This is a genomic window from Streptomyces sp. NPDC054770 (genome assembly GCF_053611985.1).
In genome coordinates this window covers 1-55,522 of record NZ_JBSHBL010000050.1, presented here as the reverse complement: position 1 = coordinate 55,522, position 55,522 = coordinate 1, and the positions used below count along the sequence as shown (strand labels likewise).

50 protein-coding genes, 1 pseudogene and 1 riboswitch (1 of these 52 cut by a window edge) are annotated in these 55,522 nt (G+C 70.9%); of the genes and pseudogenes, 24 read left to right on the top strand and 27 right to left on the bottom strand.

Features of this window, described 5'->3' with window-relative positions:
- A protein-coding gene (locus tag ACWGKQ_RS34415; protein ID WP_453295935.1) for a VOC family protein crosses the window boundary here: on the top strand, positions 1–698 show its 3' portion. It extends 43 nt beyond the left edge of the window; only the last 698 of its 741 coding nucleotides appear in the window; its start codon lies beyond the left edge, outside the window; its stop codon occupies positions 696–698.
- Between the two features lie 16 nt (positions 699–714).
- On the opposite strand, the gene ACWGKQ_RS34410 is transcribed toward ACWGKQ_RS34415, so the two are convergent.
- The 4 genes from ACWGKQ_RS34410 to ACWGKQ_RS34395 form a co-directional block, all read right to left on the bottom strand.
- Positions 715–1,053 (bottom strand): DUF952 domain-containing protein, encoded by a 339-nt coding sequence (locus tag ACWGKQ_RS34410; protein ID WP_453295934.1) that lies wholly within the window; start codon positions 1,051–1,053, stop codon positions 715–717.
- Between the two features lie 9 nt (positions 1,054–1,062).
- Entirely contained in the window at positions 1,063–1,272 is a 210-nt protein-coding gene (locus tag ACWGKQ_RS34405; RefSeq protein ID WP_453295933.1) for a hypothetical protein, read from the bottom strand.
- 191 nt (positions 1,273–1,463) lie between these two features.
- Positions 1,464–2,564: a family 2 encapsulin nanocompartment cargo protein polyprenyl transferase gene (locus ACWGKQ_RS34400; protein ID WP_453295932.1), complete on the bottom strand. Its 1,101-nt coding sequence runs from the start codon at positions 2,562–2,564 to the stop codon at positions 1,464–1,466.
- A 113-nt stretch (positions 2,565–2,677) separates the two neighbouring features.
- On the bottom strand, positions 2,678–4,084 hold the full coding sequence (locus ACWGKQ_RS34395; RefSeq protein WP_453295931.1) for a family 2B encapsulin nanocompartment shell protein: 1,407 nt from the start codon (positions 4,082–4,084) through the stop codon (positions 2,678–2,680).
- A 344-nt stretch (positions 4,085–4,428) separates the two neighbouring features.
- Here ACWGKQ_RS34395 and ACWGKQ_RS34390 point away from each other — a divergent pair, with 344 nt between their 5' ends.
- Together ACWGKQ_RS34390 and ACWGKQ_RS34385 are read left to right on the top strand one after the other, a co-directional pair.
- A complete protein-coding gene (locus ACWGKQ_RS34390) occupies positions 4,429–5,019 on the top strand; it encodes an N-acetylmuramoyl-L-alanine amidase (protein WP_453295930.1) in 591 nt (196 codons plus the stop codon).
- A 33-nt stretch (positions 5,020–5,052) separates the two neighbouring features.
- On the top strand, positions 5,053–5,934 hold the full coding sequence (locus ACWGKQ_RS34385; RefSeq protein WP_453295929.1) for a 1-aminocyclopropane-1-carboxylate deaminase/D-cysteine desulfhydrase: 882 nt from the start codon (positions 5,053–5,055) through the stop codon (positions 5,932–5,934).
- Here the strand turns inward: ACWGKQ_RS34385 and fxsT are convergent, their stop codons facing one another.
- Together fxsT and ACWGKQ_RS34375 are read right to left on the bottom strand one after the other, a co-directional pair.
- Entirely contained in the window at positions 5,935–8,811 is a 2,877-nt protein-coding gene (gene fxsT, locus ACWGKQ_RS34380) for an FxSxx-COOH system tetratricopeptide repeat protein (protein WP_453295928.1), read from the bottom strand.
- A gap of 91 nt (positions 8,812–8,902) precedes the next feature.
- Positions 8,903–10,498: a Na+/H+ antiporter gene (locus tag ACWGKQ_RS34375; RefSeq protein WP_453295927.1), complete on the bottom strand. Its 1,596-nt coding sequence runs from the start codon at positions 10,496–10,498 to the stop codon at positions 8,903–8,905.
- A 61-nt stretch (positions 10,499–10,559) separates the two neighbouring features.
- On the opposite strand from ACWGKQ_RS34375, the gene ACWGKQ_RS34370 reads away from it, so the two are divergent.
- The 3 genes from ACWGKQ_RS34370 to ACWGKQ_RS34360 all read left to right on the top strand — a co-directional run bounded on the left by ACWGKQ_RS34370 (position 10,560) and on the right by ACWGKQ_RS34360 (position 12,615).
- The gene (locus tag ACWGKQ_RS34370) at positions 10,560–10,820 is read left to right on the top strand and encodes a UBP-type zinc finger domain-containing protein (RefSeq protein ID WP_351719301.1); all 261 of its coding nucleotides are present in this window, start codon (positions 10,560–10,562) and stop codon (positions 10,818–10,820) included.
- Between the two features lie 272 nt (positions 10,821–11,092).
- A complete protein-coding gene (locus tag ACWGKQ_RS34365) occupies positions 11,093–11,506 on the top strand; it encodes an ATP-binding protein (protein ID WP_004925829.1) in 414 nt (137 codons plus the stop codon).
- Positions 11,503–12,615, top strand: coding sequence for an RNA polymerase sigma factor SigF (locus tag ACWGKQ_RS34360; RefSeq protein ID WP_453295926.1), 1,113 nt, complete (start codon positions 11,503–11,505; stop codon positions 12,613–12,615). Before ACWGKQ_RS34365 ends, ACWGKQ_RS34360 begins: the two co-directional genes overlap by 4 nt.
- Before the next feature lie 113 nt (positions 12,616–12,728).
- On the opposite strand, the gene ACWGKQ_RS34355 is transcribed toward ACWGKQ_RS34360, so the two are convergent.
- Complete coding sequence (locus ACWGKQ_RS34355) at positions 12,729–13,160, bottom strand: hypothetical protein (protein ID WP_453295968.1); 432 nt, start codon at positions 13,158–13,160, stop codon at positions 12,729–12,731.
- Positions 13,161–13,285: 125 nt separating this feature from the next.
- On the opposite strand from ACWGKQ_RS34355, the gene ACWGKQ_RS34350 reads away from it, so the two are divergent.
- A complete protein-coding gene (locus ACWGKQ_RS34350; protein ID WP_453295925.1) occupies positions 13,286–14,254 on the top strand; it encodes a diacylglycerol/lipid kinase family protein in 969 nt (322 codons plus the stop codon).
- 320 nt (positions 14,255–14,574) lie between these two features.
- The gene (locus ACWGKQ_RS34345; protein WP_010353616.1) at positions 14,575–14,832 is read left to right on the top strand and encodes a WhiB family transcriptional regulator; all 258 of its coding nucleotides are present in this window, start codon (positions 14,575–14,577) and stop codon (positions 14,830–14,832) included.
- A gap of 206 nt (positions 14,833–15,038) precedes the next feature.
- On the opposite strand, the gene ACWGKQ_RS34340 is transcribed toward ACWGKQ_RS34345, so the two are convergent.
- Positions 15,039–16,505, bottom strand: a complete 1,467-nt coding sequence (locus tag ACWGKQ_RS34340) for a sensor histidine kinase (RefSeq protein WP_453295967.1) — start codon at positions 16,503–16,505, stop codon at positions 15,039–15,041.
- Positions 16,506–17,147: 642 nt separating this feature from the next.
- On the opposite strand from ACWGKQ_RS34340, the gene nagB reads away from it, so the two are divergent.
- On the top strand, positions 17,148–17,933 hold the full coding sequence (gene nagB, locus ACWGKQ_RS34335; RefSeq protein WP_453295924.1) for a glucosamine-6-phosphate deaminase: 786 nt from the start codon (positions 17,148–17,150) through the stop codon (positions 17,931–17,933).
- 144 nt (positions 17,934–18,077) lie between these two features.
- Positions 18,078–18,614 (top strand): GNAT family N-acetyltransferase, encoded by a 537-nt coding sequence (locus tag ACWGKQ_RS34330; RefSeq protein WP_453295923.1) that lies wholly within the window; start codon positions 18,078–18,080, stop codon positions 18,612–18,614.
- A gap of 36 nt (positions 18,615–18,650) precedes the next feature.
- On the opposite strand, the gene ACWGKQ_RS34325 is transcribed toward ACWGKQ_RS34330, so the two are convergent.
- The 4 genes from ACWGKQ_RS34325 to ACWGKQ_RS34310 form a co-directional block, all read right to left on the bottom strand.
- Positions 18,651–20,159, bottom strand: coding sequence for a glycoside hydrolase family 3 protein (locus ACWGKQ_RS34325; RefSeq protein WP_453295922.1), 1,509 nt, complete (start codon positions 20,157–20,159; stop codon positions 18,651–18,653).
- A 9-nt stretch (positions 20,160–20,168) separates the two neighbouring features.
- Complete coding sequence (locus ACWGKQ_RS34320; RefSeq protein WP_453295921.1) at positions 20,169–21,011, bottom strand: carbohydrate ABC transporter permease; 843 nt, start codon at positions 21,009–21,011, stop codon at positions 20,169–20,171.
- On the bottom strand, positions 21,008–21,982 hold the full coding sequence (locus tag ACWGKQ_RS34315) for a carbohydrate ABC transporter permease (protein ID WP_453295920.1): 975 nt from the start codon (positions 21,980–21,982) through the stop codon (positions 21,008–21,010). The genes ACWGKQ_RS34320 and ACWGKQ_RS34315 overlap by 4 nt, the downstream gene beginning before the upstream one ends.
- Before the next feature lie 177 nt (positions 21,983–22,159).
- Positions 22,160–23,449 carry an extracellular solute-binding protein gene (locus ACWGKQ_RS34310; RefSeq protein WP_453295919.1) on the bottom strand — a complete coding sequence of 430 codons (1,290 nt, stop codon included), beginning with the start codon at positions 23,447–23,449 and terminating at the stop codon, positions 22,160–22,162.
- Between the two features lie 359 nt (positions 23,450–23,808).
- Between ACWGKQ_RS34310 and ACWGKQ_RS34305 the strand changes: the two genes are divergently transcribed.
- The 3 genes from ACWGKQ_RS34305 to mctP all read left to right on the top strand — a co-directional run bounded on the left by ACWGKQ_RS34305 (position 23,809) and on the right by mctP (position 26,684).
- Positions 23,809–24,573: a GntR family transcriptional regulator gene (locus tag ACWGKQ_RS34305; RefSeq protein WP_453295918.1), complete on the top strand. Its 765-nt coding sequence runs from the start codon at positions 23,809–23,811 to the stop codon at positions 24,571–24,573.
- A 210-nt stretch (positions 24,574–24,783) separates the two neighbouring features.
- Positions 24,784–25,059: a DUF3311 domain-containing protein gene (locus tag ACWGKQ_RS34300; protein ID WP_453295917.1), complete on the top strand. Its 276-nt coding sequence runs from the start codon at positions 24,784–24,786 to the stop codon at positions 25,057–25,059.
- Entirely contained in the window at positions 25,056–26,684 is a 1,629-nt protein-coding gene (gene mctP / locus ACWGKQ_RS34295) for a monocarboxylate uptake permease MctP (RefSeq protein ID WP_453295916.1), read from the top strand. The genes ACWGKQ_RS34300 and mctP overlap by 4 nt, the downstream gene beginning before the upstream one ends.
- Positions 26,685–26,796: 112 nt before the next feature.
- Here mctP and ACWGKQ_RS34290 read toward each other — a convergent pair whose 3' ends face one another.
- Positions 26,797–30,348 carry an ATP-binding protein gene (locus ACWGKQ_RS34290; RefSeq protein ID WP_453295915.1) on the bottom strand — a complete coding sequence of 1,184 codons (3,552 nt, stop codon included), beginning with the start codon at positions 30,346–30,348 and terminating at the stop codon, positions 26,797–26,799.
- A gap of 162 nt (positions 30,349–30,510) precedes the next feature.
- Between ACWGKQ_RS34290 and ACWGKQ_RS34285 the strand changes: the two genes are divergently transcribed.
- The 3 genes from ACWGKQ_RS34285 (at position 30,511) to ACWGKQ_RS34275 (ending at position 34,711) form a co-directional block, all read left to right on the top strand.
- Entirely contained in the window at positions 30,511–31,065 is a 555-nt protein-coding gene (locus ACWGKQ_RS34285) for a GNAT family N-acetyltransferase (protein WP_453295914.1), read from the top strand.
- A 4-nt stretch (positions 31,066–31,069) separates the two neighbouring features.
- A riboswitch (cobalamin riboswitch) is annotated at positions 31,070–31,194 on the top strand.
- A 125-nt stretch (positions 31,195–31,319) separates the two neighbouring features.
- Positions 31,320–33,698 carry a ribonucleoside-diphosphate reductase subunit alpha gene (locus ACWGKQ_RS34280; protein ID WP_453295913.1) on the top strand — a complete coding sequence of 793 codons (2,379 nt, stop codon included), beginning with the start codon at positions 31,320–31,322 and terminating at the stop codon, positions 33,696–33,698.
- Entirely contained in the window at positions 33,698–34,711 is a 1,014-nt protein-coding gene (locus ACWGKQ_RS34275) for a ribonucleotide-diphosphate reductase subunit beta (protein ID WP_453295912.1), read from the top strand. The genes ACWGKQ_RS34280 and ACWGKQ_RS34275 overlap by 1 nt, the downstream gene beginning before the upstream one ends.
- A gap of 76 nt (positions 34,712–34,787) precedes the next feature.
- Here ACWGKQ_RS34275 and ACWGKQ_RS34270 read toward each other — a convergent pair whose 3' ends face one another.
- On the bottom strand, positions 34,788–34,982 hold the full coding sequence (locus ACWGKQ_RS34270) for a hypothetical protein (RefSeq protein WP_453295911.1): 195 nt from the start codon (positions 34,980–34,982) through the stop codon (positions 34,788–34,790).
- 93 nt (positions 34,983–35,075) lie between these two features.
- On the opposite strand from ACWGKQ_RS34270, the gene ACWGKQ_RS34265 reads away from it, so the two are divergent.
- Positions 35,076–36,041: a helix-turn-helix domain-containing protein gene (locus tag ACWGKQ_RS34265; protein WP_453295910.1), complete on the top strand. Its 966-nt coding sequence runs from the start codon at positions 35,076–35,078 to the stop codon at positions 36,039–36,041.
- A gap of 39 nt (positions 36,042–36,080) precedes the next feature.
- On the opposite strand, the gene ACWGKQ_RS34260 is transcribed toward ACWGKQ_RS34265, so the two are convergent.
- The 10 genes from ACWGKQ_RS34260 to ACWGKQ_RS34215 all read right to left on the bottom strand — a co-directional run bounded on the left by ACWGKQ_RS34260 (position 36,081) and on the right by ACWGKQ_RS34215 (position 46,338).
- Complete coding sequence (locus ACWGKQ_RS34260; protein ID WP_453295909.1) at positions 36,081–37,460, bottom strand: bifunctional albaflavenone monooxygenase/terpene synthase; 1,380 nt, start codon at positions 37,458–37,460, stop codon at positions 36,081–36,083.
- Positions 37,457–38,542 (bottom strand): epi-isozizaene synthase, encoded by a 1,086-nt coding sequence (gene cyc1, locus ACWGKQ_RS34255; RefSeq protein WP_453295908.1) that lies wholly within the window; start codon positions 38,540–38,542, stop codon positions 37,457–37,459. Before cyc1 ends, ACWGKQ_RS34260 begins: the two co-directional genes overlap by 4 nt.
- 295 nt (positions 38,543–38,837) lie before the next feature.
- Positions 38,838–39,488, bottom strand: coding sequence for a peptide deformylase (def, locus tag ACWGKQ_RS34250; RefSeq protein WP_453295907.1), 651 nt, complete (start codon positions 39,486–39,488; stop codon positions 38,838–38,840).
- Between the two features lie 127 nt (positions 39,489–39,615).
- Positions 39,616–40,596 carry a tetratricopeptide repeat protein gene (locus ACWGKQ_RS34245; RefSeq protein WP_453295966.1) on the bottom strand — a complete coding sequence of 327 codons (981 nt, stop codon included), beginning with the start codon at positions 40,594–40,596 and terminating at the stop codon, positions 39,616–39,618.
- Between the two features lie 114 nt (positions 40,597–40,710).
- A complete protein-coding gene (locus ACWGKQ_RS34240; protein ID WP_453295965.1) occupies positions 40,711–41,994 on the bottom strand; it encodes an HD-GYP domain-containing protein in 1,284 nt (427 codons plus the stop codon).
- Positions 41,995–42,026: 32 nt separating this feature from the next.
- The gene (locus ACWGKQ_RS34235; RefSeq protein ID WP_453295906.1) at positions 42,027–43,472 is read right to left on the bottom strand and encodes an HD-GYP domain-containing protein; all 1,446 of its coding nucleotides are present in this window, start codon (positions 43,470–43,472) and stop codon (positions 42,027–42,029) included.
- Between the two features lie 136 nt (positions 43,473–43,608).
- Positions 43,609–43,944 (bottom strand): mycothiol system anti-sigma-R factor, encoded by a 336-nt coding sequence (gene rsrA, locus ACWGKQ_RS34230; protein ID WP_453295905.1) that lies wholly within the window; start codon positions 43,942–43,944, stop codon positions 43,609–43,611.
- Positions 43,941–44,624 carry an RNA polymerase sigma factor SigR gene (gene sigR, locus ACWGKQ_RS34225; RefSeq protein ID WP_189267612.1) on the bottom strand — a complete coding sequence of 228 codons (684 nt, stop codon included), beginning with the start codon at positions 44,622–44,624 and terminating at the stop codon, positions 43,941–43,943. Before sigR ends, rsrA begins: the two co-directional genes overlap by 4 nt.
- Before the next feature lie 256 nt (positions 44,625–44,880).
- A complete protein-coding gene (locus ACWGKQ_RS34220) occupies positions 44,881–45,513 on the bottom strand; it encodes an alpha/beta hydrolase family protein (RefSeq protein ID WP_453295904.1) in 633 nt (210 codons plus the stop codon).
- A gap of 9 nt (positions 45,514–45,522) precedes the next feature.
- Positions 45,523–46,338 (bottom strand): SOS response-associated peptidase, encoded by an 816-nt coding sequence (locus ACWGKQ_RS34215; protein ID WP_453295903.1) that lies wholly within the window; start codon positions 46,336–46,338, stop codon positions 45,523–45,525.
- A 51-nt stretch (positions 46,339–46,389) separates the two neighbouring features.
- On the opposite strand from ACWGKQ_RS34215, the gene ACWGKQ_RS34210 reads away from it, so the two are divergent.
- The 4 genes from ACWGKQ_RS34210 (at position 46,390) to ACWGKQ_RS34195 (ending at position 50,114) form a co-directional block, all read left to right on the top strand.
- Positions 46,390–47,112: a M50 family metallopeptidase gene (locus ACWGKQ_RS34210; RefSeq protein WP_453295902.1), complete on the top strand. Its 723-nt coding sequence runs from the start codon at positions 46,390–46,392 to the stop codon at positions 47,110–47,112.
- Positions 47,113–47,362: 250 nt separating this feature from the next.
- Positions 47,363–48,691, top strand: a complete 1,329-nt coding sequence (gene aroA, locus ACWGKQ_RS34205; RefSeq protein ID WP_453295901.1) for a 3-phosphoshikimate 1-carboxyvinyltransferase — start codon at positions 47,363–47,365, stop codon at positions 48,689–48,691.
- Positions 48,692–48,703: 12 nt separating this feature from the next.
- Positions 48,704–49,714: a ribosome small subunit-dependent GTPase A gene (gene rsgA / locus ACWGKQ_RS34200; RefSeq protein WP_453295900.1), complete on the top strand. Its 1,011-nt coding sequence runs from the start codon at positions 48,704–48,706 to the stop codon at positions 49,712–49,714.
- 76 nt (positions 49,715–49,790) lie between these two features.
- Positions 49,791–50,114, top strand: coding sequence for a DMT family transporter (locus ACWGKQ_RS34195; protein WP_453295899.1), 324 nt, complete (start codon positions 49,791–49,793; stop codon positions 50,112–50,114).
- Between the two features lie 34 nt (positions 50,115–50,148).
- Here ACWGKQ_RS34195 and ACWGKQ_RS34190 read toward each other — a convergent pair.
- Together ACWGKQ_RS34190 and ACWGKQ_RS34185 are read right to left on the bottom strand one after the other, a co-directional pair.
- A pseudogene (locus ACWGKQ_RS34190) lies at positions 50,149–50,890 on the bottom strand (oligopeptide/dipeptide ABC transporter ATP-binding protein); the annotation flags it as partial.
- A gap of 49 nt (positions 50,891–50,939) precedes the next feature.
- Positions 50,940–51,620 (bottom strand): TetR/AcrR family transcriptional regulator, encoded by a 681-nt coding sequence (locus ACWGKQ_RS34185; protein ID WP_453295898.1) that lies wholly within the window; start codon positions 51,618–51,620, stop codon positions 50,940–50,942.
- Positions 51,621–51,837: 217 nt separating this feature from the next.
- Between ACWGKQ_RS34185 and hisN the strand changes: the two genes are divergently transcribed.
- Both hisN and ACWGKQ_RS34175 read left to right on the top strand, forming a co-directional pair.
- Entirely contained in the window at positions 51,838–52,638 is an 801-nt protein-coding gene (hisN, locus tag ACWGKQ_RS34180) for a histidinol-phosphatase (RefSeq protein WP_453295897.1), read from the top strand.
- Between the two features lie 192 nt (positions 52,639–52,830).
- Positions 52,831–53,223, top strand: coding sequence for a CBS domain-containing protein (locus ACWGKQ_RS34175; RefSeq protein ID WP_089098874.1), 393 nt, complete (start codon positions 52,831–52,833; stop codon positions 53,221–53,223).
- Positions 53,224–53,313: 90 nt separating this feature from the next.
- Here ACWGKQ_RS34175 and ACWGKQ_RS34170 read toward each other — a convergent pair whose 3' ends face one another.
- Positions 53,314–54,783, bottom strand: coding sequence for a catalase (locus tag ACWGKQ_RS34170; RefSeq protein ID WP_453295964.1), 1,470 nt, complete (start codon positions 54,781–54,783; stop codon positions 53,314–53,316).
- A gap of 138 nt (positions 54,784–54,921) precedes the next feature.
- Here ACWGKQ_RS34170 and ACWGKQ_RS34165 point away from each other — a divergent pair, with 138 nt between their 5' ends.
- Positions 54,922–55,341: a Fur family transcriptional regulator gene (locus ACWGKQ_RS34165; RefSeq protein ID WP_453295896.1), complete on the top strand. Its 420-nt coding sequence runs from the start codon at positions 54,922–54,924 to the stop codon at positions 55,339–55,341.
- Positions 55,342–55,522 lie beyond the last annotated feature (181 nt).

Here is a 55,522-nt window from a genome sequence, read left to right as displayed (position 1 = left end):
CGCACCTCGCCTCCGCCCAGGCGTTCTGGACGGCCGTCACCGGCACCTTCCTCTCCGCGCCCCGTGGCGAGAACGACGAGTTCGTGACGCTGCTGCCGGCCTCCGGAGTCGATGCCTGCGTCAAGCTCCAGGGCGTGGAGTCGGGCCCGGGCGGAGCGCACCTGGACCTCTGCGTCGAGGACGTGCCCGGGCTCGTGAAGCGGGCCCGGGGTCTCGGTGCCGCGACGGTCGCCGAGCACGACGGGTGGGCCGTGCTGCGCTCGCCCGCCGGGCAGTTGTGGTGTGCCGTGCCCTGGCACGGGGAGGCGGTACGGCCGCCGGTCGTGGCGGGCAGCCGGCTGGACCAGGTCAGTCTCGACATCCCGCCGTCCGCGTACGAGGCGGAGACCTCGTTCTGGGCGGAGCTGACCGGCTGGGAGCTGCTGACCGGCTCGCTGCCGGAGTTCCGGGTGCTCAGGCCACCGGCCGGGCTGCCCGTGCGGATCCTGCTCCAGCGGCTGGACGGCGAACAGCCCGCCGCCGCCCACCTCGACCTGGCCTGCGCGGACATCCCGGCGACCCGCGCCCGGCACGAGGAACTCGGCGCCGTGCACGTGGCCGACGGCCGCCACTGGAGCGTGATGCGCGACCCGGCGGGCGGCGTCTACTGCCTGACCGCCCGCGACCCGGAGACCGGCGGCCTCCCGAATCGCGGCTGAGGACCTGGGCCGAGGGCTACGGCCGGGCCCAGGGCTCCACGTCCACCACGGCCGTGACCGGTATCGGTCCGTACACGTGCGGGAACTCCTCGGCGCCCGGCTCCGGCACCTCCCACTTCACCGGGACGCCGACCCGGGCCGGGTCCACGACCAGGACCACCAGCTCGTCCGGGCCGTCGTAGGAGCCGTACAGGAAGTCCGCCACGCGCGGGAGCTGGTCGCGGGTGGAGCAGTGGATGAAACCCTCCTCCTGGAGGGTGCGGCCGCGGGTGGAGAGCTCGTACCTGCCCCGCACGCGGGCCTCCTCCCACAGGGAGCGCTCGGTGATGTGCAGGATGTTCGGGAGTCCGGTCATGCGCTCACGCTACGGGCTGCTCCCGGCGGATCCGGGCGGCGGGGGCCTCGGCGGTGACGCCTCCTGCGGGGCCGGCGGCCCGGCGGGCTCACCGCAGTGGGGGTTGCGGCAGGGGCCGGGGCCCCAGACCGGAACCCACGCACCCAGCGTCTTGTGCCGCCGCACCACCCGCTCGACGGGCTGTCCGCAGACCGGACAGACCTGGTCCTGGCTGTCCATGCCCCCAGCGTAGGCCGGGCCCGGCGGCCACGCGCGCCGCCCGGTGGCTACCGACTGTCGGCTGCCGACTGCCGCCCGTCGGCTATCGGCGGGCCCCGCACACCGTGGGGATGTGCGGGACCCGTCGGACCGGAGTCCCCGGGGCACCGTGCGGGGTCAGGAGCCGCACGGTTCCGGGGACTCCGGGGTCTTCACCTGCTGCGCCGGGTCACGAACTCGGCGAGCGCGAGCAGGCCGTCGGCCGCCTCGGGGCCGGGCACGGCACGGGCGAGTTCCTGCATCGCCCGTGCCATCCGGTCGGCCGCCTCGGACTGCGCCCAGTCACGCCCGCCCGCCCGCTCCACCGCCAGCGCGGTCCGCGCGATCTCGTCGGCGTCGGCCCGCACATGCGGCTCGGCGTACAGCTCGGCGAGTTCGGCGGCGGCCGGGGTGCCGGAGGTGAGGGCCGCGACGACCGGCAGGGACTTCTTGCGGGCCGCCAGGTCCGCGCCGGCCGGCTTGCCGGTGCGCCGGGGATCACCCCATATCCCGATGATGTCGTCGATCAGCTGGAAGGCCAGCCCGGCCTGGCGGCCGAAGCCGTCGAGCGCCGCCACCTCCGCCGCTCCCGCCCCCGCGTACAGCGCGCCCAGGGCGCAGGCGCAGCCGAGCAGCGCCCCGGTCTTGCCCTCGGCCATGGCGAGCACCTCGTCGAGGGTGACCTCGTCGGGCGCCCGGTTCTCCATGGCCGTGTCCGCGTGTTGGCCCGCGCACAGTTCGAGGACGCAGTCCGCGAGCCGGGCGGCGGCCGTCGCGGACGCCGGGTGCGGGTCCTCGGCGAGCAGCCGGAGGGCGAGCGCCTGGAGGGCGTCCCCGGCGAGGATCGCGTCGGCGTCGCCGAACACGGTCCACGCGGTGGGCCGGTGCCTGCGCGAGGTGTCCCGGTCCATGACGTCGTCGTGCAGCAGCGTGAAGTTGTGCACCAGCTCCACGGCGGCCGCGGCCCGGACGGCGGCCGCCCGGGCCGCCGGGCCGCCGAGCGCGTCGGCGGCGGCGAGCACCAGCGCGGGCCGGATGGCCTTGCCCGCGTTGCCGTCCGCCGGGGTGCCGTCCGCGTGCTCCCAGCCGAAGTGGTAGCGCGCGATCCGCCGCATCGAGCCGGGCAACGACGCGATGGCGGTGCGCAGTTCGGGGTCGACGGACGCCCGGACCCGCTCCAGTATCACCGCCGCCTCGGACCCGTCGGGCGACTCCGACCTCCCCGGCGGCAGCTGCGTGGCACGCTGCTGCCGCTCCGTCACGAACTCGGCCATGGCCTCCCCCTCGCGGAGTGCGCGTACGGTGGCGTCTCCGCCACGGCTCGGCACGTACCCCGAGGGTGTACCCGCCCCGGAGGGCGGGGACACGGCCACCAAGTGCGGAAACGTCACCTCCAGCGGCCGATCTCGACGTTCTCCAGCACACCGAGGGCGTCCGGGACCAGAACGGCGGCCGAGTAGTAGGCCGTGACCAGGTAGCTGATGATGGCCTGCTCGTTGATGCCCATGAAGCGGACCGAGAGGCTCGGCTCGATCTCGTCGGGGATCCCGGCCTGCCGCAGTCCGATGACGCCCTGGTTGTCCTCGCCGGTACGCATGGCGATGATCGAGGTGGTCCGGGCCTCGGTGACCGGGATCTTGTTGCAGGGGTAGATCGGGACTCCGCGCCAGGTCGGGATGCGGTTGCCGCCGATCTCGACGGTCTCCGGCACCAGTCCGCGCTTGTTGAGCTCACGGCCGAAGGCGGCGATGGCGCGCGGGTGGGCGAGGAAGAGCTTGGTGCCGCGCCGGCGGCTGAGCAGCTCGTCCATGTCGTCCGGGCTGGGCACACCGTCGTGCGGCTGCAGCCGCTGGTCGTACTGGCAGTTGCTGAGCAGGCCGAACTCCCGGTTGTTGATGAGCTCGTGCTCCTGGCGCTCCTTCAACGCCTCGACGGTGAGCCGCAGCTGATGCTCGGTCTGGTTCATCGGCTGGTTGTAGAGGTCGGCCACGCGGGTGTGGATGCGCAGCACGGTCTGGGCGATGCTCAGTTCGTACTCACGCGGCCGGGCCTCGTAGTCGACGAAGGTGTGCGGGATGTCGGGCTCACCGCTGTGGCCGGCCGCGAGGGCGACCTCCTTCTCGCCGTACTTGTTGGTGCGCTGCTCGGGGATCGCGCGCAGTTCCTGGAGGTGCTCGCGCAGTGAGTCGGCGCGCTCGGCGACCTGCTCGAAGTCCTGCCGGGACAAGGTGAGCACGGTGCATGCCGTGTCCGCGCGGGCGGTGTACTCCCAGATGGCGTCCGGGTCGATCAGGCCGTGCTCGCCGAAGTAGGCGCCGTCGGCGAGGACACCGAGCACCGCGTCGTCGCCGTAGGGGCCGGTGCCGATCTTCTCGACGCGGCCGTGGGCCAGCAGGTGGACCTCGTCCGTCCCGTTGCCGAACGAGGCGATGACCTCGCCCGGGGCGTAGTCGCGCTGCCGGCAGCGCTGGGCCAGCTCCGACAGCACCTCCTCGTCGTCGTACGACCGCAGGACGGGAAGCTCGCCCAGCTCCGCGGGGATGACCTCGACGCGGTCGCCGGTCTTCAGGAAGGTGATACGGCCGTCGCCGACCGTGTAGGTGAGCCGCCGGTTCACCCGGTACGTGCCGCCCTGGACGTCGACCCAGGGCAGCGTCCGCAGCAGCCAGCGGGAACTGATCTCCTGCATCTGTGGCGCGGACTTGGTCGTGGTGGCCAGGTTCCGCGCTGCCGCCGTGTCCAGAGACTGCTGCGGCTTGCCCTGATCCGTGCGGACCTCTTCGCCTACCGACATAAGGAAATGCCCTCCCATACCTGCGCGGGCGCCGAACTGCCCACGCATCGGTCTCACGGGCCACCCTGTCATCACGGAGCGTGCCGGGACCATTACCCGAAAGAGCGGGAATAGATCATCGGACTACTGGGCATGCCGATGCATCACCCCTCCTGCCGCCCCTTGATATGCCGACTTGTCCGGATCGACTCGCACAGGATCCGAACAAGTTCAACCGGGCCTGGCCCGGAAAGCCTGACTTCTGTAGAAAGCCCAGAAGATCCGGAAAATTCGGATAGTTCAGAACGGACATAGTTCAGACCGGACAGTTCAGACCGGACACTTCAGAAGCGAAGGAGGCGGTCATGGCCCCACCCATGTCCGCGGGCGCTTTCCTCGACGCGTTGCGGGACGAGGGCGTCACGGTCGTCGAGGTCGGCGACTGGAGAGAGCACAACCGGAACCACAAGGGCCCCTGGGGGCCCGTGCACGGCGTGATGATCCACCACACGGTGACCCACGGCGCCGAACGCACGGTCCGGATCTGCCGTGACGGCCACCCCGGTCTCCCCGGCCCGCTGTGCCACGGTGTCATCACCAAGGACGGCACGGTCCACCTCGTCGGCTACGGCCGCGCCAACCACGCCGGCCTGGGCGACGACGACGTGCTGCGCGCGGTGATCGCCGAGAAGGCCCTGCCCCCGGACGACGAGGCGAACACCGACGGCAACCGGCACTTCTACGGCTTCGAGTGCGAGAACCTGGGCGACGGCGAGGACCCCTGGCCCGAGGCCCAGCTGGAGGCGATCGAGAAGGTGGCCGCGGCGGTGTGCCGGCGGCACGGCTGGTCGGAGCGGTCGGTGATCGGGCACCTGGAGTGGCAGCCGGGAAAGGTGGACCCGCGCGGCTTCTCGATGGCCTGGCTGCGCGACCGCGTCCGGGACCGGCTGAAGTGAGCCGGCCCGGCCGCCCCGGGCGACAATGACGACGTGACCAGCGCCGACATACTCGCTCCCCGGCTCCCCTCCCCGCTCCAGGAGGTGACCGACGACCGGTTCGCCCGGCACGGCGTCCGGCTCCTCCTCAAGCGGGACGACCTGATCCACCCGGAGCTGATCGGCAACAAGTGGCGCAAGCTGGTCCCGAACATCGAGGCGGCGGCCGGCCGGCCGGTGCTCACGTTCGGCGGGGCGTACTCCAACCACCTGCGCGCCACGGCCGCCGCGGGCCGTCTCCTCGCCTTCCCGACGGTGGGCGTGGTGCGGGGTGAGGAACTGGCCGGCCGGCCGCTGAACCCCTCGCTGGCGCGGTGTGCGGCCGACGGGATGCGGCTGCACTTCATCGACAGATCGACATACCGGCGCAAGGCCGAGCCGGATGTGCTGGCCGGTCTGCTGCGGGCGGCGGGGGCCGAGGGCGCGTACGTGGTGCCGGAGGGCGGCAGCAACGCGGCCGCGGTACGCGGCTGCCGGGACCTCGGCACGGAACTGCGGGAGCGGGCCGACGTGGTGGCGATCGCCTGCGGGACCGGGGGCACGCTCGCCGGGCTGGCGGCCGGGCTGGGGGCGGGGCAGCGGGCGTTGGGGGTACCGGTGCTGAGGGGCGGGTTCCTGGAGGGGGAGATACGGCGGCTCCAGGAGGAGGCGTTCGGCGGACGGCGCGGGCAGTGGTCGCTCGACGAGCGGTTCCACTTCGGCGGGTACGGGCGTACGGCACCGGAACTCGACGCCTTCGCCGAGGACTTCGAGGAACGGCACGGGGTGCGGGTGGAGCGGCTGTATGTCGCCAAGTTGCTGTACGGGCTCGCCGAACTGGCCCGGGAGGGCGGCCTGGGGCGGGGCACGGACGTGGTGGCGGTGCTGACGGCCTGATCAGCCTGCGGGCCTGGGCCTGAGGAGTTTCCGGAGCTTCTGGGCCTGGCGTTTCCGGTTCATCGCCGAATAGGTGTCGACCAGGGCGCGGATGGTGTTCTGGATGTCGGGCTGGTCCGCCCCGCGGTGCAGCCGCTGCCGCCGCAGGGTGGTTTCGAGCAACCCGGCCGCCGCGGGATAGGCGCGCTGGGCGTGCAGGGTCATGGCGAGGCTGGTGGCCGCGGCGAGCGTGTCTGGATGGTCGCCGCCCAGCGTGCGGCGGGACCGGGCGAGCGTGTCCTCGTCCAGTTGGCGGGCCTCGGCGAGCTCGCCGCGTTCGCGCAGGACGCCGACCAGGGTGACGGCCGTGGCGAGCGTGGCGGGGTGGTCCTCGCCCAGCACCACGCGGCGCCGCTCGTACGTGTCCGCGGCGACCCTGCGGGATGCGTCGCTCTCGCCCAGGCCGTAGAGAGCGAGCACCAGCGCGAGCGCGATCTCCAGGGTGTCGGGGTGGTCGTCACCGTGGTTGCGCCGGCAGCGGTCGTGCGCCTCGTCGAGCAGCTGCCGGGCCGCACGGTAGTGGCCCAGCTGGACCAGGGTGCTGGCGAGGCCGTGCATCGCCCTGAGCGTGTCCAGGTGGTCGTCGCCGAGGATCCGGCGGCAGTGGGCGAGCGTCTCCTCCATCAGCCGGCGGGACTCGGTGTACTCACCGAGTGCGCGCAGGTTGGTGGCGAGGGCGCCCACCACCTGGAGGGTGTGCGGATGGTCGACGCCGAGCACCCGGCGCAGCCGGGCCACGGTGTCCTCGTTGATGCGGCGGGCCTCGGCGTACCGGCCGGACAGGGTGAGCGCGGTCCCCCGGTGGCTGGCGGACTGGAGCGTGTCGGGGTGGTCCTCGCCGAGGACGCGGCGCCGCCGGTTGAAGGCGTCCTCGCTGATGCGCTCCGCCGCTTCGCGCTCACCGAGGGCGAACAGGATCGCCCCGAGGTCGTTGGCCGACTGGAGGGTGTCCGGGTCGTCGTCCCCGAGCAGCCGCCGGCGCCGGTCGTAGGTGTCCTCGATGATGGGCCGCGCGCTGCGGAAGTCGCCGAGATCCGAGGTGGCGTGGCCCAGGTACTGGGCGCAGAACAGGACCTCGGGGTCGTCGGGCCCGAGCCGGGTCGCCCAGGTCTCGCGCAGCCGGCCGGCGAGGCCGGCCGCGGGCCTGGGCTGTCCGCTGCGGATCAGGAAGTGGATGGCCTCGACGAGGGTGGAGCGCAGCCCGGGCCGGTCGGCGACGTCGAAGTGGGCCGTGGTGAGGTGCGCGGTCAGGCTCGCCCAGGCGCCCCAGTTGCCGGGGTCCAGCGCGTCGCCCGGTGCGGCCGCGGCCAGCACGGCCGCCGCGTCGCTGCGGACGGCCTCGCCGCGCGCCGGGTCGGTGTGGTCCCGCAGCACCGCCTGGGTCAGCCGGTGCACCTGGAACGTGTGGGAGTCGGTGCGGGCCAGGCCGTAGTCGCTCAGGTACCTGAGGGTCTGCCCGGGACCCATCAGGTCGTCCGGATCACCGGGGATCGTGGTCATCCGGGGGCGCGCCTCCTCCAGCCACCTGGTGGGGATCGGTTCGGGCCCCAGGAAGGCCGCGACCCGCAGCAGTGCGGCCGCGTCGGGGTGGTGGTCGGCGAGGCGCCTCGCGGCGATCTCGACGGTGCCGGCGAGCGAGGCCGGATAGTCCGGGGCGTCGCCCGCCTCCAGTACCCGTACCGTCTTCTCGTCCAGGAGCCGCCGGTACCGCTCGACGGTGGTGCCGCTGCCGATCACGCCCGCCGCCTGGGCGAGGGCCAGCGGGAGGTCGCCCAGGTCCTTAGCGAGGGCCTCCGCCTGGTCGTGCGTGATGCCCTGGACCCGGGTCGTGAGGTAGGCGAGGGAGTCGTCCCGGGTGAACACGTCGAGGGCGGTCCGGCGGGCGATGTGCCGCCAGTTGGGGTTGCGGGAGGTGATCAGCACGTGTCCCGGCCCCTCGGGCAGCCAGCGCTCGATCCGGTCCGGGTGCTCCACGTTGTCGAGGACGAGCAGCCACCGCGGTCTGCCGCGGAGGTCGTCCAGGAGGAGACGGGCGTTGCGCTCGGCGCCCGCCTCGGCCAGGGCGACGCCCAGCCGCTCGGCCAGCTCCGCGTAGTAGACCGGCAGCTGGTCGGACTGCTCGGCGTCGATCCACCACACCACGTCGTACTGGCTTGCGAACCGGTGCGCGTACTCCACCACGAGCTGTGTCTTGCCGATGCCGCCCATCCCGTGCAGCGCGTGCACGACGGACAGCCCGCCGTCCAGCAGCCCTTCCCGCAGCGCGACGATCACCGCCTCGCGGCCGGAGAAGTCGGGATTGCGCCGCCGTACGTTCCACACCGGCGGTCGTTCGGCGCGCCCCGGCAGCTGGGGCTTCTCCTGGTCCGGTGCGGCCGGCGCGGCGCCGTCCGGCGGGAAGGCCGGTGAACTGCTCGGCCGTACCGCCCCGTTCACCGCCTCCCGCAGGGCGCCCAGGGCGGCCGGCTCCGCCTTGCCGTGCAGGTCGGTGCGCACCTTCGAGGCGAGCAGCGGGCCGACGTCCGCGTCGGTCAGCGGCTCGACCGCGAGCGGGATCATCCGGTCCCGCCGGGCCAGCGCGGCCGTCCGCTCGTCGGTGGACCAGCGCCCCTCCGCCGCGAAGTAGGCCCGGGAGAGCACCGCCACCACCGCGTCCGCCGAGGTCAGCGCCTCGTCCATGCGCTGCACGAAGTCGTCGCCGGTGCGCCAGTCCCAGACGTCCAGGATCACCGTGTGGCCGGCCTGCTCCAGGTGCCACCCGACCCACTCGGCCCACGCACGGTCGGCGCCCGCGTAGCTGATGAAGAACCGCTGCGCGTGCGCGTTGGTGTCGGTCATCGGTCCCCCCGGGCCACCCTGGTGCGACGTTCCGGCCGCGTCGCTCCCATGATTGCCCGTCAGCCCGGCGTCAGGGGGTGAATACGCCGACTCACCCGGCCTCCCGGTACGCGGCCGCCTCCTCCAGGTCCAGCCGGCGCAGCAGGGTCCGCAGCATCTCGTCGTCGATGTAGCGGTGGTCGCGGAGCCGGACGAAGACCGTGCGTTCGGCGCTGATCATCTCGCGGGAGAGGCGGCGGTAGGTGTCGTCGACCGACTCGCCGGTGATCGGGTTGGTCTGGCCGAGGCGCTCCCAGACGGCGTTGCGGCGGCGCTCCAGGACCATGCGGAGGCGGTCGGCGAGCGGTGGGGGCAGATCGTTGCGGTCGTCGGCGAGGAGTTCGTCGAGGCGGGACTCGGCCGCGCGGGAGGCCTGGGCCTGGGCGTTCGCCTCGGCGAGGGTCTCGGCCTGGGTGTCCCGGGCCGGGAACTTCATCAGGCGGATCAGCGGGGCGAGGCTGAGGCCCTGCACCACCAGGGTGCCGATGACCGTCGTGAAGGTCAGGAAGAGGATCAGGTTGCGCTGCGGGAAGGGGCCGCCGCCGTGCACGGTGAGCGGGATCGAGAAGGCGATGGCCAGCGAGACCACGCCCCGCATGGCCGCCCAGCCGGCGACCGCCGGGCTTCGCCAGGTGGGGTTGTCCTCCCGCTCGCGGATCCGCCGGGACAGGATGCGCGGCAGGAAGGCCGCCGGGTATATCCATACGAACCGGGCCGCCACCACGACCAGGAAGAGGGCGAACGCGTACCAGGCGGCGTCGATGCCCTCGTACGCGCCGAGGCCCTTGAGGACGACCGGCAGCTGCAGTCCGATCAGCGCGAAGACCGCCGACTCCAGCACGAACGCCACCATGCGCCATACGGCCTCCTCCTGGAGGCGGGTGGCGAAGTCGACCTCCCAGGCACGGTGGCCGAGGTAGAGGGCGACCACGACGACCGCCAGCACGCCGGAGGCGTGGAACTGCTCGGCGACGCTGTAGGCGACGAACGGGATCAGCAGCGACAGCGTGTTCTGGAGCAGGGGCTCCTTGAGATGCATGCGCAGCCAGTGGATCGGCACCATCAGCACCACGCCGACGATCACACCACCCACGGCGGCCAGCAGGAACTCCCCGATTCCGGCGGCCCAGGAGGCGCCCTCGCCGACGGCGGCCGCGACGGCCACCCGGTAGGCGGTGATCGCCGTGGCGTCGTTCAGCAGGGACTCGCCCTGCAGGATCGTGGTGAGCCGGGACGGCAGCCCCACCCGGCGGGCGATCGCCGCGGCCGCGACCGCGTCCGTGGGCGCCACGACCGCGCCCAGCGCGAGCGCCGCGGGCAGCGGCAGCCCGGGCACGATCTCGTAGGCGGCCCAGCCGACGGCGAACGTCGCGAAGAGCACGTACCCCACCGAGAGCAGTGCCACCGGCCGCATGTTCGCCCGCAGGTCGAGATACGAGCTCTCGGTGCCCTCCTTGTACAGCAGCGGGGGCAGCACCAGCGGCAGCACGATGTCCGGGTCGAGGGTGTAGTCGGGGACCCCGGGCACGTACGACACCAGCAGGCCGACCGCGACCAGCAGCAGGGGCGCCGGCACCGGAGTGCGCCGGGCCGCACCGGCGATCGCGGCGCTCCCCGCCACCAGCAACAGCAGTGGCATCACGTCCATGGTCCTCGCCCGCCCTCGTTTTTCGCGCGGCCACCCGCACAGCCGACGTAATCTGGCAATCATGAAACAGTGCACGCACCGCGACGCGCTGCCGCACCCGGAACCCGAGCCACAGAACGAGACCTGTCCGGAGTGTCTCGCCAAGGGCTGGCACCCGGTACAACTGCGGCTCTGTCTGACCTGTGGCCATGTCGCGTGCTGCGACTCGTCGCCGGGAAGACATGCGACAGGCCACCACGAAACGTCCGGTCACCCGATAATGCGGACGTTCGAGCCCGGCGAGGACTGGCGCTGGTGCTTCGTCGACCACGTGCTCGTGTGACACTGCACTACAGCCGCTGAAGACCACAGCGGCGACGGTTCGACGGTTCGACGCCGGGGTACGTCAACCCGGCGCGCGCTCTTCCCAATTGGGCAAGGCGGACCCCTAGACACGGAGCGTATCCACGGGTTTACTGTGAGTGACGCCAGGGGGTTGGGGTCCTGGGGACAGAAAAGTTCGGAGCGCGGTAGCGTCACCGCTGAACCACGTAGTGCGTTACCCCGGGGGGCGACCCTCGGCCCCGAAATGCTTGTACCACCATGGAGGTGAGGGTGTCCCAGATCGCAGGCGAGCCCGCGACCCAGGACTTCGTGGAAGTCCGGCTGCCGGCTGCGGGTGCCTACCTGTCGGTGCTGCGCACGGCCACGGCCGGTCTCGCCGCCCGCTTGGACTTCACCCTGGACGAGATCGAGGATCTGCGCATCGCGGTCGACGAGGCCTGCGCGATCCTGCTCCAGCAGGCCGTCCCCGGCTCGGTGCTCAGCTGTGTCTTCCGCCTCGTCGACGACTCACTGGAGGTCACGGTCTCCGCTCCGACCACGGACGGCCACGCCCCCTCGCGCGACACTTTCGCCTGGACCGTGCTCTCGGCCCTGGCGGGCAAGGTCTCGTCGGCCGTCGACGAGGACAAGACCGTGTCGATCAGCCTCTACAAACAGCGCGGCGCGGGACCCGGGCCGGCGTGAGGAACGGGGACGGGCCGGTGCGGGACGAAGAGCGCGGCACACGGGAGCTGCCGGCCGGGGACGAAGGCCCCGGGGCCGGCTCCCGCCGCATGGCTGACGGCATCGACGGCATCCCGGAACAGGCCAGGCCGCATCCGGAGGACCCCTCCGCGCAGGCCGGTCTGGAGGGTGCCGTGCAGAGCGCGCTCCCGGAAGGTCGGAACGGGGTCGCTGCCCCGCACCGAGCCGGGGCGAAGGCTCGTGGAAGGGCGACGGGCGGGACGATGAGCGAGCACGAGCGATACGCCGAGGACAAGGCGCTGGCCGCGGAGGTGGTGCAGGCCACCCAGCACGAACCTCAGGTCCGCAGCCAACCTCAGGACCGCAGCGGCGCCCGCGCCCTGTTCGTCGAACTGCGCGGGCTGAAGGAGGGCAGCGCCGAGTACGCGGAGCTGCGCAATCGGCTGGTCCGGATGCATCTGCCGCTCGTGGAGCACCTCGCCCGCCGGTTCCGCAACCGCGGCGAGCCGCTGGACGACCTCACCCAGGTCGCCACCATCGGCCTGATCAAGTCGGTCGACCGGTTCGACCCGGACCGGGGGGTGGAGTTCTCGACGTACGCCACCCCGACCGTGGTCGGCGAGATCAAGCGCCACTTCCGCGACAAGGGCTGGGCGGTCCGCGTCCCGCGCCGCCTCCAGGAGCTGCGCCTCGCGCTCACCACCGCCACGGCGGAGCTGTCCCAGCAGCACGGCCGCTCCCCCACGGTCCACGAGCTGGCCGAGAAGCTCGCGATCTCGGAGGAGGAGGTCCTGGAGGGCCTGGAGTCGGCCAACGCCTACTCCACGCTGTCCCTGGACGTCCCCGACACCGACGACGAGTCCCCGGCGGTCGCCGACACCCTCGGCGCGGAGGACGAGGCCCTGGAGGGCGTCGAGTACCGCGAGTCCCTCAAGCCCCTCCTGGAAGACCTCCCGCCCCGGGAGAAGCGCATCCTTCTCCTCCGCTTCTTCGGCAACATGACCCAGTCCCAGATCGCCCAGGAGGTCGGCATCAGCCAGATGCATGTCTCGCGGCTGCTGGCGAGGACTTTGGCCCAGCTGCGGGAGAAGCTGCTGGTGGAGGAGTAGGTCCCGCTGCCCTTTGTGGCGCCCCGAACGAAAGCGCCCCGTAAGGGGCGCGGGGCTGTGTCAATATGCGGCTCCGCCGCGTGGGCGCGACCAGCCCCCACCGGCCCGCAGATTCAGCTACTACGCCCGGGCCCCTTGATCCCAAGGGCCTGGGTGGTAGCAGAGTTCACCAGCAACACCAGCGAAGCCACCGCCACCACCGCCAGCACGATCCCCACCGGAATCGCCAAGCTGTCGGCCTGCAGCAGGTTGTACGCCACCGGCAACGCCATGATCTGCGTGATCACCGCCGGCCCACGGCTCCAGCTCTTCCGCAGCAGCAGCCCCCGCGCGGCCAGCAGCGGCAGCAGCGCCAGCACGATCACGGTGACACCCCCGGTGATCGCCTGCCCCCGGTCGTCCGGATCCCCGGTGAACCCGAGCACGGCCAGCCACACCCCGCCGACGACCAGCGCGAGCCCTTCCAGTCCGGCCAGCGCGGCGGCATACGTCAGCCGTCGCGGGCGGGGACCTTCGGTTCCGTCGGCGTTCACAGCCGTAGACATATCGCTCACCCCAGCAGGGTAGCCCTCGGCCGGCGCGGGTAAGTGTTCAGGCTCACGCCCCCATCTCTTACCCGATCCCTAACTCGGTCTGGGCCCGGTACTTTCCAGTAGGTAGGCTCCAATCCATGCGTGCACTTCTCGTGGTCAATCCGGCGGCAACCACCACAAGCGCACGTAGGCGCGATGTCCTCATCCACGCGCTCGCGAGCGAAGTGAAGCTCGAGGCGGTCACCACCGAGTACCGCGGCCACGCCCGCGACCTGGCGCGGCTCGCCGCGGAGAGCGACGACATCGACCTCGTCGTGGCGCTCGGCGGCGACGGCACGGTCAACGAGGTGGTCAACGGCCTGCTCCACAACGGCCCCGCACCGGACCGGCTGCCCGGCCTCGCCGTGGTCCCCGGCGGCTCCACCAACGTCTTCGCCCGTGCCCTGGGCCTGCCCAACGACCCGGTCGAGGCCACCGGCGCCCTGCTGGACGCGCTGCGCGAGAAGCGCGAGCGCCTCGTCGGCCTCGGCCTGACCGCCGGCACTCCCGGCACCGAGGACGAGGCGGTCCCGGCCCGCTGGTTCACCTTCAACGCGGGGCTCGGCTTCGACGCGGGCGTGGTCGGCCGGGTCGAACAGCAGCGCGAGCTCGGTAAGAAGTCCACGCATGCCCTTTACGTGCGGCAGGTGGTCCGGCAGTTCCTCGGCGAGCAGCACCGGCGGCACGGCACGATCACGCTCGACCGGCCCGGCCACGACCCGATCGAGGATCTGGTCGTGGCGATAGTCTCGAACACCTCGCCCTGGACGTATCTCGGCAATCGCCCGATGTACACGTCGCCTAAGGCCTCGTTCGATAAAGGCATCGACGTGCTCGGTCTCAGCCGCCTGTCAACTGCCGCGGTTGCCCGGTATGGCACCCAGTTGCTCACTTCGTCCCCCGAGCGGGGACCCCATGGCAAGCACGCGGTGTCGTTGCACGACCTGGACCAGTTCACCTTGCATTCGAAGGCGCCCCTCCCCCTTCAGATGGACGGCGACCACCTAGGACTGCGTACGAGCGTGACGTTCACAGGCGTACGCAGTGCACTGCGTGTGATTGTGTGAGCGGAAGGGGCTAAAGTCCTTTCACTCGAACGTTTAGGCCAGGATCCACCCCATGGAAGTACGGCTGTGACCCAGTCGACACCGAGGAATCAAAAAAAACTTTCCGGAAGGGGTTGTATCCGTCGCTGAGGTTTGCGAGGCTCTACGTGGCGGTCGGGACAGCCCGCAACACCGGCGTCCACTGATCACCGGAATCCCACTTCAACTCACAGGACCCCTGCCAGGGAACCTGGCGGTCGGCCCTTCACTTGTTGAGGGATTCGTGAAAGCGTTCACATTCACAAGCAACGTGCATGTAATACCAAGGAGAGGTAGCAGCCATGGACTGGCGTCACAACGCCGTTTGCCGCGAGGAAGACCCCGAGCTCTTCTTCCCCATCGGCAACACCGGTCCTGCGCTGCTGCAGATCGAGGAAGCCAAGGCCGTCTGCCGGCGCTGCCCCGTTATGGATCAGTGTCTGCAGTGGGCGCTCGAGTCCGGCCAGGACTCCGGCGTCTGGGGTGGTCTCAGCGAGGACGAGCGTCGCGCGATGAAGCGCCGTGCCGCCCGCAACCGGGCCCGTCAGGCCACCGCCTGACAGTCCCACCCCTGGTGACAGCCTGAGCTTGGCGGCGCGTACAGCGAGTACGCATCTCCCGCCCCCGAGCCGCAGCGCGCAGTACCCCCGATGCGCTTAGAGAAGCAGCAACGAGCGAGCAGCCCCGGACCCACCAGGTCCGGGGCTCTTTGCTGTGCACGAACGCCGTGCCCGAACGCCGTACCCGAACACCCCGTCGGCGCGGCCTACTTCTGCGGGCGCACCGGCACGTCCAGGATCACCCGGGTCCCCCGCTCCGGCGCCGGCACCATGTCGAAGGTGCCGCCCAACTCGCCCTCCACCAGCGTCCGTACGATCTGGAGGCCGAGGTTGCCGGAGCGGTGCGGGTCGAAGCCCTCGGGCAGGCCGACGCCGTCGTCCTGGACCGTGACGAGGAGCCGGGACTCCTTGGTGGTGCCGCCCCGGACCGCCGTGACCTCGACGGTGCCGGTGTCGCCCTCGCGGAAGCCGTGTTCCAGGGCGTTCTGGAGGATTTCGGTGAGAACCATCGACAGCGGGGTGGCGACCTCGGCGTCGAGTATCCCGAAGCGGCCGGTGCGCCGGCCGGTGACCTTCCCCGGCGAGATCTCGGCGACCATGGCGAGCACCCGGTCCGCGATCTCGTCGAACTCCACGCGCTCGTCCAGGTTCTGGGACAGCGTCTCATGCACGATGGCGATGGAGCCGACCCGCCGTACGGCCTCCTCCAGGGCCTCCCGGCCGCGTTCCGAGTCGATGCGCCGGGCCTGCAGGCGCAGCAGCGCGGCGACCGTCTGGAGGTTGTTCTTCACCCGATGGTGGATCTCCCGGATGGTCGCATCCTTGGTGATCAACTCCCGCTCGCGGCGCCGCAGTTCGGTGACGTCCCGGAGCAGCACCAGGGAACCGATGCGGGTGCCCTTGGGCTTGAGGGGGATCGCCCGGAACTGGATGACGCCGTCCTCGGACTCGATCTCGAACTCGCGCGGCGCCCAGCCGCTGGCGAGTTTGGCGAGCGCCTCGTCCACCGGCCCCTTGCTCGGGGCGAGTTCGGCCGTGGTCTCACCCAGGTGGTGGCCGAGCAGGTCGGCGGCGAGGCCGAGGCGGTGGTAGGCGGAGAGGGCGTTCGGGGAGGCGTACTGGACGATGCCGTCGCCGTCCACCCGGATCAGGCCGTCGCCGACCCGCGGCGAGGCGTCCATGTCGACCTGCTGGTTCGGGAAGGGAAACGATCCGGCAGCGATCATCTGCGCCAGGTCGGAGGCGCTCTGGAGGTAGGTGAGCTCCAGGCGGCTCGGGGTGCGCACGGTCAGCAGGTTGGTGTTGCGGGCGATGACCCCGAGGATCCGGCCCTCGCGCCGCACCGGGATGGACTCGACCCGTACGGGGACCTCTTCACGCCACTCCGGGTCGCCCTCGCGGACGATCCGGCCCTCGTCATGGGCGATGTCCAGCATGGGCCGGCGGCCGCGCGGGACCAGGTGGCCGACCATGTCGTCCTGGTAGGAGGTGGGGCCGGTGTTGGGGCGCATCTGGGCCACCGAGACGTACCGGGTGCCGTCCCGGGTGGGCACCCACAGGACCAGGTCGGCGAAGGAGAGGTCGGAGAGCAGCTGCCACTCCGAGACCAGCAGATGGAGCCACTCGAGGTCGGAGTCGTCGAGGGCGGTGTGCTGGCGGACCAGTTCGTTCATGGAGGGCACGTCTGTGAGCGTACCTGGCGGTATGTGGATGGCCGAAAATCAGCGGGCCGGCGCGAGACGGAGGGCCCGGAAACACCCGCGGGCCGCGGCGCCTGGGAGGGACCCTCAACCCTCCCGGCACCGCAGCCCGGAGCAGCAACGGCCGCGGGGTGTGCGGTCCCGGTCGGCCGAAGGTGAGGAGCCGGGGCAGTCAGGGCAGAGAGCTCCGGATCCTCGGTCCGCCTTCCTGTGCGGGGAAGACGGAAGAGTGTGACTGTGCTGTACGGCTGACGCCGTACTCGTTCAGCCCTCGTACGCAATTGTGGACTAGACCACGGTGTGTGTCCATGCGTTGGAGACTGTTCACAGTTGATGCGGTCGCAGCCTAGCCCGCCGGGATGAGCCGTGGGGACGGATGGCCGGGGCAATTTTCCGCGGCCCGGCGAGGGGGCCGCGGTGGGCCGCGGAAGTTTTCCTTGATTCACCCCATCTGACGCATTCACGTAACCTCGCGCTTGTCCCCTTTCCCTGCGCCCGGCCTGTGGTGACAGGGGTCGGTTCTGTTAGATTGGTCCCATCCAGATTGGTCTAAACCACATAGACCTTCCAGATCCTTCAGCTCTCTTCAGCTCTCTTCAGAACGGCAGGCCCAGCGTGGAAGTTGTCATCGTTCCGGACGCCGCCGCGGGTGGCGAGCTGATCGCCGAGGCCATGGCGCAGCTGCTCCGGCACAAGCCGGACGCGCTGCTCGGGGTGGCCACGGGCTCGACCCCGCTGCCCATCTACCAGGCGCTCACCGCCAAGGTCCGGGCCGGTGCCGTGGACACCTCGCGGGCCCGCATAGCCCAGCTCGACGAATACGTGGGGCTGCCGGCCGAGCATCCGGAGTCGTACCGGTCGGTGCTGCGGCGCGAGGTGCTGGAACCGCTCGGGATCGGGATGGACGCGTTCCTCGGCCCGGACGGCGCGGCCGAGGACGTGCGGGCCGCCTGCCAGGCCTACGACGCGGAGCTGGCGCGGGCGGGCGGTGTGGACCTCCAACTGCTCGGGATCGGGACCGACGGGCACATCGGGTTCAACGAACCGTGTTCCTCGCTGGCCTCGCGGACCCGGATCAAGACGCTGACCGAGCAGACGCGGGTCGACAACGCGCGGTTCTTCGACGGCGACATCGCGCAGGTGCCGCACCACGTCATCACCCAGGGGATCGGGACGATCCTGGAGGCGCGGCATCTGGTGCTGCTGGCCACGGGTGAAGGGAAGGCCGACGCGGTCGCGGCGACGGTGGAGGGGCCGGTTGCCGCGGTGTGCCCGGCGTCGGCGCTGCAGTTGCATCCGCATGCCACGGTGGTCGTCGACGAAGGCGCCGCGTCCAAGCTGAAGCATGCGGAGTATTTCCAGTACACCTTTGCCAACAAGCCGGAGTGGCAGGGGATTTAGCGGGATCGGCTGCCGGGTTCGGTTGTGATCGGGCTGGCCGTGGGTGGGGGGTTGCTCGCGCCCACGCGGCGGAGCCGCACATCGATACAGCCCCGCGCCCCTTTGGGGCGCGGCAGCGCGGGCGCGTCGGATAGGTTGCCCGGCATGACTGTGTTAGGAACCGACGTCTGGCCGGTTGCACCGATCAAGACCGAGCGGCTCGTGCTTCGTGCGTCCGAGGCTCGGGATCGTGCGGTGGTCATCGAGCTGGATGCCTCGCCGGAGGTGGGTACCTACCTCGGTGGCCCTCGGCCGCGTGCCGAGCTGGAACGCTTGGTGCCCGAGGTGCCCGGGCGGCGCCCCGGATTCTTCGTGGTCGAGCTCGACGGAGCGGCGATCGGCACCATCCAGCTCGACCCCCACAGCCCCGAGGATGCGGCCGGCCGCCGGGCGGCCGGGGAGACCGAGCTCGGCTACCTGTTCCTGCCGGAGGCCTGGGGACACGGGTACGCCGGCGAGGCATGCGCGGCGGCGCTCGACTGGTTCTCCGGCGTGCGTCCCGGTGAGCCGGTGGTGCTCTACACCCAGACCGCCAACCTCCGCTCGATGCGCCTCGCGGCGAAGCTCGGCTTCACCGAGCTGGAGCGGTTCCAGGCGTACGGCGCCGAGCAGTGGTTCGGCGTGCGGTCCCCGGCACGGTGATTCCCGCGGGCCGAGGACCGCACCCTTCGTGCTCGCCTACGCGGTCCGGCCTGCGATGACCTCGGCCGCCGCCACTCCGCACACCCTCGCCGCACCGTGCGTCGCGATGTACAGGGCGCCCCGGGGCGTCGCCTGAGGCAGGCCCATCTCCACCACGATCGTGTCGGGGCGGGCCTTGAGCAGGATGTCCAGCGCCCTGGTCATCCAGGGGTGGCGGTGCTCGTCGCGTACCACCGCGACGATACGGCGCTCCCCCGCCGCCACGATCGCCGCGTGCCCCGCGTCCTCGCCCGCGAAGCTGCCGGTCTCGGTGCCGGGCAGCAGGCGGGTCAGTTCGGCGGACACCCCCCATGGGGTCTCCGTGCCCACCGCGATGTTGGTCTCGGGGGTGAGGGAGGCGACGAAGAGGGGTCCGGTGGGCGGGGTGCAGGGGTCGACGCGCGTCACATGGAGCGCACGGCGGGCGGCGACGAGGCCGATGTCCGTGAGGGCGGGGTCCGGCCGGACCGCTTCCGTCGTGGATGTCCAGGTCGCCAGCTCCCGCACCCGCTGCGCCGCGTCCGCCAGGCGTTCCTCGGGGAGCTCGCCGGAGTGGACCGCCGCGACCAGGGCGTCGCACAGCCGTCGTACCGTCTCGTCGTCCGAGAGGCCGCCGCCCACGCAGATCGCGTCGGCTCCGGCGGCGATCGCCAGGACGGTGCCGTGTTCGATGCCGTAGGTCCCGGCGATGGCCTGCATCTCGATGCCGTCGGTGACGATCAGGCCGTCGTAGCCGAGCTCGCCGCGGAGCAGTTCGGTGAGGATGCGGTGGGACAGCGTCCCGGGCCTGGTCGGGTCCAGGGCGGGGACCAGGATGTGCGCGCTCATCACGGCGCGGGTGCCGGCGGCGATGGCGGCGCGGAAGGGGACCAGCTCGCGGGCGTGCAGGACCTCGGCGGTCGCGTCGATACGGGGCACGGCGAGGTGGGAGTCGACGGCGGTGTCGCCGTGGCCCGGGAAGTGCTTGGTGCAGGCCGCCACCCCGGCCGCCTGGAGGCCGGTGACGTAGGCCGCGGTGTGCCGGGCGACCAGATCCTGGTCGGCGCCGAAGGAGCGGACGCCGATGACCGGGTTGGCGGAGTTGGAGTTCACGTCGGCGACCGGGGCCCAGCTGAAGTTCACCCCGCAGGCGGCGAGGCGGCGGCCCAGTTCGAGGGCGACCTGCCGGGTCAGCTCCGGGTCGTCGACGGCGCCCAGGGCGTTGTTGCCGGGGAAGGAGGAGCCGGTGCGCACCTCCAGGCGGGTGACGTCACCGCCCTCCTCGTCGATCGCCACCAGGACGTCGTCCCGCTCGGCGCGCAGCTGGGCGGTGAGGGCCGAGAGCTGCTCGGCCGAGACGATGTTGCGGCCGAACACGCCCACGGAGGCGAGGCCTTCGCCGAGCCGGCGCAGCACCCAGTCGGGGGCGGTGGTGCCGGTGAAGCCCGGCTGGAGGACGGTCAGCGCGTCGCGCGTGAGTCGGTCTTTCGAGTTGAACGCAGCCGTACCGCTGGCGAATGTCGTCATCGGATGGGGTTATCCCTTCACGGCGCCCGCGGTGAGACCCGCGGCCATCTTGCGCTGGACGAGGAGGAAGAGGACGACCATCGGCACGGCCATCATCGTGGCGCCGGCCATCATCGGGGCGTATTCGGTGCCGTGCTTGGTGGAGAAGTTGGCGAGCCAGACGGTCGCGGTCTCGTGCTCCTGGCTGAGCAGCATCAGGGCGTAGATGTACTCGTTCCAGGCCTGGATGAAGGCGTAGACCGAGGTGGCGACCATGCCGGGGGCGAGCAGCGGGAAGACCACGCGGATGAAGGCGCCGGTGCGGGAGCAGCCGTCGACCATGGCGGCCTCCTCCAGCTCCTTCGGGATGTTGACGATGAAGCCGCGCAGGGTCCACACCGTGAACGGCAGGATGAAGGTCAGGTAGGTGATGATCAGGCCGCTGAGCTTGTCGTACTGGTCCAGGTCGTTGAGAAGCAGGAAGACCGGGATGATCATGGCGACCAGCGGGACCATCTGGACGGCGAGGATGCCGACGATCACGACCTTGCGGCCGCGGAAGGCGAACCGGGAGATGGCGAGGGCGGCCAGCAGGCCGACGACCATGCCGATCACCACGACGGAGAGGGAGACGATCAGGCTGCGGCTGACCGGGCCCCAGAAGTCGGCGATGTCCAGCGCGCGGCGGAAGTTGGACAGGGTGATGCCGGTGGGCAGCAGGCTCGGGTCGGGGTCGATGGCGTCCTTCGCCGGCTTGAACGCCGTGTTGACCATCCAGTAGACGGGAAAGCCGACGGTGAGGAAGACCAGCAGGCCGAGGAAGTTCCAGCCGGCCTTGGACTTCCGTCGGCCGGTGGTGGCGACGGTGCTCATTCGACCTCTCCGATCTTCAGCATCTGGCGCATGTACACGGCGACGACGCCGAGCAGGAGGAGCACGGTGAGCAGGGCGATCGCGGAGCCCTGCCCGTAGTCGTTGATCACGAAGGCGCGGTCGTAGGACCAGGTGGTCAGCAGCTGGAACTCGGGTTCGGGGTGGCCACCGCGCATCACGAAGACCTGCGGGAAGACGCCCATGTCCCAGATGACCGACAGCGTCGTGAGCATCACGACGATCGGCTTGAGGACGGGGAGCGTGACGTAGCGGAACACGCCCCAGGCGCCCGCGCCGTCGAGCCGGGCCGCCTCCTCCAGTTCCTTGGGGACCTGGGTCAGACCGGCGCTCAGTGTGATGACCACGAAGGGCACGGCCCCCCACACCACCAGGAGCATGATCACGGCCAGGCCCTGCGGTCCGCTGGCGAACCAGTTGTGGCCGATCATCTCGACCCCGGGAAGCTTGCTGAGCAGGGCGTTGAGGATGCCGTAGTCGGAGTCGAAGAGCCACTTGAACAGCGTGGTGGCGACCACGACGGGCATCCCCCAGCTGGCCACCAGCACGATGTTGACCAGCGTCTTCACCCAGCCTGAGACGCGCTGCAGCAGCAGGGCGATGAGCATGCCGGCCACCATGGTGAAGACCACGCAGCCGACGGCGAAGACGATCGTGCGCAGCACGACCTGCCAGAACTCACTGTCGCCCAGCACCTCGGAGAAGTTCCCGAACCCGACCCACTCGGCCGGCTTGAACCCCCACAGCTGGGACTGCCCGAACTCCTGGAAGGAGAGGGTGACCAGCCGGTAGAAGGGGTAACCGAGGACGAGTGCCAGGATCGCGAGGCAGGGCGCGAGCAACAGCCAGGGGACGGCGGGCCCGCCCGAGCGCCGGTTCGCATGTGGTCGTCGCGGGGAGTCCGGTGGAGGTGCCGGCACCTTGGGGGGTGTGGTCGTATCAACGGCACTCATCGTGCGCTCCTCAAGCAGATCGAGAGAGGCCGACAGCAGCGCGCCCCTCAGGGGCGCGGGGAACTGCGCGACCAGCCACAACGGACCGGGACCAGCCCACCGGCCCAACACGGCGCTTTCCGAAATCACCCACCGGCCGGACCTGGCTCCCCGTCGGCCAGGCCCGGCCGCAAGCCACTAGTTGGTGCTGTTGATGACCTTGTCGATGGCCGCGTCGGCCTCCTTGGCCGCCGCCTGGACCGTCTCCTTGCCGGTGCCGATGTTCTGCAGCATGTTCTGCAGCACCTGCGCCTTCTCGACCTGGCCCCAGCCCGGCGCCATCGGCACGAACCAGTTGGACTCGGCCGCCTCGGCCGGCACCGCGGTCGCCGGGTCGTTCTTCAGCGTGGCGAGGTCGGTCTTGTTGTTGGGCAGGTTGCCCTTGGCCATCAGGCCCTTCTGGCCGGAGGAGCCGGTGAACGCGTTGATCCACTCGGCGGCGACGGCCTGCGCCTTGGACTTCACCGGGATGGCGAGGTCGGAGCCGCCCAGGAAGACCGGCATGTTCTTGCCGGACGGGCCGGGCATCACGAAGTTGACGAGGTTGTCCTTCAGCTTGCCGCCGGTCTTGTCGTTCTTCGGGTCGGCCGCGGTCGCGCCCTCCCAGGCGGCGCCGAAGATCATGGACGACTTGCCCTGGCCGTAGACGATGTAGCGGTCGGACTCGTCCTTGGTCTTGTCACCGTGCATGTACTTGTCGATGACGTTCTTGAACTCGGTGAGGCCCTTGAGGGACTCGGGCGAGGAGAGGTTGCCCTGCCACTTGCCGCCGTTCTCGACCGCGATGGAGCCGCCGGCGTCGTAGACGAAGGACATGGCCGCGTACCAGTCACGGGTGGGCTGGTACCAGGCGCTGAACTTGCTGCCTTCCTTCTTCTGGATCTTGTCCAGGTCGGCGGTCAGCTCGGTGTAGGTCTTCGGCGTGGTCTTGATGCCGGCCGAGGCGGCGATGTCCTTGCGCCAGTTGGCGACACGGCCGCCGGCGTAGTACGGCACACCGTAGGTCTTGCCCTGGTAGGTGACGGAGGCCTTGAGGCCGTCGAGCCACTGGTCGGAGTTGGTGAACTGGGAGGCGTCGACGGGGGCGAAGGCGCCCTTGACCATGTAGCTGAGCATCTCGGTGTTGCCCATCTCGACCACGTCGGGGACCTTGTCCGTGGCGAGGACGGCATCCAGCTTGGCGTTCTTGTCCGGCCAGCCGTAGTACTCGTGCTTGATCTTGATGCCGGGGTGCTTCTTCTGCACGGCGGCGTCGGCGGCCTTGACCAGTTCGGGCCAGTTGTTCTGCGCGTCCACCGTGAGCCAGACGGTCAGCGCCTTGGCGTCCGAGCCCTGGGACTTGTTGTCGTCCTTGTTGTCACTGCCACACGCCGCAACGGAGAAGACCATGCCCGCGATACCAATCGCGGCTATCAGCTTGCGCTTCACGCCACCCTCCTCAGGGATGCCACAAACCCCCCTGCCTCCCCGCACGAGCGTTGGGCCGGGACCTGGACCAATGGTGTAGACCAGTGCGGGAAGCTTGGCCCAGACCAGCAGGCCTGTCAAGGGTGGCCGAATAGGCTCCGACCAGCCGTTATGCGACCTACATATGCAGGAACCTTTAAGTAAGAACCCCTCGAAAAGCCGAGGCGCGGACGAGACAATTCCGGTAGACCACTCCAGCTATGGACTAGACCAGAAGGGCCGACGACGGTATACAGAGGGGATCACGCAGCGTGCAGGGGAAATCCCGGTACGCTGCCGAGCCACGTGGCGAGCAGGACCAGGAGCCGGGAAGGCGGAGCATGAGCACCGACGTCAGCAGTGCGGAGAACGAGAGCGGGACAGCCGTCCGTACCGCGCGCGTGCCCAAGTACTACCGCCTGAAGAAGCACCTGCTCGAAATGACCGAGACACAGGCCCCCGGCACCCCGGTCCCGCCCGAGCGCACCCTGGCCGCCGAGTTCGACACCTCGCGCACCACCGTCCGCCAGGCCCTCCAGGAACTGGTCGTCGAGGGCCGTCTTGAGCGCATCCAGGGCAAGGGCACCTTCGTCGCGAAGCCGAAGGTCTCCCAGGCGCTCCAGCTCACCTCGTACACCGAGGACATGCGTGCCCAGGGCCTGGAGCCGACCTCGCAGCTGCTGGACATCGGCTACATCACCGCCGACGACCGGCTGGCCGGGCTGCTCGACATAACGGCGGGCGGGCGCGTGCTGCGCATCGAGCGGCTGCGCATGGCCAACGGCGAGCCGATGGCGATCGAGACCACGCACCTGAGCGCGAAGCGCTTCCCGGCCCTGCGCCGCTCCCTCGTCAAGTACACGTCCCTCTACACCGCCCTCGCCGAGGTGTACGACGTCCACCTCGCCGAGGCCGAGGAGACCATCGAGACCTCCCTCGCGACCCCGCGCGAGGCCGGCCTGCTCGGCACCGACGTGGGCCTGCCGATGCTGATGCTCTCCCGCCACTCCCTGGACCGCGACGGCCAGCCGGTGGAGTGGGTCCGCTCGGTGTACCGCGGCGACCGCTACAAGTTCACCGCGCGACTCAAGCGGCCGCAGGACTGAGGCCGCTCCCGCCCGTACCCTTCGGCACCTCCCCTCCGACCCTCCCCTCCAGCCCCTCCTGACGGCACGTCACCCTTCTCCACCAAATCGACATGCCGATATGCGGATGAGGTCTTCCACTGGCCTCACGCGTTCGCCATGATTGCCTGCGCATTACACAGGTGAACAACGGTGATCGCCGTGCGGTCAGTGAGGGGACGGAGCCGCGAGATGTCAGATGCGTCCGAAGTGACCAAGGCGGCGGTGGTGACGCCTCTGCGCGTCGCCATCGCCCTCTGCCTGATAGCGCCCTTCGTGGCGATGATGTGGGTGGGCTCGTACGCCAAGACGGACCCGGTGTTCATCGGGATCCCGTTCTTCTACTGGTACCAGATGCTGTGGGTGCTGCTCTCCACCGCGCTCACCATGACCGCGTACCAGCTGTGGCAGCGTGACCAGCGCTCCCGCAAGGCCGCCACGAGCACGGACGGGGGTGCGCAGCAGTGAAGGACGGTGTGAACGGCGTCGCGCTCGGCGTCTTCATCTTCTTCTTCCTGGCCGTCACGGTCATCGGCTTCCTGGCCGCGCGCTGGCGCAAGGCCGAGAACGAGCACTCCCTGGACGAATGGGGCCTCGGCGGCCGGTCGTTCGGAACCTGGATCACCTGGTTCCTGCTCGGCGGCGACCTGTACACGGCCTACACCTTCGTCGCGGTGCCGGCGGCGATCTACGCTGCGGGCGCGGCCGGCTTCTTCGCGGTGCCGTACACGATCCTGGTCTACCCGCTGATCTTCACGTTCCTGCCGCGCCTGTGGTCGGTCTCGCACAAGCACGGCTATGTGACGACCTCCGACTTCGTGCGCGGCCGCTTCGGCTCCAAGGGCCTCTCACTGGCCGTCGCCCTGACCGGCATCCTGGCGACGATGCCGTACATCGCACTGCAACTCGTGGGCATCCAGGCGGTGCTCGACGTGATGGGCATCGGCGGCAGCGACGGCACCAACTGGTTCGTGAAGGACCTGCCGTTGCTGATCGCCTTCGGCGTCCTCGCGGCCTACACCTACTCCTCGGGCCTCCGTGCCCCCGCCCTGATCGCGTTCGTGAAGGACGCGCTGATCTACATCGTCATCGCGGTGGCGATCATCTACATCCCGATCAAGCTGGGCGGCTTCGACGACATCTTCGCCAAGGCGAGCGCCGCGTTCTCCCAGACCAACCCGGCGACCGGCAAGCCGCGCGGCGCGCTGGTCCCGGCGGAGGCCGGCCAGTGGACGTACGCCACCCTGGCGCTGGGCTCCGCGCTCGCCCTCTTCATGTACCCGCACTCGATCACCGCGACGCTCTCCTCCAAGAGCCGTGACGTGATCCGCCGCAACACCACGATCCTGCCGCTGTACTCCCTGATGCTGGGCCTGCTGGCCCTGCTGGGCTTCATGGCCGTCGCGGCCGGTGTCAAGGTCACCAACGGCCAGCTCGCCATCCCGCAGCTGTTCGAGAACATGTTCCCGGACTGGTTCGCCGGCGTCGCCTTCGCTGCGATCGGCATCGGCGCCCTGGTCCCCGCGGCCATCATGTCCATCGCGGCCGCGAACCTCTTCACCCGCAACATCTACCGGGACTTCATCAAGCCCGACGCCACGCCGAAGCAGGAGGCCCAGGTCTCCAAGCTGGTGTCCCTGCTGGTGAAGGTCGGCGCACTGATCTTCGTCCTCACCATGGACAAGACGGTCGCCATCAACTTCCAGCTCCTCGGCGGCATCTGGATCCTCCAGACCTTCCCCGCCCTGGTCGGCGGCCTGTTCACCCGCTGGTTCCACCGCTGGGCGCTGCTGGCCGGCTGGGCGGTCGGCATGGTCTACGGCACGGCCGCGGCGTACGGGGTGGCCTCCCCCACCCAGGCGCACTTCGGCGGCAGCGCCAAGGAGATCCCGGGCATCGGCGAGATCGGCTACATCGGCCTCACCGCGTTCGTCATGAACGTGGCGGTCACCGTGATCCTGACCTTCGTCCTGAAGGCCCTCAAGGCCCCCGAGGGCATCGACCAGACCAACCCGGAGGACTACACGGCCGACGCGGGCGACTCGGGCGTGGAAGTGGAACTGCCTCCGGCTGTCGCAGGAAGCGCCCACTAACAGCGCCCCGCCAGGGGCGCGGGGAACTGCGCGAGCAACCACACACAACCCGCAGCGGGCCGCCGAAAATCAAGCACAACGGCGGCCCGCTTCCGGCTTCCCCCCGACCTCGCTACTCCCGCGTCCGCCGAGCCATCTCGTCCCAGAACCGGTCCAGTTCGCGAACCCGCATCCCGACCCAGCGCGGCGTCTTGCGGCGCAGCCCCCGCGGCAGCCAGCGCCGCACGCTGCCGGGCAGCAGCGCCTGTTGCTGGCGGCAGAACGGCTCGCGGATCTCCCCACGGGGCAGCCAGCCGCGAGGCGGGTACGGGCAGAGCTGGAACTTGCAGTCGGGCAGGCAGGTCACGCCCGGTTCGGGCGGGTTGGACGTACCGATCCGCAGTCCGGGCCGCAGCGGCTCCCGGTTCGCACGGATGCACGGCGGCAGCGGCATACCCGGCTGCTCCGCACGGGCCAGGCGTTCCTCGACCCCGTCCGGGTGCCCGTCCCGTTCGATGAGGTTCAGCATGACCAGTACGTCGGCGACAAGGCGCTGGGCGCGCGGGTCCAGGGTGCTCCAGCCGACCGACGGCGGAATCCACAGGCTGTGCCTGCGATGGCCCCCACAGGTGTCGGCGCGGGCCCCGATGTTGTCGGCCGCGCCCTTCTCGTCGATCCACAGGAACCGCTCGGGCTGCCCGGTCTCCAGGGCGAGAGCCACCAGATCACCGGCTTCGGCGACGAACGGATGCAGACACCGCCGGGGTGTCCCGCCGGACGCGTCGGCCCGCCCCGGCGGCGCGTTCACCGTGCCCGTCATCGACAGCCAGCGCTGCACGGTCTGCACCGCGGTGGCCCCACTGCCGTCGGCGCAGTCCTCGAGTTCCCACAGGCACAGTGCGTGCAACAGGCTGAGCTGCGCATACCAGCACCGTGACTGCTGCAGTACGGTCTCCGCCTGCCGGATCAGATCGGCCCGCCCGCCGGGATAGGTCTCCGGATACCGCTGACGCCGGTTGGCCGCGTACTTGAAGCCCTGGGCCAGCGCGGCCTCCAGGGCGAGCGGCAGGTCAGGGGCGCCGCCGGTGAAGTTCGGGTCGAGGTGGCGCAGCCACTTGGTGAGGCGCTCCCGCGCCTCGTCACGGTGGGCCTCGTCGACGGATCCCAGGAGCATCGGGACCAGCCAGGCCCGCATCACGAACTCCCGGAACAGGCAGACCCGTTGCTCGCGGTAGCGCCGGTTCAGCTCCTTCCGGTCCTGCTGCAGCTGCCGGACGCGCTCGGTCGACACGGCGCCCGAGAGCGACTTGGCCGACCTCGCGCGCCCCATGTTCGCGGCCCACGTCTCGTACTCCCGCCGCTTCCAGGCCCTCAGCTTGCCGAGCCGGTCCTCGTACTCCCGCACCGGGTCGCTGTTCAGACCGACCCGCTCGCGGATCACGGCGAACGCGGGGTTGCCGCCGGCACCGAACTCCTGGGCGATGGCCAGGCGGGTGGAGTAGGAGGATTCCTCGATGCCGATCTCGAAGAGCTGCCAGTACAGCGGGGTGGTGTCGACCCGGTCGGACACCTTGCGCAGCGCGGCTCCGAGCTGCTTGAGCAGTCTGCGCTTGGCGTCCCGCAGCGTGCGCCGGTCCCCCTTGATGTCGGGCCAGCGTTCGCGCACCGCGGCCACGATGTCGCCCAGGCGCCGGGGATCGGCCTCCGCGCTCTCGATCTCCAGAGCCGCGGCGTAGAGGTCGAGGGCCTTCGGATCGTCCGTGCGACGGCTCGCGGCGTCACACAGCCGCTGGGCCGACGTGCGGCCCCCGACGGGCGACTGCCGGACCCGCTCGGTCACCCCCTTGCGCACGGCGGCCCGCAACCCGCTCCCCGGATCCGGCAGCCGCGCCTCCCGCACCCGGGACAACAGCACCAGCGCGATGAGCAGTTCCCGGCTGGGACCGGGCGGCTGCAGCGCCTCCTCGACCAGTTGCCCGGCACCCCGCTCCCCCAGCTGGTCCAGCAGGCGGTAGCCGAAGTAGGCCTGGATGATGCTGTGCGGGAAACGGACCCTTCGCCCGGAGCCCTCCACCAGTTTGAGTCTGCCCGCCTGCGCCGCGAGACGGGCGAGGCCGGCCTGGCACTGGTCCATGTTCCCCGTGCGCAGCCGTCGGCGTTCCTCGTCGCCGAGCCGCTCGCACAGCGCGTCCCAGATCTGCTGTCGGTGCCAGTCGGAGAGGAGGTTGCCGTCCTTGCCGTAGTGGTCGAACACCCGGTCGGCCCACACGCGTTCCGCCAGGGCCCGGGCCCGCCGGGCCGGACCGGGGTGCAGGACCTCCGGGGCGAGCAGCTCCGGGAGGCCGACCTCCAGCTTGTCCTGGAGCAGGCCGACACAGGCCAGGGCCGAGACCAGCTCAAGGGCGTCGCGGCGCTCCTGCGGGGCCAGCGCGACGTCCTCGCGCAGCTTCCCCTCGCACAGCGCCTCGGCCCAGCTCTCCAGCAGCCACAGCCGCAGGGTGGCCCGGTCGCGGCTGCGGGCGTTCAGGTGGTGGGGATCGTGGTCCGCACGGTTGTGGTCCAGGGCTCCGCGCCGGTGGAGTTCGCGGGCGATCTGGAGGTAGATCGGCGACTCGGTCACCTCCGCCGTCTCCACGATCCAGTCCACCCGGCGCTCGTCGCTCTCCCGTACGCCCGCCTCGACGAAGCGAACTGCCGCGTCCTCACCGAGCGGTTCCAGTTCGACGATCGCGGCCGAGGTGTTCTCCAGTGGGCTGTGCGGCCGGGAGGCGATGACCAGGGGCAGCTTCTCCTCGTGGGCGCGTTCGATGGCCTGGCGGATGACGTTGTCCCGGTTCTGCTGATGGCCGTCGTCGAGGAGGGCCTCCTCCAGGCCGTCGGCGAGGACGACCGGCTTGTCGTCGGCGAGGAGTTGCTGCCAGACCCGGTCGGTCTTGGTGCGCGCCAGGATGCCCTTGGGCGCCTCCTCGGCGAAGCGCCGCCTGGCCAGACGCTCGAAGTTGAGGTCGCCTCCGTCCACCGCGTCCCTGAGCCGGATCGGCACCGGTACGGCGTTCTGCCGGGCCAGGAGTTCGGTGAGCCGTACGAGGACCGCGGTCTTGCCGGCGCCGACGCCGCCGACCAGCAGATAGGGCCGGCGCGTGTCGCGCTCCCGCAGCCGTTCGGCGATGACCTGTGCGACCTCGTCCCGGCCCACGATCTCGGCCGTGTCGGGACCCGCGGTGGGCACCAGCCCGCGGGGATCCCGCAGCGCCTTGGCGAGGTAGCGCCGTTTGGTCCACCGGTACCACCAGAACAGGAACAGTGCGGCGGCGACGGAGGCGGCGAGGATCGGGCCGACGAACCTGCTGACGGTGTCGAACCCCACGCTGTTGCGCTTCCGCCATGACTCGAATCCGGTCGTCTCGCCCGTGGCGAGGATGTACAGCCCCTCACCGGTCCAGGCGAGCATGGCCAGCGCGGCGACCAGCCAGACCGCCCTCGTGACGTTGGCGTAGGAGACCCAACGGTGCCACTTCCTGGGGCGGGTGGCGCCGTGACGGGCCTCCAGACGGATCGTCAGGGCGTGCCAGCGGCCCATGAGACCGGATCCGACCCGGTTGCCCGCGCGTCGCAGGTCCAGTGTCGCCATCGGCGCGTCGCGCGGAAGCTCCTTGCCGGGCGGGTGCCGGACGACCCTCGTCATGGTGCCTTCTCCTTACGCGTTCCCGGAGTGTTCTCGGAACGGCGGACCCGCGGGCACCGGCACCTCCTTCCATGGAATCACTCCCGGCACAGCCCCCAACCCGGGCGCCCCACCGGGGAAATCGAGAGGTTTCCGCAGGCGGGAGTCCGGCAGACTCGGGCCATGGACATCGTGATACGGCGGGCGGAACCCGGTGAGTACGAGCCCCTCGGCGAGATGACCGCCCAGGCCTACCTTCTGGACGGCCTCCTCGACTACGGCGAGGGCGACGAGTACCTGCCCGTGCTGAAGGACGTGGCGAGCCGGGCGGCCGCCGCCGACGTGCTCGTGGCCGTGTCCGGCGAAAAGCTCCTCGGCGGCGTCACCTTCGTCGCCGGCCCCGGCCCGGTCGCCGACATCGCCCGCCCCGGCGAGGCGGAGATCAGGGCGCTCGCGGTCGCACACGAGGCCCGCGGCAAAGGCGCCGGCGAGGCCCTCGTACGGGCCTGCATCGACCGCGCACGGGCCACCCGGGGCTGCACGGCCGTCGTCCTGTCGAGCCAGCGAGGCATGCACACCGCCCACCGTCTCTACGAACGTCTGGGTTTCGTCCGCACACCCGACCGGGACTGGAATCCCGTACCGCACCTGGACGACATCACTCTCCTCACCTATGAGTTGACGCTCCGACACCGCCACGACACAACATCTGGGGGTGACACGACAACCCGGCACTAGATGTATGCTCATGCTCGCTGTCGCCGCAGGGGAATCCGGTGCGAATCCGGAACTGTCCCGCAACGGTGTACTTGTGCATGTTCGTGCACAGGAATCAGTCCGAGGACCTGCCGACAGCACGCCCAGCCACCCGGCGCGGGCGTTCTGACGTCCGGGCCTCGCGGAGTGGGCCAGGGTCTCGACGTGTGCCCACGCGCGCTCGTGCTGCCCGCTGCCCTCCGCCAGGCCCCGAGCCCAGCGAGGGAGAGTCCCACGTGACCATCGCGCCAGCCGACCCGGCTTCAGCGGTCATCTCTGCCGAAGAGGACGGTCCCGGTACCGCGCTGCTGCGGACCCTGACCGAGCTGACCGCCGACCTCCCCGACGCCGACCCCGGCCGGGTCGCCGCCGCCGCGTTGCGCGGCCGGTCCGCGCGGGCCGACGAGGCGGAGTTGCGCGAGCTGGCCACCGAGGCCGCCGCCGGCCTCATCTCCGAGGACCCCGCCTACTCCAGGCTCGCCGCCCGGCTGCTGACGGTCTCCGTCCGTGCCGAGGCCGCCTCGCAGGGCGTGACCTCCTTCACCGAGTCCGTCGCCGTGGGGCACCGGGAGGGGCTGATCGCCGACCGGACCGCCGAGTTCGTACGGCTGCACGCCCGCCGCCTCGACACCCTCGTCGACCCGGCCGCCGACGACCGCTTCGGCTACTTCGGCCTGCGCACGCTGCACAGCCGCTACCTGCTCCGGCACCCGATCACCCGCAAGGTCATCGAGACCCCCCAGCACTTCATGCTCCGGGTCGCCGCCGGCCTCGCCGAGGACACTGCGTTCAATTCGAAGACGGGCGCGAGGTCGGTGGACGAAGTCGCCGCGCTCTACGGCCTGATGAGCCGCCTCGACTACCTCCCGTCCTCCCCCACCCTCTTCAACTCCGGCACCCGGCACCCCCAGATGTCGTCCTGCTACCTTCTGGACTCGCCGAAGGACGAGCTGGACTCGATCTACGACCGCTACCACCAGGTCGCCCGCCTCTCGAAGCACGCCGGCGGCATCGGCCTGTCGTACTCCCGGATCCGCAGCCGGGGTTCGCTGATCCGCGGCACCAACGGCCACTCCAACGGCATCGTGCCGTTCCTGAAGACCCTCGACGCCTCGGTCGCCGCCGTGAACCAGGGCGGCCGGCGCAAGGGCGCGGCCGCGGTCTACCTGGAGACCTGGCACTCCGACATCGAGGAGTTCCTGGAGCTGCGCGACAACACCGGCGAGGACGCCCGCCGTACCCACAACCTCAACCTCGCGCACTGGATCCCGGACGAGTTCATGCGCCGGGTGAACGCGGACGCGCAGTGGTCGCTGTTCTCCCCGGCCGACGTGCCCGAACTGGTCGACCTGTGGGGCGAGGAGTTCGACGCCGCCTACCGCAGGGCCGAGGCGGCCGGCCTCGCGCTCAGGACCATTCCGGCCCGTGACCTGTACGGCCGGATGATGCGCACCCTCGCGCAGACCGGCAACGGCTGGATGACCTTCAAGGACGCGGCCAACCGCACCGCGAACCAGACGGCCACCCCCGGCCATGTCGTCCACTCCTCCAACCTCTGCACGGAGATCCTGGAGGTCACGGACGACGGCGAGACGGCGGTCTGCAACCTCGGTTCGGTCAACCTCGGCGCGTTCGTCGACAAGGCGGCAGGTGACATCGACTGGGAGCGGCTGGACGAGACCGTCCGCACCGCCGTCACCTTCCTCGACCGGGTCGTGGACATCAACTTCTACCCGACCGAGCAGGCGGGCCGGTCGAACGCCAGGTGGCGGCCCGTCGGCCTGGGCGCCATGGGCCTCCAGGACGTCTTCTTCAAGCTGCGGCTGCCCTTCGACTCCCCCGAGGCCAGGGCCCTCTCCACCCGGATCGCCGAGCGGATCATGCTCGTCGCCTACGAGGCCTCCGCCGACCTCGCCGAGCGCAGCGGCCCGCTGCCGGCCTGGGAGAAGACCCGCACCGCGCAGGGCGTGCTGCACCCCGACCACTACGGCGTCGAGTTCACCTGGCCGGAGCGCTGGGCGGCGCTGCGCGCGCGGATCGCGACGACCGGTCTGCGCAACAGCCTCCTCCTCGCGATCGCGCCCACCGCCACCATCGCGTCCATCGCCGGTGTCTACGAGTGCATCGAGCCGCAGGTCTCGAACCTCTTCAAGCGCGAGACGCTGTCCGGCGAGTTCCTCCAGGTCAACTCCTACCTGGTGCAGGACCTCAAGGACCTCGGCGTCTGGGACGCCCGCACCCGCGAGGCGCTGCGCGACGCGAGCGGCTCGGTGCAGGACTTCGCGTGGATCCCGGAGGACGTACGGCGGCTCTACCGCACGGCGTGGGAGATCCCGCAGCGCGGCCTGATCGACATGGCCGCCGCCCGCACCCCGTACCTGGACCAGGCCCAGTCCCTGAACCTGTTCCTGGAGACGCCGACCATCGGCAAGCTCTCCTCGATGTACGCGTACGCCTGGAAGTCCGGGCTGAAGACGACGTACTACCTGCGCTCGCGCCCGGCGACCCGGATCGCCCGCGCCGCACAGGCCGCTGTCCCCGTGCAGGCCGCCCCGGACCCCGAGGCCGTCGCCTGCTCCCTTGAGAACCCCGAGTCCTGCGAGGCCTGCCAGTAATGACCAGCGACAACAAGAACCTTCTCGACCCGGGCTTCGAACTGACCCTGCGCCCGATGCGCTACCCGGACTTCTACGAGCGCTACCGGGACGCCATCAAGAACACCTGGACCGTGGAGGAGGTCGACCTCCACTCGGACGTGGCCGACCTCGCGAAGCTCACGCCCGCCGAGCAGCACATGATCGGCCGGCTGGTCGCCTTCTTCGCGACGGGCGACTCGATCGTGGCGAACAACCTGGTGCTGACGCTGTACAAGCACATCAACTCCCCGGAGGCGCGCCTGTACTTGTCGCGCCAGCTCTTCGAGGAGGCCGTGCACGTCCAGTTCTACCTGACCCTGCTGGACACCTACCTCCCCGACCCGGCGGACCGCGCCGCCGCGTTCGCCGCGGTGGAGAACATCCCCTCCATCCGCGAGAAGGCCGAGTTCTGCTTCAAGTGGATGGACTCGGTGGACAACCTGGACCGCCTGGAGTCCAAGGCCGACCGCCGCCGCTTCCTGCTCAACCTCATCTGCTTCGCCGCGTGCATCGAGGGCCTGTTCTTCTACGGCGCCTTCGCGTACGTCTACTGGTTCCGCAGCCGGGGTCTGCTGCACGGTCTCGCCACCGGCACCAACTGGGTGTTCCGTGACGAGACGATGCACATGAGCTTCGCGTTCGACGTCGTGGACACCGTGCGCAAGGAGGAGCCGGAGCTCTTCGACGACGAACTCCGGCAGCAGGTCACCGACATGCTGCGGGAGGCCGTCGAGGCGGAGCTGCAGTTCGGCCGGGACCTGTGCGGTGACGGTCTGCCGGGCATGAACACGGACTCGATGCGCCAGTACCTGGAGTGCGTCGCCGACCAGCGGCTCGGCCGCCTGGGCTTCGCCCCGGTGTACGGCTCGGAGAACCCGTTCTCCTTCATGGAGCTGCAGGGCGTGCAGGAGCTGACGAACTTCTTCGAGCGCCGTCCGTCCGCGTACCAGGTGGCGGTGGAGGGCACCGTCGACCTCGACGAGGACTTCTGAGCCGCCTGCCGGCTGCTTGAGGTCGAGTGCGTCCCCGGCCGACACCGTCCGCGAGGTGGTCGTCGTGCCGGGGAAGCTAGGCGGTCAGGGACCTTCCGCGGTGCTGGGTTTCCCGGCGGTGGCCGGCCCCCTCGGTCCGCCGCGCCTCCCTGATCTGCCGGTCGATGCGCCGGTCGCGCAGGATGCCGAGCACGGAGGGGAGGGCCATGAGGACCAGGATGCCGAGGACCAGGACCATTCCGATGAGACCTTCGATCTGGTTTCCGTTCATGGACACCACTCTCGCGCCGAATGCTCCTTACCGTGAGTGGCAGCACTGCCACACACCCTCGAATTACTGCCAGCGAAGAGGCACACTGGCAGCATGCTGAAGAACGTGGCCACGGTGCTTCTCGACGGTGTGCATCCCTTCGAGCTCGGGGTGGTCTGCGAGGTCTTCGGCCTCGACCGCTCCGACGAGGGGCTGCCGGTGTACGACTTCGCGGTGGTCTCGGCGGAGGGACCGGCGCTCGGCACCCATGTGCCGGGCCTCACCGTCTCCACGCCGTACGGCATCGACCGGCTCGAGGAGGCGGATCTGATCGCGGTGCCGGCCTCGGACGCCAACGTCGCCCGGGACTATCCCCCTGAGTTGCTCGCCGCCCTTCGCCGGGCGGTGGACCGGGGGGCCAGGGTGCTCAGCGTCTGCTCCGGCGTCTTCGTGCTCGGCGCCGCCGGGCTGCTGGACGGGCGCCGGTGCGCCGTGCACTGGCGGCACGCGGACCTGCTGGCCCGCCGTTTCCCGCGGACCCGGGTCGAGCCGGACGTGCTGTACATCGACGAGGACCCGGTGATCACCTCGGCGGGCACCTCCGCCGGCATCGACGCCTGTCTGCACATCGTGCGCAAGGAGCAGGGGCCGGAGGTCGCCGGGAAGATCGCCCGGCGGATGGTGGTGCCCCCGCACCGGGACGGCGGCCAGGCCCAGTACATCGAGCGTCCGCTGCCGGAGGGCCCCTGCGACACGGTCGGCGGGGTGCTGGCCTGGATGACGGAGCACCTCGACGAGGAGGTCACCGTCGAGCAGCTGGCCGCCCGCGCCCTGATGGCCCCGCGCACCTTCGCCCGCCGCTTCCAGCAGGAGACCGGCACCACGCCGTACCGCTGGATCCTGCGGCAACGGGTGTTGCTGGCGCAGGAGTTGCTGGAGGGGACGGACGAGACGATGGACGCCATCGCGGGCCGGACCGGCTTCGGGACGGCGGCCGCGCTGCGGCACCAGTTCGTGAGGTCCCTGGGTACGACGCCGAACGCCTACCGGCGCGCGTTCCGGGGCCCTGAGGCCGCCTGAGCGCGCGCCGGTATCAGACGTGACCCGCCGGTCGGCGGGTCACCAGGGCACGGGTGCGAGCAGCAGCCGGTGCGGGCGCAGGGTGATGCCCACCCGGGTGGTGTCGTTCGACCCGGCGACCTGTTCGAAGCGGTACTTGGCGCACAGGGCCGCGGTGATCAGGCTGAGCTGGGTCATGGAGAAGTGGTCGCTGGGGCACTTGCGGTTGCCGACGCTGAAGGGGCTCATGGCGTACTTGGGCACGTCCCCCGCCCGCTCCGGCAGCCACCGGTCCGGGTCGAAGTCGAGGTGCCCGGCGTACGAGTGCGGGTCGCGCTGGACCGCGTAGGGGCTGTAGACGATGTCGGCCCCGGCCGGAATGCGATAGCCGCCGAGCTCGGTGTCGGCCTTGGCGCGGCGCGTCAATATCCATACGGCGGGCCGCAAACGCATCGCCTCGACGACGACATTGTTGGTGTGCGTGAGCCGGCGAACGTGCTCAAAACCAACCGGTTGACCGCCCGTCACCGATTCGACCTCGGCCCGCACCTTCTCGGCGTGTTCCGGGTGTTCGGCGAGCACCTGGAGCAGCCACATGATCGTGGAGGCGACTGTTTCGCTGCCGGGGGTGAGTATCGCGACCACCTGGTCGTGGATCTCCTGTTCCCCGATGGGCTCGCCATTCTCGTCCTTCGCCGCGAGCAATGCCGTCAGCAAATCGTCCGGCTTTTGACCAGATGCCCGGCGCTCGGCGACGATCTCGTCGACCAGGAGATGCAAATCGGCCAGCGCCCGGTTGAATTCGCGGTTGGCCGGCAACGGCAGCCGGTACAGCGGGCCGAGCGGTACGACCATCCGCCGGTACATACCGCGGAAGACGCTCGCGAGGTCGACGCTGAGCCGCTCGGCGCGCTCGTCCATGTAGTCGCCGCGCAGCAGGCAGCGGGCGGCGATGCGGACGGCGACCCGGAAGGACTCGGAGGTGCAGTCGACGGTGGCGCCGGGCTGCCAGCGCTCGGTCAGGGCATGCGCCTCCTCCTCCATGACCGGCCCGTAGGCGGGGATCGCGGAGAGGTTGAACGCGGGCTGGATGGTCCGGCGTTGGCGCCGGTGCCGGGGTCCGTTGGCGGTGGCGACGCCCTCCTTGCCGAGCAGCCCCTCCAGGGACTCCCACAGCGGGCCGGCGATGATGAAGTCGGGGTTCAGGGCGAGGGCGCCGGTGAGTTCCGGGGTGGTGACGGCGTACACCTCCTTGGGGCCGAGCCTCAGGCGCACCATGTCGCCGTGGGCGCGCAGCCGGGACATGAAGGCCAGCGGGTCGCGGACCAGCCGCCAGCCGTGCCCCAGGACCGGCACACCGCCGCCGGCGAGGGGCGGTTCGCGCAGTTGACTGTGTTCGGAAGCCTCCGCGGTCGCGGGCTTCACGGACTCGACGGTCATTTCTCACCTGCCGCTTCGTTGTTGACGTACGGGGGCGTGGACCGGTCGTCCCAGCTGTCGACCATGTAACGGCCGGATTCGTGGTGGAACCAGTAGACGGAGCTGAACCAGTTCCGCATGTTGCCGACGCAGGCCGTGACGGCCGTGCCGATTTCCTTTCCCTGTACCGTGCCGTCGTCGAGTTCCTCGGCGAACCGCAGCGCGGTCCGCTCGGCGACCAGGAATTCGCTTATGCATTCCTCGACGCGTCGCCTGACTTCTTCGACCGCCTGTTCCAGGCTCATTCCCTCATGGGTGACGAGGCTGATTCCGAGATTGTGCACCTCGTCGCCCGCTATTTCCTTCGGCAGCGAGCAGAGATCGTTGTACCAGGCGGCGAATTCCTGGCTGAGCAGGGCCGGCCTGCGGTACGCCGGGTTTTTCCGCACGGCGTCCGGGAGTTCGATCCCGGCGCTCGGTTCCAGCAGGTCCGTCCATATCCAGTGGGCGAAGGTGAGGCGCCGCAGGGCCAGGTATTCCTCGACCCCGGGAACGTATCCCGAGGTGCGGTTGCGGAACTCGCGGTCGTAGGCCTCGATCACCGCGTGGAAGTGCCGGGCGAAGCGCTGGTTCCAGGTCTGGGGCAGGAACGAGTACAGCCGGGCGACACTGTCCGCGAACCCCGCGACCAGGGTGTCCGGGTGGTGCAGATGGTGCAGGGGTGCGTCGAGGGCCGCATGCAGCCGGAACCGCAGCCGCCGCCAGTCGGCCGGCCTGCGGTGCACGACGTCCCGGTCGTGCCGGTCGTCCCAGACGAAGAACCAGGCGCTGTAGTCGCATATCGCCTGGATGACCTCGTCGGACGCCCCCAGGTAGTACCCCGCCATGAGGTCGGTGTAGCAAAGGCCGTCGGCATATTCCTGCACCTTGTCGGCCGGCATCAGCCGCTTTTCCAGCAGCCAGAGGCGGGTCTTCTCCTGTAGCTGTGGCCAATACGGATGCAGTTGCCGGGGAAACTCGGCCTCGATCACCGGGAGGGCGAGTTGTGGTGGAACCGCGACCGCCGTCGGCGTCGATGTGGTGCTGTGTGAGAAAGCATGCACGAACAAACCCCTCTCAGCCGAGCCAGGTGCGCACGCCCCTCCCGCTGTGCCGGGCGTGCGCCGTTGCGTATCCCCGCAGTTCCCATTCAGCACCACAACTGACCAGTCTGGGAACGGATTTGCTTCACTCACTACCCCACGATGCCGAGAATCTCCCCTTGTGTGACTGATTAAGGATCGCTAGGGGTGCACAAAGGATCGAATGTGCGACGCACAGGCGAGCGAGTCTGACCGAACATGACGAACGCCTGGTCGGAGGGATCCCGACCAGGCGTCACACCTGCACTTCTGCGTCTCAGTCGTTGGCGACCACGGGGTAGCGTGGCTCGTTCTCGGCCATCTGCCGCAGCGCGTCCTTGCGCTCGCGCTTGGAGAGCCGGTCGATGTACAGGTAGCCGTACAGATGGTCGGTCTCGTGCTGCAAACACCGAGCGAAGTAGCCGGTGCCGCGCACCTTGATCGGGTTGCCCTTCTCGTCCTGTCCGGTGACCTCGGCGTAGTCGGGCCGGGCGAGCGGGGCGTAGGCGGTGGGCACCGACAGGCACCCCTCGTTGCTGTCGTCCAGTCGCCGCTTGTCCGCGGGCAGGTCGACCAGCTTCGGGTTGCACACCACACCCACGTGCCGGGCGCCCGCGTCGTCCTGGCAGTCGTAGACGAAGACCTTCAGGTCGACACCGATCTGGTTGGCGGCGAGCCCGACACCCTCGGCGGTCCGCTGACTGGCGAACATGTCGGCGACGAGCTGGTCCAGCTCCGCCCCGAACTCGGTGACGTCCTTGCACTCCTTGTGCAGCACCGGGTTCCCGACGACGGTGATGGGCCGCGAGGTCCCCCGCTCACGCCAGGCGTTCTCGCGCTCCTCGGTCCCCTCGGTGTCGATGACGAACCCCTCGTCATCCACGGGGAGCACGCCCACGTGCTGCTGATCGGTGTCCTGCTGGGCCATGACCGCGGTAAGCCTTCCTAGGTAAAACGGGGGTGATGTTGCTGATACAGGGTACGTGGAAGCGCCCCGTCAGGGGCGCGGGGACCTGCGCGAGCAACCACTCACGACCCGCAGTGACCCACCGGCCTCAACACACCTCTTCCAGATCCCGCCAGTCCCGAGAATCAGGGCTGTCCGCAACCCACCCGTCCAGCAACCCCCTCACCAGCGAAGCCGGCGCAGCCACCCCGCACTCCCGCTCCGGCACCCACAACTGCCCGTCCGTCCGATGCCCCAGCGGCCCCGGATGCCCCGGCTCACTGTGGTCGTGGGGATCGAGATGCACCCCGTCCCCCTCGTCGGACGGCATCCGCGACTCGGAACACATCCGGCACAGCAACCGCACCGAGGAGGACCAGTCCTCCGCCGCGAACCCGGCGTCCCCGGCCAGCTGCTCCAGCGCGTCCCGGTCCGTCTCGGTCGCCGCCTCCAGCAGCACCACCCACGTCGGCACCGGCGACGGCGCCCACAGCTCGATCTCGTCGAAGACGGGGTACGCGTGCCCGGTCACCGTGGTCCGCTCGCCGTGCGGCACCCCGTCGTGGAGCACGACCTCGCCCCAGCGCCGCCCGGACGAAGGAAGCGGAATGGACTGCACCTCGATCCGGGCGGGGTCCAGCCGCCGCCCCCACACCACCTCGGCCTCCCCCTCCGGGGACAGCCGCACGGCGGCACTGCCCAGGTCCATGCCGTCCGGCTCACCGGACACCGTGGCGCCGCCCGGCACCCGCAGCCCGTACGCCTGCCAGGCCCGCCGCGCCAGCGGCCAGTCCTGCAGCGCGGTCGCCGCGATGCCCACGTTCCACCAGTCGGGCGCCCCGGTCTCCCGGTCGAGCAGGGCCACCGCCCGCAGCCCGGCCGCCCGTGCCTGCTCCCAGTCGTGCCGGAACTTGTGCAGCAGGGCGAGGTTGAACCAGGACTCCGACAGCCAGGGTTCCAGGTCGGCTGCGCGCGTCAGCAGCTCGCCCGCGTCCTCGTACCGGCCGTCGCCGATCAGCGTGAACGCGCGGTCGGTGGCCTGCCGCCAGGAGGCGGAGGGCCGGTGCCGTCCCTTGCCGAAGATCCTCACGATTCCCGCCTGCCAGTTCCATTTCCGCACAGTGGGCTGGCTTGTGCCCCCGGACATCACCCTCTCCCTCGCATCCAACCACGTACGACGGGAGGGCCGCTCATTACCCATGGGTTACCCAGCCGCGCGCAAGGTCAGACAGTCCCTGGAGAGCACGCGGGCCAGTGACTCCACGACCTCGGGAGCGTAGTCCCCGGCAGTGGCCAGGCGTAACTCCTCCAGCGCGGTCAGCGGCCCGCCGGGCCCGCAATCCCGGGCCTTCTCCTCGTACGCGTTGACGGCCCGCACGATCCGCGCGGCGACCGGCTGCTCCCGGTACGGGTCGGCCTGCCGCTCCACGACCACGGCGACCGCCGCGTCCACCCCGGTCTGCCGTACGACGGCCCCGCCGAGCAGGGCTATCCGCCGCTGCTCCGCCGCCGGCAGCACGGCGGTGGCCCCGGCGGGCACCGGGTCGACGAGACTGAGCTGGCCGATGTCGTGCATCAGCGCCGCGTACTCCAGCACGGTGAGCTCCGCTCGGGACAGCCCCAGGTCCCGCCCGACGGCCCGGCTCAGCGTGGCCACCCGGCGGGCGTGCCCGGCCGGGGTGTACCCCGCTATCTCGGTGGCGCGGGCGAGCGAGGCGATGGTCTGCCGGTAGGTGGCCCGGACGGCCGCGTACCGGCGCAGGGACAGCTGGGTGAGAAGCAGGGGCAGGCAGAAGACGGGCAGCGCCCACAGCCCCGCGACGGCGACGGCCAGCGCCATCACCGCCCCGGTGGCGCAGACGGCGGACCCGATGCCGAGCAGCCCGCGCAGCTCGTCCCGCAGCAGCGGCCCGAACGGCCACCCGGTGCGGGAGTGGGCCTGCGCGGCGGCGAGCACGGCGTCGCACAGCGCGGTGAGCACCAGCAGCGCGACCAGCAGCAGCGCGTACGCCGGTCCGCCCGGCTGCTCCAACACGCCCCTGCTGTAGAGGGGTTGGAAGCAGACGGCGGCGAAGCCGACGGTGAGGACGCGGCGGGCGAGGTGGTCGAGGGTGGGCCGCCGCCCGCCGGCTATGTGCGGGACGCTGCCGAGCAGCGAGGCCGCGCAGACGACGGTGACGACCTGGCAGGTCCCGTCGTGGGTGGCGGCCCCGGCGTCGGCACCGAGCAGCGCGTAGGCGAGCCCGCCGGCGGCGCCGAGCGGGGCGGCCTCCCGAACCTCGGCGCCGGTCCACCGGGCCCACTCCCCGACGCCGACGAGCACCCCGAAGGCGAGGGCGGGGCCGCGGTCGTCGAGGCCCTCCCAGAGGGTGCCGGCGAGACAGCAGAGGGCGAGCAGCAGGGCGGCGAGGCGGATGCACCCGAGCGCGGCGGGCGGGCGGGAGCGCGGTGCCGGAGCCGGACCGGCGGAGCCGCTGCCGCCGCCCATCGGTCCCGGGGCGAACGCCGGCGCGCCGGACGTCACCGGGTACCCCGCCCGACGCTCTCGCGGCCACCGCCCGGCGGACCGGGAACGGACTGGTCCGCCGGGCCTGCCGAGCCTGCCGGGTCGGCTGAATCGACCTGGTCCGCCTGGTCTGCCTGGTCCGCCGGGCCTGCCGGGCCTGCCGGGTCGGTCGGGTCGGTCGGGTCGGTCGGGCCTGCCGGGTCGGTCGGGTGGATGTCGGCGGTGACCGCCGGGTGCCAGCCGTGCCTGGCCAGGGCGCGTGCCAGGGCGTCGACCGCCTCCGCGTCGAAGTGCCGGCCCGCGCACCGTCGTAACTCCGCGACCGCGGCGGCCACCGGCCGGGCCCGGCTGTAGCAGCGCGTCGACGTCATTGCGTCGAAGGCGTCGGCGACGGCCACCACGCGGGCCGATTCCGGGATCTGGCTGCCGGCCAGGCCGTAGGGGTAGCCGCTGCCGTCGATGCGCTCGTGGTGGTGGAGGATCGCCGCGCGGGCCTCCCCGAGGAAGGAGATCCCGCGCACCATCTCGTGGCCGTACTCGGGGTGCAGCTCGATGATCCGGCGTTCCTCGGGGGTGAGCGGCCCGTCCTTGCGGAGCAGCCGGGTAGGAACGCCGAGCTTTCCCACGTCGTGGAGGATGCCGGCGAAGCGGAGCACCTCCACCCGGTCGTCGTCCATGCCCAGCTCGCGCGCGATCATCACGGAGGCCTGTCCGACCCGCTCGCTGTGTCCGCGGGTGTAGCCGTCCTTGATGTCGACGGCCTGGACGAGCGCGCGGATGGTGGCCTGGTGGGCGGCGCGCTCCCGGTGGTACTGGGCGAACACCCACCAGGACACGCACATCGGCAGCAGGACGAGCAGGGCGGCGACGGGGCCGTAGGGGCTGCGCCAGAGCACGGCCATCATCAGCCCGGCCAGCCCGTGCACCCCGACCGGGGCGACGGAACGGGACAGCACGCCCCGCCAGGCCCGTCGTACCGGGACCCGCTCGGCCACCGCGAGAATCCCGCCGTCGAGGAGGGCGAGAACCGTGCAGAAGGCCAGCACGGCCGCGCCGCAGGGCAGCAGGGCGTACGGGAAGTCGGAGTCCACCACCGCGTCCCGCCCGCCCAGCGCCCAGTGCACGTGCCCCGCGCCCCACACGGCGAGCGCCGGCTCGGCGGCCCGCCAGATCCGGCGCAGCGCCTGCGGCCGTTGTTCGGCGGGCGAGAGCAGCGCACCCGGCAGCGGTACGAGCGCCGCGGCCGGCGGTGGCAGCAGGAAGGCGGCGGCGAGCAGCACCGGATAGAAGGTGCCGCCGAGACGGCGCCGTACGACGTGCTCGCAGGCCGCGTACAGCGCGGCGAGGAGGGCGACGGCCCACCACGGCGTATGTACGCCGGGCAGCGGCAGCAGACAGAGCAGGGCAGCGAGGGCGACACAGGCCACGTACACGCGCACCCGCGCCGGAACCGCCTCCATGTCGCCCTCCCCCGACCATGCCTGTCCAGGCTCCGGAGCCTAGGGCGGGAACCGGAGGGTCTGGGAGCTTATGACCGGAGGATTAGCACGTTCGGGTGATGGGACAGCGGGGCGGGAACCGCCCGGCGCCGCGGGGTCAGCTCTCCGGCGTGACCGGTGCGACCGGGGCCGCCGAAGTGGTCTGGGCAGCCGTGACGTCGTGGTCCGGGACGGCCTGGCCGGAGCGGATCAGATCCAGCCGCCCCAGCACCTTGGACCGCAGGTCACTCGGCACGTCGTCATGCCCGCAGCACCGCTTGACCAACTTCTTCACGGCCTGCTCCAGCCCGTACTTCTCCAGGCAGGGGGAGCACTCGTCGAAGTGCTGCTTGAACTTGACGCGATCGACGTCCGGCATCTCACTGTCGAGGAACTCGTACAGATGATCGAGTACCTCACTGCAGTCCGTCTCGTGCGGCTCTCCGCAGCTCATGAGCCCGAGCCTTTCGCTTCGTTCGACTCCCCGGCGCCGGCCGGTACGAGCCCGCGCTCACGCGCGTAGTCCTCCAGCATGCCGCGCAGTTGACGGCGGCCCCGGTGCAGCCGGGACATCACCGTACCGATGGGTGTCCCCATGATGTCCGCGATCTCCTTGTAGGCAAAGCCCTCTACGTCGGCAAGGTAGACGGCGATGCGGAATTCCTCGGGGATCGCCTGCAGCGCTTCCTTCACGTCCGAGTCGGGCAGGTGGTCGAGCGCCTGCGACTCCGCGGAGCGCAAGCCCGTCGACATGTGCGACTCGGCGCGGGCGAGCTGCCAGTCCTCGATCTCCTCGGCCGCGGAGCGCTGGGGTTCACGCTGCTTCTTGCGGTACGAGTTGATGAAGGTGTTGGTGAGAATGCGGTACAGCCACGCCTTGAGGTTGGTGCCCTCACGGAACTGGTGGAAGGACGCGTACGCCTTGGCGTAGGTCTCCTGCACCAGGTCCTCGGCGTCGGCCGGGTTGCGGGTCATGCGCAGTGCGGCCGAGTACATCTGGTCGAGGAATTCGAGCGCGTCCCGCTCGAAGCGCGCGGTGCGCTCCGAGGTCGACTCCGCGCTGACGCCCTGGCCCTCGGGCAGCTCCGCCTGGCCGTTGTCGGTCCCTGCGTCGGTACCGGTGACCGGACCCACCTCCTCAAGATGCCGGGCAGGACCGAAACCGATCCCACTCGTCTCGGAGGATAGAACACGACCCGGGCCTGCCGCCGCTCGAATAGGAGCGGTCTTGGCCGCGTGCAGTACCGTCCAGTCCAGGTCAGCGCTGCTGCTACGGCTCGGGCAGATGGTCGAACCCATGCGGCGGACTTCCTCTCCTTCGGCGTCGGCGCTGGTGCCCCAGCACTTCTGTCCGCCTCAACAGTGGTCCGCCGCGCAACATTCCCGGGCGTCACCCGAGCGACGCGGTCCACTCGACGACCGCGTCCGTGATGAGGGTCACTGCCTGTTCCGGACCGATCTCCGCCCGTTTGGGTACCGCGAACCCGTGATCCGCGTCCGGCACCTCGACGAGTTCGTAGTCGCCCTCCGGGAACTCGGCCGGCTTCCCGAACGGGTCGTTCCCGCCCTGCACGACGAGCGTGGGCACCCCGGCGCCCAGCAGCTCCCCGGCCCGCGACTTCTCCGGCTTCCCGGGCGGGTGCAGCGGAAAGCTCAGCGCGAGGACGGCGGCGGCGCCCAGCTCCGTCGCCGTACGGCAGGCGACCCGGGCGCCGGCGCTGCGCCCGCCCGACACCACCGGCAGCCCCGGCGCGGCGAGCGCGGGCCACAGGCCCCGCCAGCCGGTGTCGAGGGTCTTCGGGGCGGGCGCGAGCCTCTTCCCGGCGACCCGCCAGGGCTGCTCGACGAGCGCGACGGTCACGCCGTGCTCCGGCAGGACCGCTGCGATCGCCCGCAGATCCCGCGCCTCGATGCCCCCGCCCGCCCCGTGGCCGACGGCGAGCACCAGCCGCGCCTGCTCCGCCTCGTGCCAGGTGATGCGGGCGTCCCCCGCCTCGGTACCGACGATCTTCGATGTGGTCACGCCAGAAGGCTAGAAGAGTGTGCCCTCCTCGGGCCCCTCCAGCTCCTTCAGCAGCTCCGGGCTGTTGTTGCGGACGTTGCTGACGGCCGTGGAGACCGGGTACGCCCGCATCAGCCCCTCCGGCGGCGGGGCGAGCAGCGAGCGCAGGTCCTCGACGTCCGTCCGGGCCGGGTCGAGCCAGGCGTCCCAGCGGTCCGGGGTCAGCATGAGCGGCATCCGGGGGTGGATGTCCGCGAGCGACCCCGGCCCCTCGGCGGGCGCCACCGCCAGCGGCGCGGTCTCCGCCTCCGTGGTGATCACCGAGCAGGTCGCCCACCAGGCCAGCGGGTGCTCGTCGGGCAGCGTGCGGTCCCGCCAGAACTCGTACAGCCCGGCCATCGCGAACACCGAGCCGTCGGCCGGGAGCACGAAGTACGGCTGCTTGCGCGGCCGCTTCTTCTTCCCCTCGACCTCCAGGTCCCGCTCGTCCTTGGCGGTGACCCACTCGTAGTAGCCGTCGGCGGGCAGGATGCAGCGGCGGGTGGCGAAGGCACGGCGGTACGACGGCTTCTCGTGCACGGTCTCGGCCCGCGCGTTGATCATCCGGGCGGCACCCTCCGGCGACTTGGCCCAGGAGGGCACCAGCCCCCACTTCAGCTTGCGCAGCTGGCGAACCGGACGGCGGTCGTCGGCGTCTTTCAACGGACGGTCGAGGACGGCGTAGACCTCCTTGGTCGGAGCCACGTTGTAGTCGGGCTCCAGGGTCTCCTCGGGCTCCCACTTCGCTATTTCAAAGACTCCTGCGAGATCCTCGGGCCCACGACTGGATGCATACCGTCCGCACATACGTGCAACACTGCCAGACTCCACATCTCCAGAGGGAGTAACCGCCGCACCATGGACAGCATCGCCGCCCTCGCGCTGCCCGACCTCTGGGACCGTCTGACGGGTACCCAGTCCGACCCCGATCTGTGGGTGGTGCTCGCGACACTGGTCGCCGCGCTCGCGGTGATCGTCCCGCACGGCCTGTGGCGGATATCCCGCAACGCCATCACGATCGCCCACGAGGGCGGCCACGGCCTGGTCGCCCTGCTCACCGGCCGCCAGCTCACCGGCATCCGGCTGCACTCCGACACCAGCGGCCTCACCCTCAGCCGGGGCAAGCCGCACGGCATCGGCATGATCCTCACGGCGGCGGCCGGCTACACGGCTCCCCCGCTCCTCGGCCTCGGCGGCGCGGCCCTCCTCGGCGCCGGCCGCATCACCCTGCTGCTCTGGCTCGCCACGGCCCTGCTCGTCGTGATGCTGGTGATGATCCGCAACGCGTACGGCGTCCTGACGGTGTTCCTGACCGGCGGCACCTTCCTGCTGGTGTCCTGGCTGGCCGGTCCCCAGGTACAGGCGGCGTTCGCCTACGCGGTGGTCTGGTTCCTGCTGCTCGGCGGAGTCCGCCCGGCCTTCGAACTCCAGGCGAAGCGCTCCCGCGGCGGCGCCGGCGACTCGGACGCCGACCAGCTGTCGAGGCTGACCCATCTCCCGGCGGGCATATGGCTGTTCCTGTTCCACACGGTGTCCCTGTGCGCACTGATCGGCGGGGGCAGGTGGCTGCTGGGCATGTGACCAGCACCTCACAGCCGACAGCACCACAGCCGCCCCAAAGGGGCGCGGGGAACTGCGCGCTCAGCCCCCACGGCGCCGCACCCGACCACCGGCCTCCCCGCGAAGCGGCGCCGCACCCGACCACCGGCCTCCCCGCGAAGCGGCGCCGCACCCGACCACCGGCCTCCCCGCGAAGCGGCGCCGCACCCGACGGACCACCCCCGCCCACCGCCACCGCACCCCGACCCCGGCCGCGCACTAAAGTGACCCCATGGCCGCAAACCCCACCGCACCAACCGCCCTCTGGCCCGCCCCCCACGCGAGCGGAGCCGTCGACGCCACGGTTCACGTGCCCGGGTCCAAGTCGGTCACCAACCGCGCCCTCGTCCTCGCCGCCCTCGCCTCCGAGCCCGGCTGGCTGCGTCGCCCCCTCCGCTCCCGCGACACCCTGCTGATGGCCGACGCCCTGCGCGCGATGGGCGTCGGCATCGAGGAAGGCGTCGGCCCCGACGGCTCCGGCGAGGCCTGGCGCGTGATCCCCGCAGGACTCCGCGGCCCCGCCACCGTCGATGTCGGCAACGCCGGCACGGTGATGCGCTTCCTCCCGCCCGTCGCCACCCTCGCCGCAGGCGACATCCGCTTCGACGGCGACCCGCGCTCCTACGAGCGCCCCCTGCACGGCGTGATCGACGCCCTGCGCACCCTCGGCGCCCGCATCGACGACGACGCCCGGGGCGCACTCCCGCTGACCGTGCACGGCGGCGGCGCGCTGGACGGCGGCCCGGTGTCCATCGACGCCTCGTCCTCCTCCCAGTTCGTGTCGGCCCTGCTCCTGTCCGGCCCGCGCTTCAACCAGGGCGTGGAGGTCCGGCACACCGGCCGGAGCCTGCCCTCCCTCCCGCACATCCGGATGACCGTCGACATGCTGCGCGCGGTCGGCGCCCAGGTGGACACCCCCGAGTCCGGCGGCGAACCGAACGTCTGGCGGGTCACCCCGGGCGCCCTGCTCGGCCGGGACCTCACCGTCGAGCCGGACCTCTCCAACGCCCAGCCGTTCCTCGCCGCGGCCCTGGTGACCGGCGGCAAGGTGCTGATCCCGGACTGGCCGTCCCGGACGACCCAGCCGGGCGACCGGCTGCGCGAGATCTTCACCGAGATGGGCGGTTCCTGCGAACTGACCGAGTACGGCCTGGAGTTCACCGGCTCGGGCCGGATCCACGGCATCGATGTCGACCTGGGTGACGTCGGCGAGCTGACCCCCGGCATCGCGGCGGTCGCCGCCCTCGCGGACACCCCCTCCACCCTGCGCGGGGTGTCCCACCTCCGGCTGCACGAGACGGACCGGCTGGCCGCGCTCACCAAGGAGATCAACGAACTCGGCGGCGATGTCACCGAGACCGCCGACGGGCTGCGGATCCGCCCGCGCAGGCTGCACGGCGGGGTCTTCCACACCTACGAGGACCACCGCATGGCGACCGCCGGTGCGATCATCGGCCTGGCGGTGGCGGACGTACAGATCGAGAACGTGGCGACGACGGCGAAGACCCTGCCGGACTTCCCCGACCTGTGGACCGGGATGCTCGAAAGCGGCGGGGCGTAGGGGCGTACGACCATGCGCCGCTACGGCAAGCACACCGACGAGGACGACATCCGCAGCCGTCCCAACCGCAAGGGCAACCGGCCGCGGACACACATCCGCCCCGCGCACGAGGACGCCGCCGAGGGGATGGTCCTCACCGTCGACCGGGGCCGGCTGACCTGTCTGGTCGAGGACCGTACGGTCCTCGCGATGAAGGCCCGCGAGCTGGGCCGCAAGGCGGCCGTGGTCGGCGACCGGGTGGCCCTGGTCGGCGATCTGTCCGGCAAGAAGGACACCCTCGCCCGTATCGTGCGCATCGAGGACCGCGCGTCGGTGCTCCGCCGTACCGCGGACGACGACGACCCGTTCGAGCGGGTGGTCGTCGCCAACGCCGACCAGCTGGCGATCGTCACGGCCCTGGCCGACCCCGAGCCCCGCCCCCGCCTGATCGACCGCTGCCTGGTCGCGGCCTTCGACGCCGGCCTCACCCCGCTGCTGGTCCTGACCAAGTCGGACCTGGCCCCGCCGGACAAGCTCCTGGAGCTGTACGGCGACCTGGAGATCCCGTACGTGGTCACGAGCCGCGAGGAACTGGCGGCGGGCGACGCGGCCCGCCGGGTCCGGGAGCATCTCGACGGCAAGATCACGGCGTTCGTCGGCCACTCCGGCGTGGGCAAGACGACGCTGGTGAACGCCCTGGTCCCCGAGGACCGCCGCCGTTCGACCGGACATGTGAACGCGGTGACCGGCCGGGGCCGTCACACCACGACCTCCGCCCTGGCGCTCCCCCTGTCCGACGACGAGGGCTGGGTCATCGACACTCCGGGCGTCCGTTCCTTCGGCCTGGCCCACATCGACCCGTCCCGGGTCATCCTCGCGTTCCCCGACCTGGAGCCCGGCACGGTGAACTGCCCGCGCGCGTGCAGTCACGACGAGCCGGACTGCGCGCTGGACGAGTGGGTCGCGGAGGGGCACGCGGACCCGGCCCGGCTCTACTCACTGCGCCGGCTGCTGTCGACCCGGGAGCGTACTGAAGGCGACTGACCACCGGGGTGTTTGTCATCACCCGAGTTCGGTAAGTGCATAATCGCACCGAGCTGGACATACGGGAGGACAGCACATGGCGTGGCTGCTGGTGATCGTGGCCGGGATCCTGGAGACCGGCTTCGCCGTGTGCCTCAAGCTCTCCCACGGCTTCACCCGACTATGGCCGACGGTGGCCTTCGCCTCCTTCGCGCTGGGCAGCTTCGGCCTCCTCACCCTCTCCCTGAAGAAGCTGGACGTGGGCCCGGCGTACGCGGTCTGGACCGGCATCGGCGCGGCCGGCACGGCGATCTACGGCATGGTCTTCCTGGGCGACCTGGTCTCCACCCTGAAGATCATCTCCATCAGCCTGGTGATCGCGGGCGTGATCGGCCTCCAGCTGTCGGGCTCGGCCCACTGAGACACGGCGGCCGGGCCCCGGCCCGGCCGCGGCCTCACACGACCGAGCGCACCCGGGGGAAGTGACAGGCGGCCCCGTCCCCTTCGAACACCGGGACGTCCACGGCGCATCTCTTCCGCTCCTCCTCCGCCAGCTCCGCGTACACCGGACACCGCCCCCGGAACCGGCACCCCTCGTACCTGCGGGTCGGGCTCGGCGGGTCCCCCGCCAGCAGGATCCGGGTCCGCTTCCGCTCCAGCTCCGGATCGGGCAGCGGCACGGCCGACAACAGGGCCTGGGTGTACGGGTGCCGGGGCGCCGCGAACACCTCGTCCACCGGACCGGCCTCGACCGTGCGGCCGAGGTACACCACGCTCACCCGGTCGGCGATGTTCCGCACCACCGACAGGTCGTGCGAGACGAAGAGGTAGGCCAGCCCCAACTCGTCCTTCAGCCGCCGCAGCAGGTCGAGCACCCCCGCCTGGACAGAGACGTCCAGCGCGGACACCGGCTCGTCCAGCACCAGCAGTTCCGGCTCGACGGAGAGCGCGCGGGCGATGCCGATCCGCTGCCGCTGCCCGCCGGAGAACTCGTGCGGGTACCGCTCCGCGTCCGCCGGATCGAGCCCGACCTGCGCCAGCAGCTCCCGCACCCGCCGGCCGGGCCGCGGCCCGGCCGGCGCCCTGCGTCCGCAGCGGCTCGGCGACGATGTCCCCGACCGGCATCCGGGGATCCAGCGAGGCCATCGGGTCCTGGAAGACGATCTGGACCCGCCGCCGCAGTGCCCGGGTCTCCGCGACTCCCCGACCAGGCCGAGGACTTCGCCCCGGCGGAGGGTGGGCTGGCTCAAATAGCCCTGTCCGGCAGGGTCCTGTCCGGCACAGTCCGGTCCGGCAGAGTCCTGTCCTGCAAGACCCTGTCCTGCACGGGCTGCCGGTGGAGGGCTCCGCGGACCAGGTCCGCCACCGCGCCGTCCACCGGGGGCGCGGCCACGCAGGACAGGGCGAGCCGCACGGCCAGTTCGCAGAAGCGGGCCAGCTCGCCGTCCGTCCTGGCCGCGCCGGGCGCGGCGAGCACGGCCACCGCCCGGTCCCGCACGATCTGCACGAAGTCGCCGGGCGAGGGCAGCGGCCCGTCCGCCCGGCGCTGCGCGGGCACGGCGGAGGTGGACGGCACGGCGGAGAGCGTCGGCGCGGGCAGCCGCTCGCTCCAGCAGCCGGTGAGCATGGCCCGTACGAGCACGTTCTCGCGGGCCGCGGCGGCCATCCACTCGGCGGTCGCGGTGAGCCGCTCGCGCGCCTCGGTATGGCTTCCCAACGCCCGCTCGACCCCGGCGAGATACCCGTCGGCCTCCCTGCGCACCAGCGCCCTCGCCAGGCCCTCCTTGCTGCCGAACTCGTTGTACAGCGTCTGCCGGGACACCCCGGCGGCCGCCGCCACGTCGACCATCCGCACGGCGGCCCACGGCCGGCGCGCAAGCGCCGCGTAGGCGGCGTCCAGTAGGGATTCCCGGGCTGCCGGCATCATCGCCTCCCTGGGGCGAGCGACTCTGCGCCCAGATTTGACGCGCACGAATCCACTGTCAAGGGTTCGCGAAGGCACCGGGGGGCGCCCTTCGGCCAACACGCGCGGGCGTGCCACGGGCCTGCCGCGGGCGTACCGAGGTCACCGCCCGATCACTTGCCGGCATCACCCGCCCTCCCCCTTGTAGCCCCGCGCCGCCCCGGCAGATACCGTTCGTCACATGCCGGACTACCTTGATGACCTGCGTCTCGCCCACGTGCTCGCGGACGCGGCCGACGCCGCGACCATGGACCGCTTCAAGGCCCTCGACCTCAAGGTCGAGACCAAGCCGGACATGACCCCGGTGAGCGAGGCGGACAAGGCCGCCGAGGAACTGATCCGCGGCCAGTTGCAGCGCGCCCGCCCGCGGGACGCGGTCCTCGGCGAGGAGTACGGCATCGAGGGCACCGGCCCGCGCCGCTGGGTGATCGACCCGATCGACGGCACCAAGAACTACGTGCGCGGCGTCCCGGTGTGGGCGACCCTGATCTCCCTGATGGAGGCGGCCGAGGGCGGCTACCGGCCGGTCGTCGGCGTGGTCTCCGCGCCCGCGCTGGGCCGCCGCTGGTGGGCCGCGAAGGGCCACGGCGCGTTCACCGGCCGCAGCCTCTCCTCGGCCAGCCGCCTGCGCGTCTCCAATGTCTCGAAGCTGTCGGACGCCTCCTTCTCGTACTCGTCGCTGGGCGGCTGGGAGGAGCGGGGAAACCTGAACGGCTTCCTGGACCTCACGCGCGAGGTGTGGCGCACGCGCGCGTACGGCGACTTCTGGCCGTACATGATGGTCGCCGAGGGGTCCTTGGACATCTGCGCCGAGCCGGAGCTGTCCCTGTGGGACATGGCGGCCAACGCGATCGTGGTGACGGAGGCCGGCGGCACCTTCACCGGTCTCGACGGCCGTCCGGGCCCGCACAGCGGCAACGCGGCCGCGTCCAACGGTCTGCTCCACGACGAACTGCTGTCGTACCTCGCCCCGCGTTACTGAAACGGTCTCCTGAGGCACAACGGGGCCAAACGGAGTTGCAGAGCCCGGCACATATGAGCGCGTGCGCCCTCAATTGGATGCACGCACCCCCTTGTTGACCCGCGCTTTACCTGCCACCCTGAGAGAACCCTCACTTGTGCGTTTGTGAATCACCGAACTATCCCGGCGATTTCCTAGGAGGTGGCACCTTCCATGCTCGTCCGTGACGCCATGAGCACGGTCGTCCTCACCGTCGGCCCCGCCCACACCCTCCGCCAGGCAGCCGCCCTGATGTCCGCGCGCCGCGTGGGCGCGGCAATCGTCCACGACCCGGACGCCGGCGGCATCGGCATCCTCACCGAACGGGACATCCTCAACTCCGTGGGCCTCGGCCAGAACCCGGACACGGAGCCCATCCACGCCCACACCACCAACGACGTCGTGTTCGCCACCCCGACCTGGACGCTGGAGGAGGCGGCCCGGGCGATGGCCCACGGCGGCTTCCGCCATCTGATCGTCCTGGACGGCGGCGAACCGGCCGGCATCGTCTCGGTCCGCGACATCATCCGCTGCTGGGCCCCGGCCCGCGCGCCGCAGCCCGTGTAGCGGCCCCTACGGGTATGCCGAACGGGCCGGACCCCGACCTCCCGGGGATCCGGCCCGCCCGCCCACGACAAGCGGTCCAGTACTGGAGTGTCAGCCACGCAGGGCCTGGACCGTGGCCTCCAGTCGCTTGCCGAAGTCTTCGTCGGCCCGGCGGAAGTTGCCGATCGCGCGCTCGGCGATGTCGTCGCGCGACACCTTGGCGATGAAACCGGCCAGGTTCTCGATCAGCCGCTCCTGCTCCGCCGCGGACATCAGGCGGTACAGGTCGCCCGCCTGCACGAAGTCGTCGTCCTCGGCGTGCACGGGTGCGGGATGGTTGCCGGTGCCGCCGGCGAGACCGTGGTACGGCTGCCACAGCGGACGGCCGGTCTGCGCCGGTCCGCCGAAGCTGTTCGGCTCGTAGTTCTTCGCGCCCCCGTGCCGGCCGTCGTACAGGGAGCCGTCGCGGGAGTGGGTGCGCGCCTCGGCGGCGTGCGGGCGGTTGACCGGCAGGTGGTCGGCGTTGATGCCGACGCGGTAGCGGTGGGCGTCGCCGTAGGCGAAGAGGCGGCCCTGGAGCATCTTGTCGGGGGACGGGCCGATGCCGGGCACGAAGTGTGCCGGGGAGAAGATGCTCTGCTCCACCTCCGCGAAGACGTTCCGCGGGTTGCGGTTCAGCTCCAGCCTGCCGATCTCGATCGGCGGGTAGTCCGCGTGCGGCCACACCTTGGTGAGGTCGAAGGGGTTGAAGCGGTAGGCCGCCGCGTCCGCCGCCGGCATGATCTGCACCTGCACGGTCCAGGTCGGGAAGTCCCCGCGCTCGATGGCCTCGCGCAGATCGCGCTGGTGGCTGTCCGGGTCCTCACCGGCGAGGCGGTTCGCCTCCGCCTGGGTGAGGTTCCTGATCCCCTGGTCGGTCTTGAAGTGGTACTTGACCCAGAAGACCTCGCCGGCCTCGTTGTTCCACTGGTAGGTGTGCGAGCCGTAGCCGTTCATGTGGCGGTACGAGGCCGGGATGCCGCGGTCGCCGAACAGCCAGGTCACCTGGTGCGTGGACTCGGGGCTGAGCCCCCAGAAGTCCCAGACGTTGTCCGCCTCCTGGCTGCCCGTGTAGGGGTCGCGCTTCTGGGTGTGGATGAAGTCGGGGAACTTGATGGCGTCCTTGATGAAGAACACCGGGGTGTTGTTGCCGACGAGGTCGTAGTTGCCGTCCTCGGTGTAGAACTTCAGCGCCCAGCCGCGCGGGTCGCGCACGGCGTCGGCGGCACCCAGGTTGCCGGCCACCGTCGAGAAGCGCAGGAAGGTCTCGGTCTGCTTGCCGACCTCGGAGAGGAAGGCGGCGCGCGTGTACGGCGTGACGTCGGCGGTGACCGTGAAGGTGCCGTAGGCGCCCGCACCGCGCGCGTGCACCACGCGCTCCGGGATGCGCTCGCGGTTGAAGTGGGCGAGCTTCTCCAGCAGGAGCTGGTCCTGGACCAGGACCGGACCGCCGATGCCCGCGGTCTCGCTGTTCTGGTTGTCGGCGACCGGCGCCCCGGCCTCCGTGGTCAGCGGCCGCTGCGTCACACCTGTCTCCTGCATCCCCTGCGTCATTTCACACCTTTCCTGTCACTTCGCTGGCCCTGAAATCGATCCTACATTGGACTTAGTCCAAGTCAAGTATGGCTCCAAAGTCACACCTGTTCGGAAAAAGGGGGCCCGGCTGTTAGGCTGAATGCCATGAGTGACCTTCTGGAACGGCTGCGTGGACGCGGATGGCGGATGACCGCGCAGCGACGCGTCGTGGCCGAGGTTCTCGACGGCGAACACGTCCACCTGACGGCCGACGAGGTGCATTCCAGGGCCGTCGCCAAACTGCCCGAGATCTCCCGGGCGACCGTCTACAACACGCTGGGTGAGCTGGTCTCGCTCGGCGAGGTCCTAGAGGTCTCGACGGACAAGCGCGCCAAGCGGTACGACCCGAACGCGCACCGGCCGCACCATCACCTGGTCTGCGCCCGCTGCGGCTCGATCCGCGACGTCCACCCGACCGGCAACCCGCTGGCCGACCTGCCCACCTCGGAGCGGTTCGGCTTCACGGTCTCCGACGTCGAGGTGACCTACCGCGGCCTGTGCCCGGACTGCGCCGCAGCCGCCTGACGAACGTTCCCGAAGGCCCCGGCACTCGTCACTCGTGATGAGCGCCGGGGCCTTCGCCGTACCCGCCCGCCCCGCGTCCAGGGCACTCGCACACAAAAACCGAGGGCCGGAATCCGTTTCCGGATTCCGGCCCTCGGCCTTCAGTAGCGGGGACAGGATTTGAACCTGCGACCTCTGGGTT

Bases quoted from the DNA above. Each gene is read 5' to 3' on its own strand.
- ACWGKQ_RS34410 (WP_453295934.1), bottom strand. From the start codon at position 1,053: ATGACCGGACTCCCGAACATCCTGCACATCACCGAGCGCTCCCTGTGG.
- ACWGKQ_RS34405 (WP_453295933.1), bottom strand. From the start codon at position 1,272: ATGGACAGCCAGGACCAGGTCTGTCCGGTCTGCGGACAGCCCGTCGAG.
- ACWGKQ_RS34400 (WP_453295932.1), bottom strand. From the start codon at position 2,564: ATGGCCGAGTTCGTGACGGAGCGGCAGCAGCGTGCCACGCAGCTGCCG.
- ACWGKQ_RS34395 (WP_453295931.1), bottom strand. From the start codon at position 4,084: ATGTCGGTAGGCGAAGAGGTCCGCACGGATCAGGGCAAGCCGCAGCAG.
- ACWGKQ_RS34390 (WP_453295930.1), top strand. From the start codon at position 4,429: ATGGCCCCACCCATGTCCGCGGGCGCTTTCCTCGACGCGTTGCGGGAC.
- fxsT (WP_453295928.1), bottom strand. From the start codon at position 8,811: ATGACCGACACCAACGCGCACGCGCAGCGGTTCTTCATCAGCTACGCG.
- ACWGKQ_RS34375 (WP_453295927.1), bottom strand. From the start codon at position 10,498: ATGGACGTGATGCCACTGCTGTTGCTGGTGGCGGGGAGCGCCGCGATC.
- ACWGKQ_RS34370 (WP_351719301.1), top strand. From the start codon at position 10,560: ATGAAACAGTGCACGCACCGCGACGCGCTGCCGCACCCGGAACCCGAG.
- ACWGKQ_RS34355 (WP_453295968.1), bottom strand. From the start codon at position 13,160: ATGTCTACGGCTGTGAACGCCGACGGAACCGAAGGTCCCCGCCCGCGA.
- ACWGKQ_RS34350 (WP_453295925.1), top strand. From the start codon at position 13,286: ATGCGTGCACTTCTCGTGGTCAATCCGGCGGCAACCACCACAAGCGCA.
- ACWGKQ_RS34345 (WP_010353616.1), top strand. From the start codon at position 14,575: ATGGACTGGCGTCACAACGCCGTTTGCCGCGAGGAAGACCCCGAGCTC.
- ACWGKQ_RS34340 (WP_453295967.1), bottom strand. From the start codon at position 16,505: ATGAACGAACTGGTCCGCCAGCACACCGCCCTCGACGACTCCGACCTC.
- ACWGKQ_RS34330 (WP_453295923.1), top strand. From the start codon at position 18,078: ATGACTGTGTTAGGAACCGACGTCTGGCCGGTTGCACCGATCAAGACC.
- ACWGKQ_RS34325 (WP_453295922.1), bottom strand. From the start codon at position 20,159: ATGACGACATTCGCCAGCGGTACGGCTGCGTTCAACTCGAAAGACCGA.
- ACWGKQ_RS34320 (WP_453295921.1), bottom strand. From the start codon at position 21,011: ATGAGCACCGTCGCCACCACCGGCCGACGGAAGTCCAAGGCCGGCTGG.
- ACWGKQ_RS34315 (WP_453295920.1), bottom strand. From the start codon at position 21,982: ATGAGTGCCGTTGATACGACCACACCCCCCAAGGTGCCGGCACCTCCA.
- ACWGKQ_RS34305 (WP_453295918.1), top strand. From the start codon at position 23,809: ATGAGCACCGACGTCAGCAGTGCGGAGAACGAGAGCGGGACAGCCGTC.
- ACWGKQ_RS34300 (WP_453295917.1), top strand. From the start codon at position 24,784: ATGTCAGATGCGTCCGAAGTGACCAAGGCGGCGGTGGTGACGCCTCTG.
- ACWGKQ_RS34290 (WP_453295915.1), bottom strand. From the start codon at position 30,348: ATGACGAGGGTCGTCCGGCACCCGCCCGGCAAGGAGCTTCCGCGCGAC.
- ACWGKQ_RS34285 (WP_453295914.1), top strand. From the start codon at position 30,511: ATGGACATCGTGATACGGCGGGCGGAACCCGGTGAGTACGAGCCCCTC.
- ACWGKQ_RS34275 (WP_453295912.1), top strand. From the start codon at position 33,698: ATGACCAGCGACAACAAGAACCTTCTCGACCCGGGCTTCGAACTGACC.
- ACWGKQ_RS34270 (WP_453295911.1), bottom strand. From the start codon at position 34,982: ATGAACGGAAACCAGATCGAAGGTCTCATCGGAATGGTCCTGGTCCTC.
- ACWGKQ_RS34265 (WP_453295910.1), top strand. From the start codon at position 35,076: ATGCTGAAGAACGTGGCCACGGTGCTTCTCGACGGTGTGCATCCCTTC.
- ACWGKQ_RS34260 (WP_453295909.1), bottom strand. From the start codon at position 37,460: ATGACCGTCGAGTCCGTGAAGCCCGCGACCGCGGAGGCTTCCGAACAC.
- def (WP_453295907.1), bottom strand. From the start codon at position 39,488: ATGGCCCAGCAGGACACCGATCAGCAGCACGTGGGCGTGCTCCCCGTG.
- ACWGKQ_RS34240 (WP_453295965.1), bottom strand. From the start codon at position 41,994: ATGGGCGGCGGCAGCGGCTCCGCCGGTCCGGCTCCGGCACCGCGCTCC.
- ACWGKQ_RS34235 (WP_453295906.1), bottom strand. From the start codon at position 43,472: ATGGAGGCGGTTCCGGCGCGGGTGCGCGTGTACGTGGCCTGTGTCGCC.
- rsrA (WP_453295905.1), bottom strand. From the start codon at position 43,944: ATGAGCTGCGGAGAGCCGCACGAGACGGACTGCAGTGAGGTACTCGAT.
- ACWGKQ_RS34215 (WP_453295903.1), bottom strand. From the start codon at position 46,338: ATGTGCGGACGGTATGCATCCAGTCGTGGGCCCGAGGATCTCGCAGGA.
- ACWGKQ_RS34210 (WP_453295902.1), top strand. From the start codon at position 46,390: ATGGACAGCATCGCCGCCCTCGCGCTGCCCGACCTCTGGGACCGTCTG.
- aroA (WP_453295901.1), top strand. From the start codon at position 47,363: ATGGCCGCAAACCCCACCGCACCAACCGCCCTCTGGCCCGCCCCCCAC.
- rsgA (WP_453295900.1), top strand. From the start codon at position 48,704: ATGCGCCGCTACGGCAAGCACACCGACGAGGACGACATCCGCAGCCGT.
- ACWGKQ_RS34195 (WP_453295899.1), top strand. From the start codon at position 49,791: ATGGCGTGGCTGCTGGTGATCGTGGCCGGGATCCTGGAGACCGGCTTC.
- ACWGKQ_RS34185 (WP_453295898.1), bottom strand. From the start codon at position 51,620: ATGATGCCGGCAGCCCGGGAATCCCTACTGGACGCCGCCTACGCGGCG.
- hisN (WP_453295897.1), top strand. From the start codon at position 51,838: ATGCCGGACTACCTTGATGACCTGCGTCTCGCCCACGTGCTCGCGGAC.
- ACWGKQ_RS34175 (WP_089098874.1), top strand. From the start codon at position 52,831: ATGCTCGTCCGTGACGCCATGAGCACGGTCGTCCTCACCGTCGGCCCC.
- ACWGKQ_RS34170 (WP_453295964.1), bottom strand. From the start codon at position 54,783: ATGCAGGAGACAGGTGTGACGCAGCGGCCGCTGACCACGGAGGCCGGG.
- ACWGKQ_RS34165 (WP_453295896.1), top strand. From the start codon at position 54,922: ATGAGTGACCTTCTGGAACGGCTGCGTGGACGCGGATGGCGGATGACC.